The sequence below is a fragment of the Anaeromyxobacter soli genome (assembly GCF_022808855.1).
Taxonomy (GTDB): domain Bacteria; phylum Myxococcota; class Myxococcia; order Myxococcales; family Anaeromyxobacteraceae; genus Anaeromyxobacter; species Anaeromyxobacter soli.
Map to the genome: position 1 here is coordinate 1 of NZ_JAKZLF010000002.1, position 57,671 is coordinate 57,671.

Consider the following 57,671-nt stretch of genomic DNA (forward strand, 5'->3'; position numbering starts at 1 on the left):
CGCGCCCCGCCGCCGCGGCGCGGGCGCGAGGCGCAAGAGCGCCGCCAGCCGCCGCCGCGCGGGCGGGCGCGGCACGCGCCGCGCCGGCCGCCGCTAGCGGATTCGACCGCGAGTCGCCGTCGCCGGACGGTCCGGGCGCCGTCGAGACGCGCGCGCCCGGCCGCCCCGGGGATCGCAGGAGGGGAGCGCTCCTCAGCGCTCGCGTCCGGCCGCCTCGCGCTCCCCGGGCAGCTCGAAGCTGAGGGTGGAGACCGCGATGAGGATCTCGCGCAGGAAGAGGACGAGCGCGGAGACGAACGCGCCCATGGCGGCGATGAACAGCACGGCGAGGAAGATCGAGAAGTCGACGCCGACGAGGTAGCCGACGAAGGCGCTCGCGATGAGCACGCACACGAGGAGCGCGGCGCTCGTGCCGGAGGTGATGGCGAGGTTCACGAGCTGGCGCCTGCGCAGGAGCGTCTCGATCTCCCGCTCGATCCAGCCGAGCTCCTCCCGCGGGAGCTTCGACGCGCGGTCGATGAGGATGCGGACGCGGTCCACGATGCGGGCGAGCCGCCCGGACAGGACCGAGAGGATCGTGCCGATCGCGGTGAGGAGGAACACGGGCGCGACCGCGAGCTGGATCACGCGGGCGATGTCGGTGATGTGGGCGGCGTCGCCTTGCACCCGCTCATGGTAGCCGAAGCTCGCCCGGCGCGCGGCTCCGTCGACCCTTCCCGCCACGGAATGGGAGGGAGAGGAGGAACAGGAGCACGGCCGCGACGGCGTCCGCGCCGAGGATGTAGACGGGCCACGGGCCGAGCAGGTCGAGGAGCGTCCCCGAGCGCGGCCTCTCGCACAGGTACATGTAGTTCGTGCCGAAGCGCGCGTTCACGACCCCCACGGCCAGCGCGTAGGCGTTCACGCCGAGGAGCGTGCGCCACCACGCCCCCGGCCGCGGGCGGAGGAGCCCCGCGAGGACCAAGAACAGCACCGAGGCGACGATCGCCCCGTGCGCGAGGAAGAACTGGATGGCGGCGTAGGACGGGAACGGCACGTCCGCCAGGTCCGGCGTGACGAGCGCCATGCCGCTCCCGGCGAGGCCGAGGAAGTAGACCGCCTCGAGCGCCCAGGGCCTGAGCGTCGCGAGCGCGTACACCGCGAGCCAGAGCACGACGTCGCACAGGTCGAGCGGCAGCCCGTGCGGAGGGTTCAGCCAGCCGAGCGACACGCCGTGCCGGTACCAGACGAGCTCGTTCACGGCGATCACCGCGGCGATGGCGCGGCAGAGGGGCCGCGCGAGGCTGGGCCGGGCGCGGGCCGCCGCCGCGAGCGCCGCGGCCACGACGGGGACGGCGGCGAGGATCGCGAGGTGCGTCGCGCCGAAGAGGCGGAGCGTGCCCACGGAGGATGCGATAGCGCGGCGGCGCGCCCGCCGCCCCACCCTCCCCCGCGCGGTCCCCCCCCGGCTGCGCGCGACCGCGCGGGCATCGCCCCGTCCGGTCGCGCCGCGATGACGCCCCGGTGACGCGGTCACCGCAACTCTCGAGAGAGGACGGAGGAGCGGCGATGGCGGGGGAGCGGATGGCAGGGGTGACGGAGGTGGCGCGCGTGAAGCCGCGGCTCCGCGGCGTCTCACACGAGATCGCCGCGTACCTCGCGGCTCCGGCCTGGGCGCTGCTGTTCGTCCACGCGGAGACGGGCACCGCGCGCACCGGGGCACTCACCTACGGAGCGAGCCTGTTCGCGCTCTTCCTCGCGAGCGCCGTGTACCACCGCCCCACCTGGTCTGCCCGGGCGCGGCGAATCCTCTGGCGCGTCGATCACTCCGCGATCTTCCTCCTCATCGCCGGGACCTACACGCCCCTGTGCCTCCTGCTCGGCGACCGCGGGCGACCGCTGCTCGCCGCGGTCTGGCTCGGCGCCGCCGCGGGGGTGGGGCTCTCGATCGCCTGGGTGACCGCCCCCAAGGCGCTCATGGCCGCGCTGTACGTGCTGCTCGGGTGGCTCGTCGTGCCGGTGGTGCCGGCGCTCCACGCCGCCATCGGCCCCGCGGCCCTGGCGCTCCTCCTCGGCGGCGGGCTCCTGTACACGGTGGGTGCGGTGATCTACGCGCTGCGACGGCCGGATCCGTTCCCCGCGGTGTTCGGGTTCCACGAGATCTTCCATTTGCTCGTGGTGGCCGCGGCGGCCTGCCACTTCGCCGTGGTCGCCGGCGCGATCCGCGCGCTGCGCTGACCGCCCCGAGCCCGCGCCTCGCCGTCAGGTGCGCGCGCGCAGGAGCGCCTCGCGGAGCGTGACGAGCCCGTCCGCGTCCACTCCCCTCCGCAGGCGCGCCGCGATCGCCGCGGCGATGGCGGGCCACGCCGGGTCGAACCACGCGCTCGACGTCCGCCCGCCCTCGTCGTGCACGCGATCGAGCGCGGCGCGGATCTCGATCACCGCCGCATCCTCGAGCCGGTCCGCCTGCGCGAGCTCGAGCGGCACCTCCCGCAGCACCCGGTCGCAGACGCGAGCCGCGAGGACGCGCGCCTCGACGTAGGACAGCCCGCGGATGTCCTCCGCCGTGAACCAGCGCTCGCCCCGGGCGCGGCTCTCGAGCTGCGCCTCGACGTCGGCGACCGGCCGCGCGCGATCGCCGAGGACGGCGCGCGCGGCGCGGAGGGCGCCGTCCGGATCGGCGCCGGGCGCGAGCTCGAGCAGGAACAGCCGGCCGGCGGCGTCCACCTGGGCGCGCGCGAGCTCGGGGAGCAGGGACAGGCGCGCCAGCACGGGCGCGAGCACGGTGCCTCAGCCGAGGCCCGCCACGGGGCCTCAGGAGAAGCCGCTCGCCCGCAGGAGGAGCCGTCGATCGGGGGTCTTCACGCGTGCGACTCTACACCGGCCCCCTCGGGATCCAGGGGCCCGGTGCAGGCGAGGCGAAGGGCGCCCGGAGGCACGGACGCCCGCGACCGCGTCCCGCGTCCGAGCGGCTCCGGGAGGCCACCTCGACGCGGGCCACCGATCGGCCGACGCTCGTTCGCGGAAGGAGGCTGTCGATGCGCTTCGTCACCCTGAACCTGATCTTTGCGACGTGGCTGCTCATCTCCGCCTTCGCGTTCCCGCAGACGCCGTTCTCCACCGCGTTCACGGCCATCTCGGCGCTCGTCGTCGCCGTCGCCGCGTTCGCCGCGCAGGGCAAGCCAGGCCTGCGCTACGTGATCTCGGTGGTCGCGGTGCTGCTCGCGATCGGGGCACTGTTCCTCACCAACGTCTCGGGCATCGCCCGCGTCAGCAACGCGCTCGTCGGCGCCGTGCTGTTCGCCATCTCGCTCGTCCGCCCGGGGCACGCGGCGACGCCGCAGACCCCCGCGGCCTCGTCGCCCTGAAGGCGCGGCCGTCCCGTCTCCGGACCCCCCGCGCCCGAGCGGCGGGGCCCGCGAACGCGTGCCCGCGGCGCTTCGACGCGAGCGCCCGCCGGCCGGCTCCCCGCCCGCGGGGACCGCCCACGCGAGCCGCCGCGAGGGAGGCGCGTCGGCCGCAGAATGCGCATGTACGGCAAGGAGGACGGGCCATGATCCCATCGCTGATCGAGACGCACCTGCGCGAGAGCCATCGCGGGTACGAGCACCACACCCACCGCACGGCGATGTCCGCGCAGGAGCTCGCCGCTGCCGAGCACGTGAGCGGCCACCGCGTCGCCAAGCCGGTCGTCGTCAGCCTCGACGGCCTCATCGCGTTCGCCGTCGTGGCGGCCACCGACCGCGTGAGCCTCGCGGCCCTCGAGGAGGCGACGGGGCGCCCGGCCGAGCTCGTCGCGGAGTCGGAGTTCACGCCGCGCTTCGAGCCGTGCGAGGCCGGGGCGGAGCCGCCGTTCGCGATGTTCGGCGTGCCGATCTTCGTTGACGAGGTGCTCCTGCAGGAGCGGAAGCTCGTGATGCCGGCGGGCACGCACGAGGACGCGGTCGTGCTCGACACCGGCGAGTGGATGCGCTGCGAGGGTGTCACCCCCATCGCCGGCCTCGGCATGGCGTCCGCCCGCTCCGAGTTCGGCGGATGAGCGCGGCGGCCTAGCGCCACCCGCGCCAACCTCAGGGCTTCAGGACGGCCCGGCCGAGGAGGGTCCCGTCCGCGAGCGCGTCCACGCCCTCCTGGAAGCGCTCGAGCGGGAGCACGCGGTCGACCATCGTCCTCACCCGCCCCTGGGCGACGAGCTCGACCGCCTCCCGCAGCTCGGCGAGCGTGTTCCCCACCGAGCCGAGGACGCTCTGCTCGCCGACCACGAGCTGGATCGGGTGGATCTCGAGCGCGTCCTCGGAGTAGCCGACGAAGACGAGCCGGCCGCGCTTCGCGAGGCAGCGCGCGCTCGCGGCCATCGTCTCTCGCGTCGCGACGAGCTCGAACACCACGTCGGCGCCCCGGCCAGAGGTGAGCTCGCGGACGCGCGCGGCGACGTCCTCCTCGCCGGCGCGCACCGTGGCGTCGGCGCCGAGCGCGCGGGCGGCCTCGAGCTTCCGCGGGGTCCGGCCGACGGCGATCACGCGCGCGCCGCGCAGCCGCGCCACCTGGACGAGCCCGAACCCCACCGCCCCCACGCCGTACACGACCACCCAGTCCCCGAGGCCCACGCGCGCGAGGCCGGCCGCGTGGACCGCGGTGGTGACGCCGCAGCCGATCGGCGCCGCGTCGGCGTCGGAGATCGCGTCCGGGAGCGGGACCGCGTTCCGCGCGGGGACCCGCACGTACTCGGCGAAGCCGCCGTCGGTGACGAAGCCGTGCTCCGCCCGGAGGGCGTCACACAGGTTCTCGTCGCCGCGCAGGCAGTGCAGGCAGCGGCCGCAGCCGGAGTAGTAGTAGACGATGACCCGCTCCCCCACGCGCGCCGGCTCGACCCCCTCCCCCACGCGCTCGATCCGTCCGACGATCTCGTGGCCGAGGGTGAGCGGCGCCACGCCGAGGTCGAGCAGGCCGGACAGGAAGTGGAGCTCGGTGTGGCACACGCCCGCCGCGGTCACCCGGACCCGCACCTCGCCGGGGCCGGGAGCGGGGGTGGCGATCTCCTCGAGCTGCAGCGGCTTCTTCGGACCGTGATAGCGGATGGCGCGCATGAGGGCCTCGGACGTTCGTTTCGGGATCCCCGCCGGCCTCCAACTAACCGTGCGGACGTGGCCCGGCCACTCTCCATGGCCACGCCGGCCGCTCACTCTCCGCGCATCGGGCAGCCGTGCGCGACCACCTCCACGGTCGCCTCCGGGTGGCGCTCGCGCAGGAGCCGCGCGTAGTCCTCCGCGCGGTCGCGGTTGCGGGTGCCGCAGACGGGCGGCTCGAGCCGCTCGTCCGGACCGAGGAGGGAGGAGGTGCAGGCGGGGCTGCCGTCCACGGTGACGTGCCAGACCATGGCCCCGGAGAATACCTCGACCGGGCCGCGGCTCCGGCTGGCGCCCGGCGCCGGCTTCCGGTAGTCGTGTACCGGAATGACCCCAGGGCAGCGCGCGAACGTGAAGAAGACGCTCGAGCGGCTCCGCGCCGAGCTCCTCCGGACCGGCCCGGCCCGGATCGAGCCCAACCGGACGGATCCCGCCACGACCGGCGTGGCGGACGAGGACGCGCAGGCGCTCTCCGAGATGCTCCAGGTGCTCGCCTCGCAGCGCAACAAGGGCCAGGCGGAGCTCGTCGCGCGGATCGATCGGGCCCTCGCGAAGCTCGCGAACACCCCCGAGGACTTCGGGCTGTGCGAGGACTGCGACGAGGAGATCGCGCCCGGGCGGCTCGCGGTGATGCCCTACGCGACCCGTTGCCCGGCGTGCCAGGCGAAGACCGAGCCGCGGCTCGGCGGCACGCGCCGCAAGCTCACCGACTACCGCTGACCGCCGCGAGGGCTACCTTACCGTTCGATGGTCGAGCGGTTCGTCGAGCACTTCGGCTACGGGGCCATCCTGGCGCTCCTCGTGGGAGCGGGCGTCGGCGTGCCCCTGCCCGAGGAGCTCACCCAGCTCACCGCCGGCGTCCTCGCGCACCAGGGCTACCTCCGGTTCGTGCCGTCGGTCGTCGCCTGCTGGGTCGGGATCGTCGGCGGCGACTTCCTCTTCTACTCGCTCGCCCGGCGGCACGGCGACGCGGTCATGGAGAGCCGGCCGGTGCGGCGCGTGCTCACGCCGGGGCGGCGCGCGTGGCTCGAGCGGCACTTCGAGCGCCACGCGTTCTGGACCATCGTGGTCGCGCGCCACACCTCCGGGCTCCGCCTGCCGGCCTTCGCGCTCGCGGGGACCCACGGCGTCGGGCGTCTGACCTTCCTCCTCGCGGACGGGCTCTCCGCGCTCGTCTCCGTCCCCCTCGTCGTCACGGTCGGCTACCTCGCCTCGCACCACCTCGCGGAGGCCCACCGCGACCTGCGGCGCGTCGAGCTCGGGATCCTCGCGGCCGTGGCGCTCGCGGCCCTCGTCGCCTGGGCGGTGCGCGCGCGCCGTCGCCGGGCCGCGGCGGCGCGCGGTCCCGGCGAGGCCGTCACGGAGCGGTGAAGTCGATCCGCGCGAGATCCGCGCCGAGCGAGCGCGTGTCCTGGACACGCACCTCGCCGTCCGTGAACGACAGCACGAAGTCCTCGAGGAACAGGCTGCGCTTCACCGGCGTGCTCGCGTCGGTCCACCAGCCGGAGCACGCGTCGCGGAAGGTCTCGGGCGTCTCCGGCGTCGCGTGCGCCACGCCCCCGAGGTAGGTGAAGCCCGCGTCGGCGCGGACGCGGTAGACCCGCAGCCCGCTGAAGGTCATGAGGTCGCCGTAGCCGCCGGCCGGGTCGCCGCCCTCGCAGATGACGATGGGCAGCGCGAGGAGCGCCTTCTCCGCGAAGTAGTTGAAGGCGAGGTGGTCGGTCACCGCCTGCGAGGTGGACCCGCGCGTACCGATGAGCTCCCGGTACGCGAGCGCCGGCGCGGCGGGATCGGCGACGTCGAAGAGCTGGAGCTGGATCCCGGTGAACCAGGCGAACCCGCCCTGGTCCGACGCGTCGTAGCCGAGGGTGAGGAGGTGGTCCGGATCCATGAGGTGCAGGTAGGTGGAGAAGCCCGGGACCTTCAGCTCCCCGGCGATGGCGGGCGCCGCCTGATCCGCGAGGTCGAGCACGAACAGCGGATCGGTCTTCTTGAAGGTCACGACGAACCCGCGCGCGCCGTCGAAGCGGACGGAGCGGATGTCCTCCGAGGGGGCGATGCCGTCCACCCGCCCGACCTCCTCGAGGACCCCGCCCGCGTCCCGCAGCACCGCCACCGCGCTGTGCGCGGCGGGATCCGGCGAGTGGCCGGTCGTGGTGGCGATCCGGAGCGCCCCCGCGTGCTCGTCCAGCGAGAACGAGCTCAGCACCCGCCCCTCGACGACGCCGCTCGCGCGGTACTCGGCGCGCGGCCCGGGAGCGTCCGCGAGCTGGAACGCGTGCACGGTCGTGGCCTCGGGGGAGGCCTCTGGCTCCCCCCAGAACCAGCTCCCGCCGCCGCGCCAGGCGTGCGGCGACGCGACGTACAGCGCCGCCGGCGCGGCGTAGACGAAGCCCGGCCGGCCGAGCACGGTCGTCACCGAGAGCGGGCCCTCGCCGTCCGTCGAGAGCGAGGCGATCGAGACGAACCCGACCCCCAGCCCCTCCGCCGAGGCGTGGAAGCCGGGGCAGGCCCCGAGCACGTCCGCGTCCACGGCGTCGCCGCCGGCGTCGTGGCGGACGTCGCGGACCGCGGGCACGAAGGCGCCGAGCTCCGCGCCCTCGATGAGGGCGCGGTTCGCGCGGCGGAGCTCCTCGAAGGCCTCGCGGATCGCCCGGGGCGACGTGCCGTCACCGCATACGAACGTGCTCGGCCAGTACGCGAGGCCCGGCACCGTCCGCTCGGGCAGCGCGAGGACGGCGTGGACGGACGCGCCGATCCTCCGGGCCGCGAGGTACGAGCCGTTGAAGGTCACCTCGCGGAGCACGCGCGGCCGGGCCGGGTCCGAGACGTCGAGCACGGTGATCTTCGAGGGGTTCCCGTCGCCCGTGGGCACGCAGTCGTAGCCGTAGGTGCAGTCGCCGGCCGGCACGGCGACCGGGCTCGCGGTCGTGCCCCCCGGCACGGGCACCCCGCCGCCGCCCGAGGGCGGGACCGGGGTCGGGCCGGGCTCCGGGGTGGGCGCCGAGAGCGACGAGAACACGACGACGCGGCCCTCGTTGAGGAGGAGCCGCCGCGGCGTCCCCTCGACCTCGACCGCCGCGATCCGGTGCGCCTCCGCGGCGGGCCAGGCGTCCACGATCTGGAGGCGCCCGTCGCCGATCGCGTAGACGAGGTTCCCGTCGGTCTTCACGAGGTCCGGCTCGTCCACGCCCGCGACCTGGACGTTCGTGTCGGAAAAGGCCTTCGCGCCGCCCCCGTCGCCCGCGTCGCCCGCGGGCGCGAGGGGCGGGACCGCGCCGCCGTAGGCCCAGCAGCGCCCCTCGAGCGCGGTCGCCAGGTTCGCGTCCAGGGCGCGGTCCATGTCTGCGACGAGGCGATCCCGGAGGGCGCGGGCGAGGTCCTCGCACCCGGCGATGGGGTCGAGGCCGACGCGGGCGATCGCGACCTCCGGCCCGCCCGCGCCGGAGTGACAGCCGGCCAGGGCGAGGCCGGCGAGGACGAGAGCGGCGGTGGCACGCACGGGAGATCCTCCTCGACGAGGCGGGAGCACACGCCGCGTGCGTCGAGGATACGCTCACCCTCCTCGCCGGCCGTCCGCCGTACGGGGGCGGCTCGTCCGGGTCGGCGGCGACGGAGTCGCGGCCGTGTTACCCCGCGCGGCGGGACGCGCCCGGGTCGCTCCCGGCCAGGACCGGCAGCGCGGACGCGGCGCGCACCGGGAGCTGGATCACGAAGCGGGCTCCGTTCGTGTAGCCGCCGTCGAGGAACATGGCCCCGCCGTGGCGCTCGACGATCTGGTAGCTCATCGCGAGCCCCAGCCCGGTGCCCTTCCCGACGCCCTTCGTCGTGAAGAAAGGCTCGAAGAGGCGCGCCTGGTGCTCCCGCGCGACACCCGGCCCGCTGTCCGCGACGGTGACCTCGATCCGGTCGCCGACCGCGCGCGCCCGGACCGTGACGGTGCCCGCGTCCCCGACGGCGTCGAGCGCGTTCTGGACGAGGTTGTGCCAGACCTGGTTGAGCTGTCCGGGCTGGAAGGCAGTCCGCGGGAGCGGGCCCACGTCCACCTCCACGCGGACCGCCTCCGGCAACCTGCGCGAGAGGAGCGTCGCGGTCGCGCGGAGCCCCTCCCCGGGATCGCCCAGCACCATGCCGGGCGCGTCCCCGCGGATGAAGGCCCGCAGATCGGCGTGAACCTGCCGCACCCGCTCCATCGCCGCGCGCATCATCTCGGTCGCGTCCCGGACGTCCTTCGAGGTGGTGTCCACGTCGAGCTCGGCGCATCGCCGGCGCAGCGCGGGCAGGTCCGCGGCCGTCGCGGCCTCGGCGGCGCGCGCGACCTCGAGCAAGCCTCCGAGCGAGGCGCCGAGCGGGTCGAGGTTGTTGTGGAGCACGTTCAGCGGGTTGTTGATCTCGTGGGAGAGGCCGGCGAGGAGCCGCCCGAGCGCGGTGAGCTTCTCCGAGGCGACGAGGCGCGCCTGCGCGTCGCGGAGCTGCTCGAGCGTGCGCTCGACGTCGGCGTTGCGCATCGCGAGCTCGTGCGACACGACGAAGCCGTCGCGCACGAGCTGGCTGCGCACGAGCGTCATGATCGTCGCGATGACCCCCGCGCTGCCGATGTAGAAGCCGGCCGCCACGAAGTCCGCGAGCTCGCGGGCGTCCGGCCACACGGCGAACCCCGCGGACATCACGGCGAGCAGGAACCCGAACAGCGCGAGGGACCACCGGGCCGGCCAGGAGAACATCGCCCCCGCCCCCCAGAAGAAGAGCGAGAAGCCGAAGACGTAGGCCGGGAAGTGCCGGACGTGCGGCAGCATCAGGGCGATCGACGCGCCGCCCACCGCCAGCGCCAGCACGACCCACGCGCGCAGCCCGCGGGTCGTCCGCGCCCGGCGGATGGCGACCACGCAGATCGAGGCCACCGCGGTCGCCGCGAGGCGCATGGCGGTGAAGGGCTGCACCCACTCCGGCTCGAGCAGCGCGTCGAAGACGATCCAGAGCGGGATGAGCACCGCGGAGAGGACGACCGCGGTCGTGCCCTCCCAGCGCTCCCGCGCGAGGCACGAGGCCTCGAAGCCGGCCTCGAGGTCCGGGCTCGCGGCTCCGGCGCTCACGGCGCGTCGCCGCCGGAGGCCCCCGCGCGCCGCGCCCGCGCGATCCGGACCTGCTCGTCGAGCGTGCGCTGGAGGTCGTCGCGATCCCACGGCTTCATGACGACCGCCGCGGCGATCCCGGTGCGCGCGGCCTCGGCGAGCTCCGGGTGATCGGGGTAGCCGGTCACCATGACGCGGCCGACCTCCGGGTGCGCCCGCTGCATCCGGACGAGCAGCTCGAGCCCGTTCATGCCCGGCATCGCGTAGTCCACGAGCGCGACGTCGAAGCTCCCCGCGGCCAGCTCGGAGAGGGCCTCGTCTCCGGACAGGGCGAGCGTCGCGTCGTATTCCGCCCGGAACACGATGCGAAACGTGCGCAGGTTGGCGTGATCGTCGTCGACCACCAGGACCCTCGGCTTCGGCACCTCCGCAGGCATACCGGCGCAGGATAGCGGAACCGGGGCGGCGGCCGAAGGGGGCCCGGGCGCCCTTCGCCCGCCGCGGGCCGGGAGGTCCGGGGCGCCGGCGGACGCGACGGGTGCTGCCCGCCCGCCCGCCTTGGTCCGGCAGGGCGCCGGAGGGTCGGGGCGTCAGGCGCCCGGCTCGCGGCGGAAGAACAGCGCCCCGAGGGGCGGGAGCGTGAGGGTGAGCGAGTGTAGCCGTCCGTGCGCGCCCACCGGCGCCGCCTCCTGCCCGCCCAGGTTGCCGAAGCCGGCGCCGCCGTAGCGGGACGCGTCGCTGTTCAGGACCTCGCGCCAGAACCCGCCGCGCGGCACGCCCACCCGGTAGTTCTGGCGCGGCACCGGCGTGAAGTTGAGGACGACGAGGATCTCGGGATCGGCCTCCCCTCCCCTGCGCAGGAACGACAGCACGCTCGCCTCGGCGTCGTTCGCGTCGATCCACTCGAAGCCGCCCGCGTCGAAGTCGCGGACGTGCAGGGCGGGGCTCTCGCGCATGAGCCGGTTCAGGTCCTCGACCCAGGCCCTCACGCCCTCGTGCTGCTCCCGCTCGAGCAGGTGCCAGTCGAGGCTCCGCTCGTGGCTCCACTCCTGGCCCTGCGCGAGCTCACCGCCCATGAAGAGGAGCTTCTTGCCCGACTGCGCCCACTGGTACGCGAAGAGGAGGCGCAGGTTCGCGAACTTCTGCCGGCCCTCGCCCGGCATCCGGTCGAGCAGGGATCGCTTCCCGTGGACCACCTCGTCGTGCGACAGCGCGAGGACGAAGTTCTCGGAGAACGCGTACATCATCCGGAACGTCACCTCGTTGTGGTGGAAGCGCCGGAACACGGGATCGTGGCCCATGTACGCGAGGGTGTCGTGCATCCACCCCATGTCCCACTTCATCCCGAACCCGAGGCCGCCGACGTAGAGGGGGCGCGAGACCATCGGCCACGAGGTGGACTCCTCGGCGATGGTCTGGACGTCGGGGTGCTCCGCGTACACGACCTCGTTGAAGCGGCGGAGGAACGCGATCGCCTCGAGGTTCTCGCGGCCGCCGTAACGGTTCGGGATCCACTCGCCCGCCTTGCGCGAGTAGTCGAGGTAGAGCATCGAGGCGACCGCGTCCACGCGCAGGCCGTCCACGTGGTACGCGTCGAGCCAGAACATCGCCGAGGAGAGCAGGAAGCTCCGCACCTCGTTGCGCCCGTAGTTGAAGATGAAGCTGTCCCAGTCCGGGTGGTGGCCCTGGCGTCGGTCCGCGTGCTCGAACAGGTGCGTGCCGTCGAAGTACGCGAGCCCGTGCGCGTCGGTCGGGAAGTGCGACGGGACCCAGTCCAGGATCACCCCGAGGCCCCGCTGGTGGAGCGTGTCCACGAGGAACATGAAGTCCTGCGGCGTGCCGTAGCGGCTCGTCGGCGCGAAGTAGCCCGTCGTCTGGTAGCCCCACGATCCGTAGAACGGGTGCTCGGTGATCGGGAGCAGCTCGACGTGGGTGAAGCCCATCCTCGCGGCGTGATCTGCGAGGAGTGGCGCGAGCTCGCGGTAAGTGAGCGACCGGTTTCCCTCCTCCGGGACGCGCCGCCACGAGCCGAGGTGCACCTCGTAGATGCTCATCGGGCTCGCGAGCCCGTTCCGCTCGCGCCGCGAGCGCATCCAGGCGTCGTCGCCCCAGTCGTACGCGAGGTCCCACACGACGGACTGCGTCCCCGGCGCGGCCTCGTGCATGAGGCCGAACGGATCCGCCTTGTCCACCTCGTAGCCGCGCTCGCGCGATCGCAGGTGGTACTTGTAGACCGCGCCCTTCTTCACGCCGGGCAAGAAGCCCTGCCACAGCCCGGAGTCGTCGAGGCGGCGGAGCGGGTGGCGCGCCTTGTCCCAGCCGTTGAAGTCTCCGATCACGGAGACGCGCTCGGCGTTCGGCGCCCAGACCGTGAAGGACGCGCCCTCGACGCCGTCGAACGCGCCGAGGTGCGCGCCGAGCGTCCGGTAGGCGCGGTGGTTCGTCCCCTCGTTCCACAGGTGCCGGTCGAGCTCTCCGGGACCACCGCGCGCGAGCACCTCGCCCGGCGCGTCTTCCTGCGCCCGCCCTGCGGCGCGCGCGGCGGCGCGCGGCGCGTCCCTCGTTCCCTTCCTCGGCAAGCTCTCCTCCCCTTCCCGGTCTCGATCCGGCTCGGTGGCGAGGAGCCCGGCGATCCCGAGCAGCGGCAGCCCCACCCACTCCGGCCGGTTGTTGAGCTCGTACGCGAGCTCGTACAGCGCCTTCTCAGTGAGGTGCAGCTCGAGCAGCGCGCGCACCTCCGCGCCGGCCCGGGGGAGGAAGCGCCCGCCCTCGGCGACGTCGAGGTACGCGCGGAGGAACGCCGCCGCGACCCAGGGATACCACACCCGCGCCCACGCCTCGGCCCGGCCCCCGTCCTCTGGGCGACCCCCCGCGCTCGCCGGGCGCCGAGCAGCCCCCTGGCACGACGCGTAGTGGAAAGAGCGGATCATCCCTGCCACGTCCCGCAGCGGCGACCCCTTCGCGCGCCGGGCCGCGAGCGGCGCCGCGGGCTCGCCCTCGAAGTCGATGACGACGAAGTCACGCCCCGTCCAGAGCACCTGGCCGAGGTGGTAGTCGCCGTGCGTCCGCGTGCGCAGCGCGGTGAGCGGTCGCTCGAGGACGAAGCGCAGGCGCCGCTCGAGGTCGTCCTCGCGCGCGAGGATCGCCTCGGCGCGCGCGCGCACGTCCGGCGCGAGCGTCCCGAGCCGCGCGCGGAGGAGCGCGAGCGCGCCGCGGACCTGACGGACCGCCCCGTCGTGGAGCGCGCGCCGGTCCTCCGGCGAGTACGGCTCCGGCCGGAACGCCTCGTCGTCCGATCCGCGCGCGAGGGCGAGGTGCAGCTCCGCGGTCCGGCGGCCGAGCAGCCCGGCCGAGTCGAGCGACGGCGCCGCGAGCGTGCGGAGCTCCGGCGGCGGCGCCCGGCCGGCGAGCTCGACGAGGGGACCGGCGGGAGGCGCGGGCGGCGCGGTGCCGGCGGCGCGCTCGAGGAACGCGGCGAGCTCGCCGAGCGTGAAGGTCCAGGCGTCGCCCTGGTTCGGGACGAACGCCTGCAGGAGCGCCAGCGCGCGGGGCTCGCCGCTCGACGGCCGGTACTCCACCGCGCCGAGCACCGGCGGGACGTTCGGGAACGCGGCCCGCTCGGTGAGGTACTCGCCGACCTCGAGCTCCGGGTTCGCGCCCGCCTCCGTGCGACGGAAGAGCTTCAGGACGAGCCGCTCGCCGAAGCGGATGGAGGTGTTGCTCTGCTCTGCGCCGAGCGGCGCCGGGGCGAGCGCCTCGACCCCGGGCGCCTCGCGCGCGAACGCCTGCGTCGGCCAGGCGACGAGCGTGCCGGCGCGCGCCCGGAACGTGCGGCCGTGCGCGATGGCGTCGAGGAGCGCGCGCGAGAAGGCCGGGTCGCGATCCGTCGCGTAGAGGAGGCCCGGCTGACCGCCGGCGCGGAGCGCCGCGACCCCCGCTCCGGGGAGGTCCGCGCGGACGCGGTCCGCCGCTGCGCCGGAGGCGAAGGCGAGCGGGAGCGAGTAGACCTCCGGCGCGCCCTCGGCGTACGAGACGGCGAGGAGCACGAGGCTCGGCGCTCCCGGCCCCGAGCCGATCCGCGCGACGTCCAGGACCGCCACCCGCAGGATGTGGCGGGCCTTCCCGCCGAACCACCGCCGGCCCAGGAGGTAGCGCGGCAGCACCTCCTCGAGGCGCTCCCGCGCCGGGCCGGGCTCCAGGATCCCGTCCCACGGCCCACCCGTCGTGATCGTCGCGAGCGACTCCTCCATCTGCCCCCTCGGCCCGTTCACATGAAGTAGTCGAAGTCGCGCTCGGTCCGGACCCGGCGGCGGATGCGGAAGATCTGGGCCGGCGCGCTCGCCGGATCGAGCTCCACGTAGTTCCGCGCGCCGTGCCAGAGGTACCGGCCGCCGCCGAGCAGGTCGTGGACCTGGTACGGCTCGTCGCCGCGCAGCCCGAGCAGCTCGAGCGGGAGCTCCAGCCAGCCGGCGTGGACGTGGTGCGGGTCGAGGTTCACCACCACGAGCACGAGATCGGAGAGGTCCTCGCTCGCCTTGGAGTAGGCGATGAGCTGCTCGTTGTCGATCGGGTGGAACGCGAGGCGCTCGTTCGACTGGAGGGCCGGGTGCTCCCGGCGGATGCGGTTCACGCGCGCGATGAAGTCGCGCAGGCTGTCCTCGCGGTCGAGCTGCCAGCTGCGCAGCTGGTACTTCTCCGAGTCGAGGTACTCCTCGCTCCCGGAGCGCACGGCGCGCCCCTCCATGTGCTCGAACGCGGCGCCGTAGATCCCGTAGCTCGCCGCGAGCGTCGCGGCGAGCACGAGCCGCGCCTGGAACATCGGCCGGCCGCCGTACTGGAGGGGCTCGGGGAGGATGTCCGGCGTGTTGGGCCAGAAGCTCGGGCGGAAGAAGTCCTTCACCGGGCTGCGCGTGAGCTCGGTGAGGTACTGCGTGAGCTCCCCCTTCGTGTTGCGCCAGCTGAAGTAGGTGTAGGACTGCGTGAAGCCGAGCTTCGCGAGGTGGTACATCACCTTCGGCCGCGTGAACGCCTCGGCGAGGAACACGAGGTCGGGCCGCGTCCGCCGCGCCTCGGCGATGAGCCACTCCCAGAAGCGGAACGGCTTCGTGTGGGGGTTGTCGACCCGGAAGATCCGCACCCCCTCGTCCGCCCAGTGCAGGACGACGTCGAGGAGCGCCGACCAGAGCGCGCGCCAGTCCGGGTTGTCGAACTCGAGCGGGTAGACGTCCTGGTACTTCTTGGGAGGGTTCTCCGCGTACTGGACGCTCCCGTCCGGGCGGCGCCGGAACCACTGCGGATGCTCCTTCACCCACGGGTGATCCGGCGAGCACTGGAACGCGACGTCGAGGGCGAGCTCCAGGCCGAGCTCGCGCGCCCGCGAGACCAGCCGCCGGAAGTCCTCCGCCGTGCCGAGCTCCGGGTGGATCGCGGTGTGCCCGCCTTCGGGCCCGCCGATCGCCCACGGGCTGCCGACGTCCACCGGCGTCGCCTCCGTGCTGTTGTTCCGGCCCTTGCGGAAGGCGCGCCCGATCGGGTGAATGGGCGGGAGGTAGAGGACGTCGAAGCCCATCGAGGCGACGTATGGCAGCCGATCGACCACGTCCCTCAGGGTCCCGTGGCGGCCGGGCTCGGGCGACGCCGAGCGCGGGAACAGCTCGTACCAGGCGCTGAAGCGACCGCGCTCGCGATCCACCGAGACGACGAGCTCCCGCGCATGGCGCGCCGCGCCGCTGCGATCCGGGTGACGGGCGACGGCGAGCCGGAGCTCCGGATCGAGCGCCTGCCGCGCCCGCTCCTCGAGCGGCGCATCCCCCCGGAGCGCCGCCGCAGAGCCCCGCAGCCGCGCGCCCTCGTCGCCCTCCGCCCGCGCTGCCGCCTGCTCGACGAGCTCGGCCCCGACGAGCAGGTCCACGGGCTCGACCGCGCCGGCCGCCAGCTTCCTCTCGAAGCCGTGCGCCCAGCTCCCGAACGCGTCCACCCAGGCCTCGATCGTGTAGCGGTGCGGCTCGAGCGCCCGGACGGCGAAGGACGCGCGCCAGCGGTCGTTCCCCACCGGCGCCATCGCGACCTCCGTCCAGGAGGGCTCGCCCTCGCGCCGGTGGCGCAGGACGGCCACGAGCGCGTCGTGCCCCTCCGTGAACACGTCCGCCTCGACGACGACCTGCTCCCCCACCGTCCGCTTCACCGGGAAGCGGCCGGCGTCGATCTCCGGGGCGACGTTCTCGATGACGACGCGTGGCGGGCGCTCGGCCGGCGGCTGGGCCGCCTCCGGGCGTGCGCGCTTGGCCATGTCCACCTCTCGGGCGCGGGGCTCGAGTGCAATCTGTGGGTGGCCCACCGCGCCGCGCATGGCGCGCTGCCGTCCGGCGCGGGAGCGGCCGGGCGGACATCTCCCGTTCGCGGGCGGGCAGGGGTCGAGGTTCGAGGTCGAGGTCGGGTCGCGGTCGCGGTCGCCCGCCCCCTCGCCCATTTCCCCCCCGTCCGCCCTCCCGCTCCCCCGCCGTGCAAGGTCTCCGCTCGTGGTCCGTGCTAGCCTCTCGCCGCCTTGTCCCCCCCCGCCCGGCGGCTCGTCCGTGAGGCGCTCGAAGCGCTCGGCATCCGCCGCCTCCTCCTCGGCGTCCACGACGCCGCCTTCCCCACTCTCCCCGGCGAGGACGTGGGCCGCGGCTCGCCCTCGGCCGACGGCGCTGTCGAGCTGCTCGAGCTCGCCTCCGCGCTCGGCTTCGACGGCCTCCAGCTCGGCCCCTCGGGCGCCACCTCCGCGTCGAATCCGTCGCCCTACGACGGCACCCTCTTCTCTCGCAATCCGCTCTCGATCGCGCTCGCGCCGCTCACGCGCCCGGAGTGGGCGTGCCTGCTCCGGGAGGAGACGCTCGCCGAGCTCGTCGCCGCGCGGCCGGGCGGCGACCGGGTGGCGTACGGTTACGCGTTCGCCGCGATGCGGCGCGCCCTCGCAGAGGTCGCCGCGCGGTTCCGCGCCGCGCGCGCGGCGGGCGCGGGGGGCCCTGTTGCGGAGCTCGCGGCGCGGCTCACGGCATTCCGCGCGGAGCACGCCGGCTGGCTCGTCCCGGACGCGCTGTACGAGGTGCTCGAGCGGGAGCACGGTGGCGCGAGCTGGCGCGCGTGGCCGAGCCGCGAGGACCGCGAGCTCTTCGCCCCGGGGCCCGGCGCCGGGGCGGCCGGCGCGAGCCGCCGGGAGGCCCTGCTCGCGCGCCACCGCGGCGAGGTCGAGGACCACGCCCTCGTGCAGCTCCTCGCGCACGAGCAGCACGCCGCGTTCCGCGCTCGCGCCCGCGCCCTCGGGCTCGCGCTCCACGCCGACCTCCAGGTGGGGATGTCCGAGCGCGACGTCTGGGCGGCGCAGGGGCTCGTCCTCGACGGATGGCGCATGGGCGCGCCGCCGAGCAGGACCGACCCGGAGGGCCAGCCGTGGGGGTTCGCGGTGCTCGATCCGCGCGGCTACTTCGAGACGGACGCGTCGGGCGGGCGCGCGGACGGGCCGGTCGTCCGGTTCCTGCGCGCGCGAGTCCGCAAGGTGCTCGCGGAGCACGACGGGCTCCGCGTCGATCACCCGCACGGCCTCGTCGCGCCGTGGGTCTACCGCGCCGGCGGCGAGCCCGGCGCGGCGGTCCGGGCGGGGGCGCGGCTCTTCTGCTCTCCCGAGCTGCCGGAGCTCGCCGCCCTCGCGATCGCGCGCGCCGACCAGGTGAACCCCGGCGTGCCACGGCACGCGGACGACCGGGTGGTCTCGCTCGACGAGGACCAGGTCGCGCGCTACGGGGCGCTCTTCGACGTGATCATGGATGCGGTGCCCGAGCCGCGCGACGTCGCCTGCGAGATCCTGAGCACGCAGCCGTACCCGCTCGCGCGCGTCATCGCGCGGCACGGCCTCGGCCGGTTCCGCGTGACCCAGAAGGCGAACCTCGACGATCCTCGCGACGTCTATCGCGGGGAGAACGCCAAACCCGAGGACTGGATCATGCTCGGGAACCACGACACGCCCACCGTGTGGACGAAGGCGGAGCGCTGGGTCGAGACGGGAGCGTCCGGGCGGCACGCCGAGCACCTCGCGTCGCGTCTCCTCGCGGAGAACGAGGATCGCGCGGCCTGGGCGCGCGCCATCGCGGCGGATCCTGCCGCGCTCGCGCAGGCGCGCTTCGCGGAGCTGTTCGTCGGGCCGGCGCGGCACGTGATGGTCCACTTCACGGACCTCCTCGGCTCGCGAGCGCCGTACAACGTGCCGGGGACGGTGTCCGGCGCGAACTGGTCGCTCCGCATCCCGCACGACGTCCGGACCGAGCACGCCGCGCGCGTCCGGGCGAACCGCGCGCTCGATCTCCCGGGCGCGCTCGCCCGGGCGCTCCGCGCGCGGGGCGCCGGGTTCGTCGCCCTTCACCGCGAGCTCCTCGCCGGGCTCGACGCCGCGGCGCGCCCGGCGCGCTGAGCGGACGCTCGGCAGGCGAACGTCCCGCCGCGGGCGGCCGACGGCGCCGGCAGGCCAGCCGCACCTCGCCGCGCTCGCGAGCGAGGCGCTCGACCGCGACCTCGACCGCCCACCCATCCGTCACCCCGGCCGCGGCGCCGGCTTCCCCGCACCCTCCCCGCTCACCGGGATCCCGCTCATCACGTGCTCGGCCAGCGCCGTGATGGTGAGCGACGGGTTCACGCCCAGGTTCGCCGGCACGAGGCTCCCGTCCGCCACGTAGAGGTCCTCGTACCCGAAGATCCGCCCCGTCCGATCGCACACCCCGTCCTCCGGCGTGGCACCCATCGTCGCGCCGCCGAGGATGTGCGCCGTGCTGGAGGCGCCGAGGAACACCTCGTGGAGGCCGCTCTGCGGGACGCCGCCCATCTTCCGCGCCATCCGCGCGGCGAGGGCGTTCGCGAGGGGCATGTACGTCGGGGGCCGCGCCTGGCCCCGGGCGAGCTCGCTCGAGAGCGCCCTGCCCCAGGGCCGCCGCGCGAGCCGCAGCCGCATGTGGCTCGAGAGCGGCTGCATCACGAGGAGGATCGCCGTGCGTCGCGCCCAGCCGAAAGGCCAGTGGGCGCGGACGAAGTCGAGGGGATGGCGGACCGCGTTGCCGAGCCAGCGGAGCCAGCGCGGCCAGGGCGGTCCGGCGCCGGTGAGGTGCGTCGACAGGAGCGCCATCGCGTCGTGGCCCTTGCCGTAGCGGACGATCTCCACGTGGGTGTCCGCGTCGGCGTCGATCCCGGAGGTGATGGCGATCCCGCGGCTGTAGTCGACGGCGTCCCCCCGCGCGGTGACCGCGAGGAGCGCCTCGCTGTTCGTCCGCACGTAGTCGCCGAGCGGCGCGGCGAGGCGCGGGAGGCTGCCGCGCTCCCGGCAGCGCAGGAGCAGGTTCACCGTCCCGAGCGCGCCGGCGGCGAAGACCACGCCCCGCGCGCGGAGCACCCGCGTCCGCCGCGAGAGCGGGCGCGTGGAGCGGACGGTGCGGACCTCGTAGCCGCCGCCCGGCGCCGGCCGCACGTCGAGGACCTTCGTCTCCGGGTGGATGACGCAGCCGCGCCGCTCGGCGAGGAAGAGGTAGTTCCGGTCGAGGGTGTTCTTCGCGCCGTGCTTGCACCCCGTCATGCAGCCGCCGCACAGCGTGCAGCCGGTGCGCGGAGGCCCCTCCCCGCCGAAGAACGGATCCGGATCCGTCCGGCCCGCCTCGCCGAAGTACACGCCCACCGTGTGGCGCGCGAACGTGCTCCCGCGCCCCGTCTCCTCCTCCACCACCTGCCGCAAGAGCTCGTCGGCCGGGAACGTCTCCGGCGCCGGGGTCGCCCCCAGCATGAAGCGCGCGGTCCTGTAGTGGGGCGCGAGCGACGCCGCCCAGTCCACGCCCGCCGGCCAGCGCGGGTCCTCGAACGCGCGCGCCGGCGGCTCGAGCAGCGTGTTCGCGTAGACGAGGCTGCCACCGCCCACGCCCGCGCCGTGCAGCACGAGCACGTGCTTCAGGACCGAGATCTGCTGGATGCCGTAGCAGAGCAGCCGCGGCATCCAGAGGGACTTGCGGACGTTCCAGTTCGTGGCCGCGAAGTCATCCGGACCCCAGCGCTTCCCCATCTCGAGCACCGCGACGCGGTAGCCCTTCTCGCTGAGCCGGAGGGCGGAGACGGCGCCGCCGAAGCCGGAGCCGATGACGATGAAGTCGTAGTCGAGCGCGTCGCGCACGCCCGCAGTCTGCCAGAGCGGGCGGGCCGCGCGCGAGCGGAGCCTCGCCTGCCAGGGCAGCCGGCCCGGGTCCCGGTTGCGCCGCCCGCGAGGGCCCCCGCCCGTCCGCTGGAAGGGCGGCGCCGCGCGCGCTCCCGTGGCCAGGAAGTGAACGTCGCTCAGCCGCGCCCGCCCGCGCCCGCGCCGATCACCTCGTGCGCGACCGCGAGGAAGCGCTGCACCACCGGGCGCGGGTCCTCGGGCCGGTGGATGGCGACGAGGCGCGTGCGCGGGGCGGGGCTCCGCAGCGGCCGGTAGACCACGCCGGGGAGCCGGACCGTCTGCGCCGACTCGGGGACGAGCGTGATGCCGATCCCGGCCGCGACGAGGGCGACGGTGGTCGACAGCTCGAGCGTCTCCTGCGCGACCTCGGGGCGGAAGCCCGCCGCGCGGCAGGCGTTCACGACCTCGTCCGCCCAGCCCGGCCGTGGCTGGCGCGGGAAGAGCACGAACGGCTCCTCGGCGAGCGCGTGCAGGGAGAGCGCGCGGCGCGCGGCGAGGGGGTGGCGTGCCGCGAGCGCCACGACGAGCGGCTCCTCCGCGAGCGGGTCCTCCCGGAGCGTCTCGTCGCCGACGGGCGGCCGGGCGAGGCCGAGCTGGATCGAGCCCGCCCGGATCGCCGCCACCTGCTCGGCGGTGGAGAGCTCGGTGAGCGTGAGCGCGATCTCGGGGTGGCGCTGCCGGAACGTCCGGACGAGGCGCGGGAGCAGCGCGTAGGTGGCGGACGCGACGAACCCCACCGCGAGCGACCCCACCTCGCCGCGCGCCACCCGGCGCGCCGACTCGGCCGCCCGGGAGACGCGCTCGAGGATGCCCCGCGCGTCCAGCAGGAAGGTCCCGCCCGCCTCGGTGAGCCGGACCCGCCGGTTCGTCCGGAGGAACAGCTCGAAGCCGAGCTCGCGCTCGAGCTGCCGGATCTGCTGGCTGAGCGGCGGCTGCGCGATGTGGAGCCGCGCCGCGGCGCGGCCGAAGTGCAGCTCCTCGGCGACGGCCACGAAGTAGCGGAGGTGTCGGAGCTCCACGGTGAGACCTCCAGAGTATCATTCGCGACGAAAGATATATTGGACGTCTTGCTGACCGCCGCGGCAAGTTCACGCGTCCCGGGCCGCGCCCGGTCAGCGATGCCCTCCCGCCCTCTCCCGCCCCAGGCTCCCCGGCCACCCGGCCCGGTCGCCGCGCTCCTCTCGCTCGCGCTCGCCGGGATCTGCGCGTTCCTGAACGTCTACGCGACGCAGCCGCTCCTGCCGCTCCTCGGCGTGGCCTTCGGCGTCTCCAAGGCCGCTGCGGCCCTCACGGTGAGCGCCCCGCCCATCGCCATCGCGCTCGCCTCGCCGTTCGTGGGCGCGCTGGCGGAGCGCGTGGGGCGGCGCCGGCTCATCGTGGGGTCGCTGTTCGCGCTGTCCGTCCCCACCCTGCTCGCCGCGACGGCCCCCGGCATGCGGTCGCTCCTCGCGTGGCGGTTCGCGCAGGGCCTCGCCGTCCCGGGCGTGTACGCCGTCTCGATCTCGTACGTCGCGGCGGAGTGGGCGGAGGGCGGCCTGGCGCGCGGGATGGCGATCGTCGTGAGCGGCAACGTCGTGGGCGGGTTCCTCGGCCGCGTGGTCGCGGCGCTCGTGGCCGAGCGCGCTGGCTGGCGCGCCGCCTTCGTCGCCCTCGGCGCGATCACGCTCGCGGGCGCGCTCGCCGTCGCCCGCGGCCTCCCGCCGGAGCGCCGCCCGGCTCCGCGGCGCGGCCCGCCGCTCGCGGCGCTGCGCGCCCTCGCCGGCCGCCTCGACGATCCGCGCCTGCTCGCGACGTTCGCGGTGGGCTTCAACGTCCTCTTCACGCTCGTCGCCACCTTCACGTACGTGACCCTCTACCTCTCCGAGCCGCCGTTCCGGCTCGGGGCCGGCGCGCTCAGCTGGATGTTCTCGGTCTACCTCGTCGGCGCGCTCGTGGTCCCGTTCGCGGGCCGCTGGATCGACCGCGTCGGCCCGCGCGCCGGCCTCGCCGCGGCGCTCGCCGGAGCGCTGGCGGGCGGGGGCCTCACGCTCGTACATTCCCTGTGGGTGATCGGGATCGGCCTCGCGCTCTCGTGCTCCGCCGCGTTCGTGAGCCAGTCCGCCTCCACGAGCCACCTCCAGGCCGCCGCGCCCGCCGAGATGCGCTCCGCCGCCTCCGGTGTGTACGTCTCCTGCTACTACCTCGGCGGCAGCGCGGGCGGCGCGCTCCCCGCGCTCGCGTGGCACGCGGGCGGCTGGCCCGCCTGCGTGGCGCTCGTCGCCGTCGTGCAGCTCGCGACGCTCGCGCTCGCGCTGCGCTTCTGGCGGCGCCCCGCCACGGCAGTCGCCCCCTCGGCCGCGGCGGCCTGAAGCTCTCCTCCATCCTGCGCGAACGGAGCCCCTCGGGCGGGCGTGGCGCAGGCCGCCGCCCGCTCACCGGGCGCCGCTCCGGCCGCGCCAGGTCCGCGCGGGCGAATGCGCGAGGGGCTTTGCGGCGCCGGTCGCGGATCACCACCGTCGAGCCGACCCATCCACGCGGGCGTGCGCGACACGCCGCGGAACCATGCCCGGACGCGAGTCCGGAAGGAGCGGTCATGGCGAACGAGAACCCGGCGGGAGCGGAGCAGAAGAAGGCGCAGGGGCAGGCGGGGGGCGAGCAGCGGGCGGCGAAGGCGGGCGAGACGCCGAAGCAGCAGGGGATGGAGCGCGCCGGGGAGCAGCGGACGGGCGGAGGCCTCTCCCGCAGGGAGGCGCGAGCGCCGATGCTCCGGGGCTCCGATCTCTTCACGATGAGCCCGTTCTCGCTGATGCGCCGGATGATGGACGACTTCGATCGCATGTTCGAGGACGCGGGGTTCGGGATGGGCGGGCTCATGCCGCGGGGTGAGCGGGGGGGCGAGGCGCTCTCCCGCGGCGGGCTCTGGACTCCCGAGATCGACGTCCTCGAGCGCGAGGGCCACCTCGTGGTCCGGGCCGACCTGCCGGGGCTCTCCAAGGACGATCTCCACGTCGAGGTGAAGGACGATGCGCTCGTCATCGAGGGCGAGCGCCGGCGCGAGCAGAAGGAGGAGGGGGCGGGGTTCTACCGCTCCGAGCGGAGCTACGGATCCTTCCGGCGCGCCATCCCGCTCCCCGAGGGCGTGGATCCCGAGCAGGCCGACGCGCGGTTCGAGAACGGAGTGCTCGAGGTCTCCCTGCCCCTTCCGAAGGGACGCGCGCAGAGCAAGCGCATCGAGATCCGGGGAGGCGGCGAGGGGAAGAGCGTTCACTGACCGCGGCGGCTTGCCGCGCGCGCAGCTCGGCGCACCGGCGCCCGCCGGGGGGCCGCAGAGCCCCGTCTTTGCAGCGGCGCCAGGCGCTCCGGAGCGACTGCGACGCGCTACCCTCGCGCGCCGATGGAACCCTCGCCGTCCACGGCGCCGGACTCCGCGCGCGCGACCGCGCCGCCGCTCGTCGCGCGCGCCGGCGTGGGCGGAGCGCCCCTCGCCTCGCGCTCCGCGGCCGCGCCCGCCCGCGCGAGCGTGCCCGTCCGGGCGCCCGCGCGCTCGCACGTGCTCGCGGCCGCGGCCGTGGCGGTCCTCTTCCTCCTCCGGCTCGCGATCCTCCCGTGGCTCGGGCTGTTCAACGACGAGGCGTATTACTGGGAGTGGTCGCGCCGGCTCGCCGCGAGCTACTACGATCACCCGCCGCTCGTCGCGTGGATCCTGGCGGTCTCGACGCGCCTCCTCGGACACGGCACCCTCGCCGTCCACCTCCCGGCCCTCCTCTTCACCGCCGCCACCTCGCTCGTCCTCCTCCGCCTGTCGCTCGACCTCGTCCCGGGCCGGCGCGACGTGGCGTGGGGCGCGGTCCTGCTCTGCAACGCCGCGCCGCTCTTCGGGCTCGGCGCCGTGTTCACCACGCCGGATGCGCCGGCCACGTTCTTCTGGATCCTCACCGCCTGGCTCGCGTGGCGGGCGGTGAACGGAGCGCCGCGCCTGTGGTACGCGGCCGGCCTCGCGGCCGGGCTCGGCCTCCTGTCCAAGTACACCGACGTCTTCCTCCTGCCGGGGATCCTCCTCTTCCTGCTCCTCACCCCGCACCGGGCGTGGCTGCGGCGCAAGGAGCCGTACCTCGCGCTCGCCATCGCGGCGCTCGCGTTCGCGCCGGTCGTGCTGTGGAACGCCCGGCACGGCTGGGAGTCGTTCCTGTTCCAGCTCGTGGAGCGCCACGGCGGCGCGTTCCGCCCGTGGCGGACCGTCCCGCGCTTCCTGGCCGCCCAGCAGAGCCTGTCCCCGCTCGTCTGGGCGGCGTGCCTCGTCGGGCTCGCGCGGAGCGGGCGCGCCGCGCGCGCGGGCAGCGCTGCGGCCGCGCTCGTCTTCGGGTGTGCCGCGCCTTCCCTCGCCTTCTTCACCGTGGCCTCGCTGTTCACCTACGTGAACCCGAACTGGTTCGGCCCCGCCTTCCTGACCCTCATGATCCCCGCGTCGGCGGCGCTGCTCGAGAGCCGCTCGCGGCTCGTGCGCCTCGCGCCCGCGGGGCTCGGCCTCGCCCTCTCGCTCGTGTTCTACGTCCAGGCGATCTCGCTCGCGCTGCCGCTCCCGCCGCGCCTCGACTTCGCGACGGACCTCGTCGGCTGGGAGGAGGTCGGCGCGCGGCTGCGCGGGCTCCAGGCCTCCGGCGCCGGCGCGCGGCCGTTCGTGTTCTCGCGGCGACTCCAGCTCTCCGCGCTCGCCGCCTTCTACGGCGGCGACGGCCTCGAGGTGACCCGCCTCGGCGGGCGCCGCGATCAGTACGACGAGTGGACCTCCCCGGAGGCGCTCCGCGGACGGGACGCGGTCTACTTCTGCGACGACCTCAAGTTCCGGGCGCCGGACGAGCTCCCGTTCCAGCGCTGCGAGGCCGCGGGCGAGCTCCCCATCGTGCGCCACGGCCGGACGGTCCGGCGCTTCTTCTTCTGGCGGTGCTTCGCGTATCAGCCCTGACGCCGCGTGGCGGGGGGCTCACCGCACCCCGGCCGTGAACGCGTAGTACGCGCGGAGCTCCGTGCCCGTCTCGGAGCGCGCGGGCGCGCCTCCCCCCGCGTCGCCCGCGTGGTGCGAGAGGAGCCCCTCCACGCCGAGCGCGTGCGGGCCGACGACGCGCAGCTCGAGCGCGCCCGTGACGGTCGAGACGCGCTCGAGGCCGGGGAGGGATCCCAGGCCGGCGATGAGGTACTGACGCGCGACGAGCCGCGCGGCGATGCGACCGAGCGCCCGCAGCTGGGCCTCGAGGTGCGCCTGTCCCCCCGGGCCCATCCGGTAGCTGCGATCGTGCACCGGCCGGCCTCCCAGGTAGCCGGCGGCGCCGAGGAGCACCGCCGACGCGGTCGCGGCGCCCTCGAGCGCGACGCGCGGCGCCAGCTCCCAGCGCCCCTCCGCGGAGAGCCCCACCGCGCTCGTGGAGACGCTGTGGCGACGCAGCGCCGAGAAGTCGAACTGGAGCGCGACGCCGGCGAGGCCTCGCACCCGCTCTCCCTCGAACGTCCGCCCGGCCAGCACGCCGCGGGCGAAGAGCGTCGCGAGGGGGTCCTTCTCCGTCGAGTACGTGGATTCGAGCTCGAAGTGGTCGAACGGCCGCTCGAACCGAAAGCGCGGATCGCCGGGGAGGCCGTAGCTCAGGCGGACGCCGAGCTCCGGCACCACCCCCTCGTTCCCGCCGGCGCGGAGGTCCGGATCGAAGGACAGCGCGCCGACGCGGAGCTGCACGCGCGAGGGCGGCGTGGGAGCCGGCGGGTCCGTGCCGACGAGGGCCCGGTTCATGCTCTCGATGGGCGCGAAGGTCGTCGCGGCCGCGAGGCGCCAGCCGCTGCGGGGCCCGTCGAGGATCATGCCCGACACCCGGTGGAACATTTCCCCGAGCACGACCCCGGCGAGCGGCGTGGTGATCTGGTCGTTCACCGACGGGAGCGTGGTCTCGCCGACGATCTCCCAGATCGCGCTCGCGGCGAACGGGTACGGGGTCGACGCCCAGAACCCCAGGCCCGACGAGCGCGCCGCGCTGTACGGGAAGATGCCCTGGAACGGGTGACCGATCTGGTTGATCCAGAAGCGATCCTCGTCGAGCACCCAGCTGCCCCGGAGGTTCCGTCCGATGGTGTGCGCGGTCACTCGCGCCCAGGGCGCGCCGCCGATGGAGACGTTCCAGCCGAGCATCACGCCCGTGATGACGCCCGTCTCGAGGGCGGGGAGGAGGTGCCCTCTCGGCAGCAGCCCTCGGCGCTGCGGCGGCCGGAACGTGAGGTCCGGGACGCCACTCGCTACCGATCCCGCGCCGTCCTCGGATTCCCCCGCTCCGGCGGGCCTCGCGCCCCCCGCGCTCGCCGCCGGCTTCGCGCTCGCGGCGCCGGGGGAGTCGCCACCCCCCTCCTCCTGCGCCGCGCCCGCCGCGGGCTTCGCGCCGCCGCAGTCCATCCCTTCCCCGGCCTGCGCCTCGTCTTGCTCCCGCGGCGCGGTGGGCACGTCCGCACCCGCCGGCCGGGCGAGCGCGATGCCGCAGAGCGCCGCCAGGGCGAGGAGGGACGCGTGGCCGCGAGGCGAGATCACACGAGCGAGCATCAGCGGTATCCACCGCGGATCGTAGCGACCTGGACCCGACGCCGGCACGTGCGTCTCCGGCCCCCCGACATCCACCCGAGCGCCCGTTCGGGCCGCTTCCGCCCCCGGCGGTGCTCGAGCTTCACCCGAGTTCGGTTTTCACGCGCGTGGCGGTTTGCCGCGCAGGAGCCCTCACGGCGGCCAGAGACGCGTCGGGCCGGTCCGCGCTGGACCGGCCCGACGGTTTCATCGGCGACTCCGTGCGCGCGGCGCCGGACACCGGCGCGGCGTCGACGGACCCGCGATCAAGGCCGCGCGAGGGTGACCACGGGCGACGTCCAGCGCTCCCAGTCGGAGGGGTTCGCCGGATCCCCGAGCGCCTTCAGCACGGACAGGGTGACGAGGTAGCTGCCGTTCGGCACGACGTAGCTCCTCGTGCCGGCGGCGGTCGTGCCGTCCCAGGCGAGCGCGAAGAAGCCGGCGCTCGTCGCGTTGCGCGGCAGGTAATCCTCGGCGAGCGCGGTGTGCCACGCCTTGCCGCTCGCGGCGTCGGTCACGTCGAGGCGCAGGGCGCGCGACGGGTGATCGAGGTGGACGAGGACGAACGGGACGTCGTCGCCCGCCATCGTGAACGTGCCGCCGGCGGGCCGCGCCTCGTAGCTCGACTCCACGAGCTGAGCCAGCACCGGCAGCCCGGCGCCGGCCGGCGTGAGGACCTTGATCGACTGGTAGTCACCGACGAAGCCGGCGTACGGCACCCGCAGGATCTCGCCGCCGCCCGAGGGCGTGAGCACCACGTAGCCGCCGTACTGCGCCTTGTCCGGCCCGGTCGGAGGCGTCACGGTGAGCTCGACGGTCGCGCTCCCTTGCGCGGGGACCGTCACCGTCGGCGCGCCGAAGGAGACGCTCGCGTTCGACGTGTTGAACACCGGCGAGAACGTCCCCCGCGCCGAGAGGGCGTTCACGAACGAGAGCGCGTAGGTGACCGGCGCGTCGGCGGAGCTCGTGACCGTGAGCGTGCGCGCGACCGGCCCCGCCTGGCTCTCGCCGAGCGAGAGCTTCGCCGGCTCGACGCTGGTGGTGGCGAGGATGGCGCGATCGATCCGGAGCATGCCCGCGCCCTGGCGGCCCACCGTCTCGAGGAAACCGAGCGTCGGGTCCCGCCACCAGAGCTTCGGCTCTGCGGTGTTCTGGAGGATCGTCCGGACCCGCTGCGACGGCGTGCTCGGCCGCGCCTCGAGCAGGAGCGCCACCGCGCCCGCGACGTGCGGCGACGACATGGAGGTGCCGCTGAGGCTCGCGTAGCCACCGAGCTCCAGGGGGTAGGTCGAGTAGATGTACCCGCCGGGCGCGCCGAGATCGGGCTTCAGGGCGAGATCGGGCGAGAGGCCGTAGGAGCTGAAGTCGGAGATGAGGTTCCCGGTGGAGTTCGGGAAGCTCCCGAGGTCCGAGGTCCAGGTGAGGTCCACGGAGCCGGCGGCCAGCCTGGAGTCGATGAGCGCCCCCTCCGCGGCGGAGACGGCGACCACCGGGATGGTGATCGCGACCGCCCCGGCGACGGTGGGGCTCACGCGGCCCGTGGTGCTGTTGTAGAGCACGACCGCGGCCGCGCCCGCGTTCTGGGCGTTCAAGGCCTTCTGGTAGAACGAGCATGTCCCTCGCCGGACGAGCGCCGCCTTTCCGGCGAGGCTTCCGGACGGAAGCGCGGCGCAGGCGTCGGCCGTCGAGCTCGGGGTGCCGGTGCGGGCCATCGGGAGCGTGCCCGTGTACGGCGCCGGCGGAGCGGCGGTCGCGTTCGTGTAGCCGATGGCCGTCCCGTCCGGCGAGATCGTGAGCTCCTTCAGCATGGCGTGCGTGTTGTCGAACGACGCGACGCCGATGACCTTCTCGCCGAGGCCCGGGGCGCCGGCGGCCCACAGCCCGTTCGCGCCGCTGTTCCCGATCGAGGCGACCACCACCACGCCGAGGTTCACGAGGCGCGTCGCCGCCATGGCCGTCGGGTACTGGGGCCACTGGTAGGCGGATCCGATGCTCATGTTCACGACCTGCATGCCGTCGGCGAGCGCCGCCTCCATCGCTGCGATCATCACGTCCGCGCTGGTCGAGCCCTCGCACCCGAAGACGCGATAGGCGCCGAGCTGCGCGTCCGGCGCGACGCCGCGCGCCCTCCCGTTCGCGCCGATGATCCCGGCGACGTGCGTGCCGTGGCCGGCGCAGTCGTCGGGGTACGCGTCCGGAACCGTCGTCGGGTCGTACGTCGCCGAGCTCGAGTCGGCGTTGAACGCGTCGCCGACGAAGTCCCAGCCGGCGACGATGCGGCTGCCGGGGAACGGGCTGTTGGCGCGCGGGACCCCGTCGCCGCCGAGGTCCACGTGATCGTAGTCGATGCCGGTGTCGATGACGCCGACCTTCACGCCGCGCCCGGTGAACCCGAGCTCCTCCTGCGCGGCGTCGGCGCCGGTCATGGCGATGGCGGTGAGGAGGTCCGGCTCGGAGACCTCGGCCGGCTCCGGCATCGCGATCGTCTCGACCGGGTAGACCGCCTTCACGCCCGCGATCCGCGCGAGGCGTCCGAGCTGGGCGGGCGGCACCGACACGGAGACGCCGTTGAAGAGCACGTCGAACGAGAAGCGCTCGGAGTAGCGGACGCCCGCCTTCGCGGCGGCCGCGCGGAACGCGCTCTTCTGGGCGCGCACCGTGGCGAGGCTCGAGCCCTCCGAGGTGGGCGGGCTCGCGAGCTCGACGAACCAGAGGTGCGCGGATTCGTCCACGAGCGCGCCCGTCTCCGCGGAAGGCGCGAGGCCGGACGGCTCGAGGGCAACGACGTCGTCTGCGAGAGCTCGCGAGGCGAGCGCCAGCAGGGGCAAGAGCAGCAAGGCGTTCTTCTTGGCCATTTCGGTCCTCGGAGTGCGAGTTCGCCGCGTCCTTCACCTGCCCGGCACGCGTGGGCTCACCTGCGCGCCGGAGGTCCGTGCAAGGGAGCGAGGAGCCTACACTGAAGGTAGGAGTCGCAAACAAGGGGAGCCCCGGAGTGGGCACGGCCGCCGGGCCCCGTTCAGGGCTCAGGGCAGGGCTCAGGGCGAGGGTCAGGGCACAGGGCTCAGGAGCTCGGGTGGCTCAGGCGGCGCTCCGCGCTGCCGGCGCCTCCGCGCGCCGCCGGCGGATGCGCGGGACCAGGATGAGCGCGGCGCCGTAGCAGGCGAAGGCCACGAGCAGCGTCGCCGGCCGTCCTCGGGGGAGATCCTCGAGCACGATCTTGAGCCCGATGGCGGCGAGCGCGGGGTACGCGAGCGCGGCTCCGTCGGACCAGGCCGGGAGCCTGCCGAGCGACGCGAGGCCGAGCGTCACGCAGACGAGGAGCGTCGTGCGGACCGCCGCGAGCTCGCCGGCGTCCGCGCCCGGGCCGGGGAGGCCCGCGACCGCGGGGGCGATCCAGCCGATCGCCACCCCCGCGAGCCCCGCGGCGAGCGTCGCGAGGAGCACGATCCGCGGCACGCGCTGGGCGCGGGTGTGCCTGCCTCCCTCGGCGCCGATCCAGGCGACGGCGAGGAGCCCCGCGAGGACGGCGAGCGCTGGAGGCGTCACCGGCGTCCACGGGACGCGCGGCGACGCGAGCGACGTCTCGGCCGCGTGGGCGACGAGCCCGCTCGCGATCGCGGCCGCCGCGGCGTACCCCGCCGCGTGTGCCGCGAGGGTGAGCCGGCCCTGTCGCCTTCCGAGCGCGCCAGCGGCGACGGCGAGCGCGATCCAGGCGACGGGCAGGGCGGGCCCGTCGAGGAGGAGGCCCGTCCCGGCGAGCACGAGCAGCGCCGCCGCGGAGGTGTAGAAGACGAAGTTCCGGCGGCGGTCCAGGGGGCGCTCGAGGAACGCGAACGCCACCGCGTAGGCGGCGAGCCCGAGCACCGTGACCGCAGCGCCGATGGCGGACGCGCCGGCGCCCGAGCGGGTCGCCACGAACGCCGCGCCGCCGAGGCCGACGGCGATCGCCGCCGCGCTCTGGGCGATCTCGAACGCCAGCACGTCGCGGCGGAGCAGGAGCGTGCGGGTGGCGACGGTCCCGAGATAGAGCGCCATGAGCGGCGTGAGCACGGCGAACGCGGCGAGGGCCCCCTCCCCGCCTCGCGCGAGGCCCACCCGCACCGCGAGCACCGCCGCGGCGAGGTCGGCGGCGACCGCCGGCAGCGCGCGGAGCGAGAACCAGTCGAGCACGTAGCTGAGCCACAGCGTCGCGACGCCGAGGAGGACCAGGAAGAGCGCGGGGGGGCCGAGCCGCCCGGTGGCGGCCGCGAGGGCGACGGCCGTGGCGATGCCTCCGAGCGTCACGATCCACGCGAGCGCCTCGAGCCGGCGCCGCGCCGCGACGGCGAGCGCCGCGGCGGTGAAGAGGGTGAGCAGCGCCGCGGCCGCCGGGGGAGAGGCGAGCCCGAAGCGCGACGCCGCCTCGTAGACGAGCGGGAAGCCCACGAGCGCGGCGGCGGTGCCGTGGAACGCGGCGCTCGCCGTCGCGCCCGCCTTCGCCCCGGCCCGCAGGGCGAACCCGAGCCACGTGGCGGCGTACGCGAGGCCGAGGGCGACGCCGACCGCGGCCGGGAGCGTCCCCGCGTCGGCGAGCGCGCGCAGGACGAAGGCCCCCGCCAGGACGAGCAGCGTGCGCCCTACGAGCGAGACGCTCCCGAGCGCCGCGGCGAGCTCCTGGCCCGGCGGCGCGGCGGCGGGCGACCGGGGGGTCCCCGCGCGGCCCGCGGCGCGCGCCCGGCCCGGAGCGCCCTCGAGGGCCGCCAGGCGCTGCTCCAGGCGCCGGAGCCGCTCCTCCGTCTCCGCGTGCCTCGCCTCGAGCTCCGCCAGCCGATCCGTCACGGGCGCCTCCCCGGTAGAGCGAGGACGCCGGACCCGCCCCGGCGGCCCTCGCGCGCGTCACGCCGTGCGGCGCGCGGGCTCCGCCGCGGGCTCGCGGCTCGGCTCCGCCGGCGGGGCCGCGCGCTCGATGGGCAGCACGCGATCGAACACCCACAGGAGCACGAACGGCAGGACGAACAGCGCGATCGCGACGATGACCCCCTCCCGGCCGAAGAGCGACGGCTGGTACCCGGAGCGCAGGCCGCGGAACGACTTCGAGAGCAGCTGCCCGCCGATGACGACGTTCCAGCGCATCGAGAACACCTGCACGAGGAGGAGCAGCGAGGCGACCGAGGCGAGCGTGTTCCGCACCCGGTCGTGCAGGTAGGCGTTCATCGTCACCACGATCGCGAGGAGGATGAACGGGACGAGGCTCCCGCCGATCATCTGCACGGAGATGAAGGAGAACTCGAGCCGCGTGGTGAGGAGCTGGGAGATGATGTGCCAGGCGTCGGAGTTCTCGTACGCGAGCAGCACGATCTCGAGCAGCTCGAGGGTGACGGTGAGGATGAGGAAGAACCAGAGCCAGCGCGCCATCGCCTGCACCGTCTCCCGCTCGATCGGGCGCCGCCCGAGCTTCGCGGTCACCTGGTAGAGGAGCACGAGCAGCGCGATGCCGGACACCGCCGCCGAGAGCAGGAAGATGACCGGCATGAGCGGCGTCGACCACCAGGGGTTCGCCTTGATCCCGCCGAAGATGAAGCCGACGTAGCCGTGCAGCATGCACGCCGCGGGCAGGCCGAACGCGGAGAGGAGCTTCACCGCGCGATGATCGACCTCGAGCGCCTCGGGCGAGGTGTCGTAGGTGCCGAGCGCGAGGGCGGCGTAGAACGCGCGCTTCACGCCGCGGCTCCGGCGCGCGGTCTCGATGATCTCGCGCCGGTACACGAACCAGACCTCGAGCAGCAGGATGACGAAGTACCCGGAGTAGAGCAGGCCGAAGCCCGCCATCGCCGAGGAGAAGTGCGGCGTCACGACGACGTTGAAGGCGCGCTCGGCGTGACCGAGGTGGAGGTTCAGGGGGAACGTCGCGATGGCCATGAAGCAGAAGGAGGTCGCGAGCGCGAGCCGCGCCACCGGCTCGAACTCCTTCTTTCCGAAGAGGTGGTAGAGCGCGGTGACGATGAACGCTCCCGCCACGAAGCCCGTGATGTACGGGTACATCACGATCATCAGGCTCCAGTGGACGTGCACGTCGTTCGGAAACGCGTAGCCGCTGATCTCCGGCATCACCGCACCTCCTTGTCGAGGCCGAGGTAGAAGCACTGCGGCTCCGTGAGCAGGTGCGGCTGCAGCACGCTCACGCGCCCGTGCGCGATGGCGAGCCGGACGGGATCGTCCTCGCGGCGCATGTCCCCGAACTGGCGCGTGGCGGTCGGGCAGACCTCGACGCAGGCGGGCTTCAGGCCCTTCGTGACGCGGTGGTAGCACCAGGTGCACTTCTCGGCGGTGTGCGTCGTCGGCGACAGGAACCGGCTGCCGTAGGGGCACGCCTGGACGCAGTAGCCGCAGCCGATGCAGCGCTCGGCGTCCACCAGCACGAGGCCGTCCTGCGTGCGGTACGAGGCGCCGACCGGGCAGACCTGGACGCAGGGCGTCTCCTTGCAGTGGTTGCACATCTTCGGGACGAAGAAGGACTTGGTCGGCGTGAACGGCGTCTGGATCGGGGGGAACCCGTCGAGCCCGCCCTTCGGCGAGTCCACGTGCGAGGCCTCCGGCGAGACGACGTAGCGCTCCACCCACGTCCGGAAGAAGCCGTCGGGGACGCCGTTCTCGGCCTTGCACGCGCGGACGCAGGAGCCGCAGCCGATGCACTTCTCGGTGTCGATGAGGTAGGCGTAGCGGTGCTGCGTCCAGTCGTAGCCCTCCGCCACGTGGTCCTCTCCGAGCGCGGGGGCGCCGGAGAGGAACACGAGCACCCCGCCGCCGAGGCGGAGCGCGTTCGCGAGGAACTCCCGGCGGCCGACGGGCTCCGGCGCCGGCGGCGGGGCGGGTGCGCGGGCGTCGCTCTCGGTCTCGTCCATCGTGGCCTCCTGTCAGAGCTTCGGGGAGTGCGGCTCGTGGCAGTCGATGCAGGCGGTCCCCTCGACGCCGCCCTGGTGCTGGGCGAGGACGATCTGGGGGAACGCGGCGGGGCGCCCCTCGATGCGGCGATGGCACCGCGCACAGAGCGTGAACGACCGGTCCACCGGCATCGGCGCGCTCCTGGCGCCGTCCCGGACGTGCCTCGCGAGCGGCGCGTGGCACACCTCGCAGCCGACCTTGCGGTGCGCGCCGGCGGTGACCGCCTTCAGCCGCTCCGCGTGGCACGCGCCGCACGACGCCGAGCCGCCGTGCTGCGGCGGGCGGACGGCGGCCTGCTCCGCGACGTTGTCGAAGCGGTACGGGCCGTAGGCCCCGTACGACTTCGGCACGAGGAAGGTCCGGCCGACCGAGAAGATCACGACGACCACGAGGAGCAGGAACAGGACGCGGAAGACGTGTCGGGCGGATTCCATGGGCGCCTCCTCCTACGGCGGGTCGAGCGGCTCGAGGCCGAAGAGCCAGCGCATCCAGCGGGCGCGGCGCGCGCGCGGCGGCGCGGCGGGGGCGCGAGAGAGCGGCTCCACCGCGAAGAGGAGCCGGAGCCAGCCGCGCCTCGCGGGCCGCGGCACCTCCGGATCCTTGGGGAGCGGCTCCGGCGAGAGGAGCGTGCGCAAGAGGCCGCGCCCCCTGCCCGCCGCGAGCGCCGGGGAGGGCGGCCCGAGGCGCTCGATCGCGAAGATCTTGCGCAACGACGAAAATGTCGCAGCCCATTTTTGCGTCACGACGCAAAGCAACCACAACACCGCACCCCTCCGCAATGTGCCCCGAATTAGCTATCCACAGGCGGTTCGAGGCTTTTCCGGTATTCGCGGAAGAGGCATCCGGCCGAATTCACTGCGCTCTCCAGGGCTCGGGGTGCGCGTTTGAGCGCAGGTCTCAATTGATAGCGATCAATGTCACACGCATTCGAGGCATGGACAGGATTGCGCAGCAGGCGCCCACTCGCACCGACGGCGAAGTCCCCGGCCGCCGCAGGAAGAACGGAGGTCACCATGCCCTTCGCATCCGTCGTGCGGAACGCCTGGCGCGAGCACGGGACCGACTACGCGCTGGTCGGCGCCGCGCTCATCGCGCTCCTCGGGAGCGCGATGCTGTTCCTGAGCTTCTGATCGGACGGAGGACGCGCCTCTTGGGCGCGCTCGCTTCGCCCGCGGGTGGACCGCGGGCGTCGCGGCCGCGCAGCGCGATCACCTCGCTCGCGAGGTCATGACGCCGTTCCGCGCGAACGGAGCGCGCTCGGGCCTCGCAAGAGCCGCGCCGGGAAGAGCAGGATCGCCCCGAGGAGCGCGAGCACGCCGTTCACCGCGACGCCGAGGATCCGGAACGGGAGCAGCAGGATCCAGACGAGCGGATAGAGGATCAGCGCCGCGAGCGCGAGCGGCCAGCACACGAGGAGCAGCGCGAGCCAGACGAGGAAGGTGAGCATCGCTTTCTCCCGGTACGCGCGGGCTCAGCCGATATTTCGTCCGGCGGAGCTCGATTCGCTGCGGGGCTCCCGCGCGTCGGGCGCCTGCGCCGGCGCGGCGAGCAGCCGCCGCGCCTCCACCACCCACTCCGGCGCGTCCGGCTCTCCCGCCGCCGCGCGCCGCTCCGCGAGCGCGAGCGCCCGCCCGGCGGCGGCGCGGCCCGCTGCGGGATCGCCGTTCGCGGCGAGCGCCTCCGCGAGCGCGAGCAGGTTCGGCGGGAACTCCGGGGCGCGCGAGGCGGCCTTCTTCGCCTCCGCGAGCCCCGCCTCGGGATCCCCGGGCCCGAGCGGCCACCCCGGCGCGCGCAGCAGGAGGAGCGCCAGCACGCGCTCGGGCCCCGCCTCGTCGAGCGCGGGGTCCCGCGCGGCGGCGCGGCGGAGCCGCTCCACCATGAGCTTCAGCCCCTCCGCGGCCGTGCTCCTCCGCTCGCGCGCCTGGATGCCGAGCCCGAGCGCGAGGGCGTACGCGCAGCGCGCCTCCTCCGGCGCGCGCGCCTCGCAGAGCTGGCCGAGCTCGACCGCGGAGGTCGCGAGCCGCGCGCGCTCTGCCGCGGAGCGCTCGTGCTCGGCGAGCCAGATCACGGCGCGCGCCGCGCCGTAGGGTCCCTCCACGGCGCCGGGGTCCGCCTGCGCCGCCTCGCGGTACAGCGCCTCCGCGCGGCGCACCGCGGCCGGATCGGGCCTCCGCCCGAAGGCCGCGTCCGCGTCGGCGAGGAGCCTCGCCGCGGCCGCCGCCCCTGCCCCGCGAGTGGCCGGCGGGAGGACCGCAGGCTTCCGGAGCGCCGGCGCGCAGGCGGCGAGCGCGAGGCCGAGCACGAGGACGAGCGGGAGCGAGACGCCGCGCATCCCCGCACGGTATGCGCGCGTCGGGCGTCCCGGAACGTCATGAGCGAGGTGAGCCCACCGGGGTCGCGACACTCGAGGTGTCTGCCCGCGCGCGGCCCCTCGCCGCAGCCGCGCGCCCCCACCGCGACGGGACCCGCGGCGCGGGCGGGCGCGGTGCTACTCTCCCGCGGATGCCCCGCTCGCGGATCGAGCGCGTCTTCGGCGCGATCGTGGCGCTCCGCGTCCCCATCCTCGTGCTCTACGCGCTCGCGGTGCCGGTGGCCGCGTGGCTCGCCGCGGGGATCCCGTCGGAGGGGGCCATCGACCGGCTCGTGGTCCCCTCGGACCCGGACTTCGTCGCGACCCGCGAGTTCCAGCGCATCTTCCCCGAGCGCCCGACCGTCATGCTGCTCCTCGAGGCGGACGAGCCCTTTCGCCCGCGCGCGCTCGCGCAGGTCGCCGCCGTGGAGGACGCCCTGCGGGCGCTGCCGGGCACGACGCCCGTCTCGATCCTCGACGCGTACGCGCGGGCGCGCCCCGGAACGTCGCCGACCGCCGACCCCGCCGCGGCCGAGGCGCTCCGCCGGTTCGCGAGCGGGACCGGCTTCTTCGCACGGCAGGGGCTCGTCGGCGACCGCTTCCTGGGGGTCGCGGTGACGTTCGACGCGGCGACGTCCGCCGCGCGCGACGCCGCGCTCGCCCGGATCGACGCGGCGGTGGAGCGGTCGCGCGGCGACGCCCTCACGGGCGTGCGCCGCGTGGGCGGGCCCTACGTCGACGCCTGGATCGAGCGCGAGTCGCGCGAGGCGTCGCGGCGCAACTTCCCGGTGTTCGGGCTCCTCGTGGTCGCGGTCGCGCTGTTCCTCTACCGCTCGGTGCGCGCGCTCGTGGCGCTCCTGCTGACGCTGGGCGCGGCGGTGGCCCTCGCCACCGCCGCGGGGCGGCTCCTCGGGTTCCCCTTCACGATCGTCTCGACCCTCGTGCCGCTCACGGTCCTCGTGACGACGCTCGCCTCGCTCGTGTACCTGCACTCGCGGTTCGTGGACGCCCCCGAGGGCGTGGACCCCGCCCGTCACCAGCTCGCCGCGCTCGCGAACAAGCTCCTGCCGGTGACCGCGTCCAGCGCCGCCGCCGTGCTCGGCTTCGCGGCGCTCGCCGTCTCCCGCATCCGCCCGGTGCGCGAGATGGGGATCTGGACCGCCACCGGGCTCGCGATCGCCTGGGTCGTGGTCTTCACGCTCTTCCCCGCCCTCCAGCGCGCGCTCCGCACGCCCACGCGGCGGACCGTGGAGATCCGCGCCCACCTGTACGACCGGCTCGCGGCGGCGCTGCCGCGGTTCACCTGGCGCTGGCGCTGGCCGCTCGTCGCCGGGGCGCTGGGCCTCGCCGCCGCCGGGCTGGTGGCGCTCCTCGGCGTGCCCGGGCGGCTCGCGCCCATGGGCGTCGGGCTCGACGTGCTCGAGTACGTGGACCCCGCCTCGCCCGTGCACCGGGACCTGGTGTTCTTCCGCCGGAACGTCGGAGGGCTGAACGTCGCGCGCCTGTGGGTGCGGACGCCGCCCGGCGCCGTCACCGATCCCGAGGTGCTCCGGCCGCTCGATCGGTTCACCCGGCGCGTGGAGGCGATCCCCGGCGTCACCTCGGTCGTCGGACCGACCTCGATCCTGCGGATGCGTCGCTACGCCGCCGGCCAGGGCGAGTCGCTCCCGGAGGACCCGGCCGCGTTCGCCGCGGCGGTCGCGGACCTCGAGCAGCTCCTCCTCGCCGGGCCCGAGCTCCGCGGCTTCGTCGACGTCGGGACGCTCGCCAGCGCGCAGCTCACCGTCGTGTTCGAGCGCGGCGACGGGCCCGGCGTGGCGGCGCTCACCGCCGCGGCGCGCGATGCGTGGGAACGGACCGTCGCGGAGGCGCCCGCGCTGCGCGGCGCCGAGCTCCGGGTCGTCGGGGAGTCGATCCTCGCCGGGAAGGTCGGGGCGAGCCTCGTGCCGACGCTCGGCGAGAGCTTCGCCATCACCGCCGCGCTCATCTTCGCGGCCTTCCTCGCGGTGTTCCGGTCGGCGTCGGCGCGGCTCATGGCCATGATCCCATCGGTGTTCGCGATCCTCGTCACGTTCCTCGCGATGCGCCTCGCGGGCGCGTCCCTCAACGTGGCGACGATCCTCGTCGCCACCACCCTGCTCGGGACCACCGAGAACGACCCGGACCACTTCGTCCACCACCAGCACGCGGGCGGGGGGGCCGGGGGCCTCGACGGCGCGCTCCGCCACACGCTCCGCGTGGCCGGCCGGGCCATCGTGTTCGCGACCCTCATCGACGCCGCGGGCTTCCTCGCGCTCGCCCTCTCGCGGTTCCCGCCCCTCCGCCAGTTCGGGATGGTCACCGCGGGCGCGTTCCTCCTCGCCATGCTCGCCGACTTCACCGCGCTGCCGGCGGCGCTCTGGATCGTGCGGCGCGAGGCGCCGGAGAAGCCCCCAGCCTGAGCCCGCAACGGCCCGGGATCCCTCCCCGACCTCCCACCGCTCGCCGAGGCCCCACCGCTCGGTGGTTGTGAAACGCGACTGGGCCGGATATGGTGGCTCCGTGATCCTTCGGTTCGTGAGCGCGTATCGATTTAGCAGCCCCCCGCCCCGGCCTGGGCGCTGGGTGGGCTCCTACGCGTAGCGAAGGACCACCCCGCACCATCGAGATCGCTCGGGCCTGGACGGGGGGGACGCTTCGCTCCTGCTCCCGCCTCACTCCGTCCGCCGCTCCGGACGGCCGCCACCTTCGCCCGAGGGCTCAGCCGTGAACGACGAAAAGAAACGTGGAATCTCGCTGCCGGACTGCATGACGCTGCGCGACGTGCGCGCGTCCATCGACGACGTGGACCGCCGCATCGTCGCCCTGCTCGCCGAGCGCCGCGGCTACGCGCTCCAGGCGGCCCGCTTCAAGAGCGCCGCAGACGGCGTGAAGGACCCCGCCCGCGAGGAGCAGGTCGTGCGGAACGTGCGGGCGCTCGCCGGCGAGGAAGGCATCGAGCCCGAGCTCGTCGAGACGCTCTACCGCGACATGATCGCCGGCTTCGTCCGCGTGGAGCTCACGTCGGCGGGGCACCGCGGTCCTCCCGCCCTGGAGAACCTGAACGTCGCCGCGTTCGACGCGATGCTGCCGCCCGAGGAGGTGAAGCTGCGGATCCCGGCCTCGGAGCGCGCCGCGCGGACGGTGGCCGAGGGGCGCCGGACGATGGAGGCGATCCTCGACCGCCGCGACCCGCGGCTCGCGGTCGTCGTGGGCCCGTGCTCGATCCACGACACCGACGCCGGGCTCGACTACGCGCGGCGCCTGCGCGAGCTCGCGGACGAGGTCTCCGACACGCTGTACCTCGTCATGCGCGTGTACTTCGAGAAGCCCCGCACCTCCGTCGGATGGGAGGGGCTCACGAACGATCCGCGGATGAACGACTCCTTCCAGGTGAAGGAGGGCATGGAGCTGGCCCGCCGCTTCCTCCTGGAGGTGGCCGAGCTCGGGCTCCCCACCGGGACCGAGGCGCTCGATCCCATCGCGCCCCACTACCGCGGCGACCTCATCACCTGGACGGCGATCGGGGCGCGGACCTCCGAATCGCAGACGCACCGGAACCTCGCCTCCGGGCTCTCGACCCCCATCGGCTTCAAGAACGGCACCGACGGCGAGGTCGACGGCGCGGTGAACGCGATCCTCTCCGCCGCGCGGCCGCACGCTTTCCTGGGCATCAACGACCAGGGGCGCTCGTCGGTCATCCGCACCCGCGGCAACCGGTACGGCCACCTCGTCCTGCGCGGCGGCGGCGGCCGGCCGAACTTCGACAGCGTCTCGGTCGCCATCGCCGAGCAGGCGCTCGCGAAGGCCGGGCTCCCGCAGACGATCGTCATCGACTGCTCGCACGCGAACTCCTGGAAGAAGCCGGAGCTCCAGCCGCTCGTGATGCGCGACGTGGCGAGCCAGATCCGCCAGGGGAACCGCTCCATCGTGGGCGTCATGATGGAGAGCTTCCTCGAGACGGGGAGCCAGCCGATGTCGGCGGAGCTCTCGCAGCTCAGGTACGGGTGCTCGGTGACGGACCCCTGCCTCGGCTGGGACCAGACGGTCGAGGCGCTGCGCGAGGCCCGCGCGCTCCTGCGCGAGGCGGTGGACGAGCGCCGCCAGGCGGGCGCGCCCGCCCCCGCGCAGCGCGCCACGGCGAGCTGAACGACCGATCCGGATCCGCAGAACGACGGCGCGATGCGCGACGCCGAAGGTGCTCGCGCATCGCGAGCCGTCGTTCATCGGCCCCGCGCGGCTCCGGCCGCCGCCGGGGCGGGCCCGCGATTCAGGTGTGCCCGGCGCATCACTTGCGGTGCGCCAGGCCGCTCACGTACCGCTGGTACTCCCCGCCGGGCGGGGCGACGAAGAACGTGACCTCCACGACGTCCCCGGCCTTCTGCTCGTAGACGAGCTTGAACCGCGGGCCGGGGGCCGCCGGGGCGGCGGACTCGAAGATGGCGCGGCCCGGCTCGGATCGCACGCCGTACTCGATCACGTGCCCCTCGTCGTCCCAGTAGGTGGCGCGGAGCCCCGCCGCGCCGGGGGAGAGGACCATCAGATCCTCGTGCTTCGCCCCCTGCTTCTGCCCGGGCTTCGGGGCGAACTTGGCGCGCGCGTGGCGGACGGCGACGTGCCCGTCGAGGCCGAGCGAGAACGAGAAGCTCCCGGCCGTCTGCTCGCCGGGCTTGCCGCTGCCCTCGCTCGCGAGCCAGTCGCCGAACAGGAAGCGGACGCCGGCGAAGGGATCCCCCGCCGGCGGCGCCGCGAGCGGCATCGCGGGGAGCGAGAGCAGGCACAGCAGGGAGACGGCGAGCTTCATGAGGGTGCCTCTGTCGTGGAGGTTCGAGGATGGCTGTGGCGAGGATTCTACAGCCTCGGCGGAGCGGGCCGGGGCTTCGTCGAATGGACGGCGTCGGACGGCGCGCTCCGGGTAACATCCGGCGCACGTCCACCGCCTTCAGCCCGGAGCCTCGATGGAGCCCACCCAGAGCACCGCCCTCCCCGCCGCGACCGCCGAGCAGGTCGCGAAGGCGGAGTCCATGGCGAAGCTCGTGTACGTCCTGTACCTCGCGTCGCTCGTCGTGGGCGTGACCTCGCTCGTCGGCGTCGTGATCGCGTACGTCTACCAGGGCGATGCGCCCGAGGGGCTGCGGACGCACTTCCGGCTGCAGATCCGGACGTTCTGGATCGGCCTCCTCTACGCGTTCCTGGGCCTGCTCCTCTCGCTCGCCGTGATCGGGGTCGCGCTGCTCGCCTTCGTCGCGATCTGGCTCATCGTACGCTGCGTGAAAGGCCTCCGGTACCTCGATCGGCGCGAGCCGTATCCTTCTCCCGGCACCTGGCTCTGGTAGGCGAGCGCCCGGAAAGCGAGCCGCTCGAGGACCTCGCCGGGCCATTGCCGTTTGATTGCGGTCAATCTCGCGTCGCCGCCGCGGGGGCTCGCGCTCGTCCTCGATCGCTCGAGTCGCCCCGATCGCGGTAGCGACGCGATGCGTCGTCCGCGCGAGGGATGCGGAAAAATCCCGGCGCGACCTCTTGCGCGCGCCGATCGCGATGTGCGAATCGTGTTGGTCCGAAGCCATCGAGTCGTCCGCGAGGCTTACGGATCCCGGATCAATCGTCGTCCATCCTGTCGCGTCCTCGGGAACGGGGCGCGGCCGAGCCGGTGTCGGCTCGTGGATCCCGTACCGCGGAGGCTGCCTTGAACATCCTCGTCCTGAACTGCGGAAGCTCGTCGGCGAAGTTCGCCGTCATCGACTCCGGGTCCGGCGCGGAGCGCATCTCGGGCATCGCCCAGCGCCTCGACTCGGCGCACGCCACGCTCGACTGGAAGCTCGACGGCCACCGCCACAGCCGCGACCTGAACCACGCCGATCACGACCAGGCGCTGCGCGCGGTGGTCGAGCTGCTCCGGGGCATCGGGCTCGCCGAGGGGCTGGCCGGCGTGGGCCACCGCGTCGTGCACGGCGGCGCGCGCTTCTCCGGCTCGATGCCGATCACCGAGGAGGTGGTCGCGAAGATCCGCGAGTGCATCCCGCTCGGCCCCCTGCACAACCCGCCCAACCTGCGCGGCATCGAGATCTCCCAGGAGCTCTTCCCCGAGCTGCCGCAGGTGGCGGTGTTCGACACCGCCTTCCACCAGACGATGCCGCCGCGCGCCTACCTGTACGCGGTGCCGTACGAGTGGTTCGAGCATCACGAGGTCCGGCGCTACGGGTTCCACGGCACGAGCCACCGCTACGTCTCGGAGCAGGCGGCGCAGCTCCTCGAGCTGCCGCCGCACGACCACTGCATCGTGACCGCCCACCTCGGGAACGGCTGCTCGCTGGCGGCGGTCCGCAACGGCCAGAGCGTCGACACGACCATGGGCCTCACGCCGCTCGACGGCGTGGTGATGGGCACGCGCTCCGGGTCCATCGACCCGTCGATCATCGCGCACATGAAGAAGGCCCTGCACCGCGACGCCAGCCACGTGATGGACCAGCTCAACAAGCGCTCCGGCCTCCTCGGCATCTCCGGCCTGTCGAACGACATGCGCACGCTGCAGGACGCGGCGGCGAGCGGGCACGAGCGCGCCGCCCTGGCCATCGAGAAGTTCTGCTACTCGGTGGCCAAGGCCGCCGCCGGGATGGTGGTCTCGCTCGGGCGGCTCGACGCCTTCGTCTTCACGGGCGGCATCGGCGAGAACGCCACCCTCGTGCGCGCGAAGGTCGTCGAGCTCCTCGGCTTCCTCGGCTTCACGCTCGATCCGGAGCTGAACGCGGTCGCCGGCAAGGGCAACCGGGGCGTCATCACGCGGCCGGGCGGGCCGCGGGTCATCGTGGTGCCCACGAACGAGGAGCTCATGATCGCCATGGACACCGCCCAGATCGTCGCCGCCCGGCGCTGCGCCGCCTAGCCCCCGCTGCCTCCCGAAGGTCCGAATGCCCCGCACCCTCCTCGTCGCCCCCGCCGGCCGCCAGGTCGGCGTCACCACCGTCTGCATCGGCCTCGTCCGCGCGCTCGACCGCCTCGGCGTCCGCGTCGCGTTCGCGAAGCCGATCGCCCCGCGCGGCGAGAACCGCGCGGCGGCCCTCGTGCGGCTCGGCGCCCAGCTCGATCCGCCGGAGCCCATCGCCCGCGCGGAGGCGGAGGAGCTGCTCGCGACCGGCGACGACCAGACGCTCATGGAGCGCGTGGTTGCGCTCTGCGCCCGCGCCGCCGAGGGCGCGGACGTGCTCGTCGTCGAGGGGATGGCGCCCGAGCCGGGCATGGTCTACTCGACGCGCGTCAACGCGCTCATGCTGAAGGCGCTCGACGCGGAGCTCGTCGTGGTGGGCTCGCCGCGCGGCGAGACGCCCGCCGAGCTCGCGAACGCGGTGGCGATCGCGGCCCGCGGCCTCGGCGCCGACGTGGACGGGGGCGCAGTCGGCTGCGTCCTGAACCGCGTCACGGGCGCCGGAGCGGCGGGCGCCTCCCCCACGGCGGAGGGGCGCACGCACTGGGTGGACGCCGCCGCCGAGGCGGAGGACGTGCCGGCCGCCGAGCTCGACGCCTACGCGGCCGCGCTCCGCGGCGAGAAGCTCCGGCCCATCGGGATCGTCCCCTCCCGCGGCGACCTCGCCGCGCCCCGCGTGAAGGATCTCGCCGGAGCCCTCGGCGCCAGGGTGCTGCGCGCGGGCGATCACGAGCACCGGCGGATCAGCAGCGTGGCGCTGTGCGCGATGAGCGTGCCCGGCTCCATCAAGGTGTTCCGCCCCGGGACGCTCATCATCACCCCCGGTGACCGGAGCGACATCGTCGTCGCCGCCTCCCTGGCGGTGCTGAACGGCATGCCGCTCGCGGGGCTCCTCCTCACCGGCGGCGTCGTGCCGGAGGAGCACGTCTTCGCCATGTGCGAGCCGGCGCTCGCGACCGGCCTCCCCGTGCTCGCGGTGGAGGACGGCAGCTACGCGGCGGCGAGCGCCGTCGCGGCGATGAACCTGCAGATCCCTCCGGACGACGTGGAGCGGGTGGAGCGGGTCATGAACGCGGTCGCCGACCGCATCGACGGCGAGTGGCTCTCGGGGGTCGTCCGCGCGCAGCGCAAGCGGCGGCTCTCGCCCCCCGCGTTCCGCCACCGCCTCGTCGAGGCGGCGCGCGCGGCGAACAAGCGCATCGTGCTCCCCGAGGGGACCGAGCCGCGCACCATCGCGGCCGCCTCGATCGTGCAGGAGCGCGGGATCGCGCGCTGCGTGCTCCTCGGGGCGCCCGACGAGGTCCGGGACGTCGCCCGGAAGCACGGCGTGACGCTGCCGGCGTCGCTCGAGATCGTCGACCCGGTGAAGATCGCGCCGCGCTACGTGGAGCCGCTCGTCGAGCGCCGCCGGAGCAAGGGCATGACGCCCGAGGTCGCCGCCGGCGAGCTCGGCGACAGCATCATGGTGGGGACGATGATGATGGCGCTCGACGAGGCGGACGGCCTCGTGTCGGGCGCCCTCCACACCACCGCGCACACCATCCGCCCGGCGCTGCAGATCATCCGGACGGTGCCCGGCTGCGAGCTCGTCTCCAGCGTCTTCTTCATGTGCCTGCCCGAGCAGGTGCTCGTGTTCGGCGACTGCGCGGTGAACCCGAACCCCACCGCCGAGCAGCTCGCCGACATCGCCATCCAGAGCGCCGACTCCGCGCGCGCGTTCGGGATCGAGCCGCGCGTGGCGATGCTCTCCTACTCGACCGGGACGAGCGGCGCGGGCGCCGACGTCGAGAAGGTGAAGCGCGCGACCGACCTCGCGCGCGCCCAGCGGCCGGACCTGCCGATCGACGGGCCCCTCCAGTACGACGCCGCCATCGTGCCCGCCGTCGGGCGCCAGAAGGCGCCGAAGTCGGAGGTGGCGGGCCAGGCCACCGTGTTCGTGTTCCCCGACCTCAACACCGGCAACGTCACCTACAAGGCCGTCCAGCGCAGCGCCAACGTGGTGAGCATCGGCCCGATGCTGCAGGGGCTCGCGAAGCCCGTGAACGACCTCAGCCGCGGCTGCCTCGTCGAGGACATCGTCTTCACGATCACTCTCACCGCCATCCAGGCGCAGCAGCGCGCGGCGCGCTGACCCGATCCGACCTGACGTATCGCCGCATCTCCACGAGGGGATGCGTGCGCGCGGGCGAGACGCGGTCGCGTCGATTGCCGGGTCGACGTGGCGCGGAGCTGGGTGCGAAGCGCCGGAACACGCAGGGGCGCAGCTCCGCCGCCTCGCGCCCTCGAGCACCGCGAGATGGCGTCTCGCTCCGCGCCGCGCGCGGCGCGCGACCGCCCGCCTGCCTGAATTTGCCCGCGCGGCCGGAGCGTGGCAAACGGGCGGCATGCGGCAGCGCGTGCTCGTGGTGGACGACGATCAGGATCTCCGGGATGCCCTCGCGCACCGACTCTCGAACGAGGGGTTCTCGGTCGATCTCGCGCGCGACGGCGCGGAGGCGCTCGCGCAGCTCGACACCGGGCTCAGCCCCGTGGCGATCGTGCTCGACCTCGGCATGCCCACCATGAGCGGCTGGCAGTTCCGCGACCTGCAGAAGCGGAACCCCCGGCTCGCGGAGATCCCCGTCGTGGTGATGACCGGCCAGGCGCCGCTCGGGATCGACGTGCAGCACGTGCTCGAGAAGCCGTTCGCGATCGAGCGCCTCGTCGAGACCATCCGTCGCGTCGCCGTCGTGAGCTCGTAGGACCCTTCGCTCCGTCCCGCACCGCTTCGACCGCGCCCGAGCGCGCGGACAGGCCGCGGCGCGTGCGCGCGCCAGGGCGTTCGCTGCCTTGCGGGGCCCCGCGCCCGTCCCCAGGATCCCCTCGCAACGGAAACCACACGACGCTCGCGCGGCGGTCGCCAAGGCCGCGGGCCCCGGCCGCCTCGCCTCGTCGAGAGGAGAGCGGCCATGACGTACCTGTTGCTGGCGGATCGGTGGTGGGCCCTCGCGCTCCGCGGCGTGGCGGCGATCGTGTTCGGCGTCCTGACGTTCGTCGCTCCGCAGGCGAGCCTCTTCGCCCTCGTGGTGCTCTTCGGCGTGTACGCGATCGTGAACGGGGCGATCCTCCTCGCGCTCGCCTTCCGGCGCCCGAGCGGCGAGCCGCGCTGGGGATCGCTCGCCTTCGAGGGGATCCTGAGCATCCTCGCCGGCGCCGTCGCGCTCGGCTGGCCCGGCATCGGCGCCCTAGCGCTCGTCTTCGTCGTGGCGAGCTGGGCCGTGGTGACGGGGCTCGCCCAGATCGTCGCGGCCGTGCGCCTGCGCAAGCGCATCCGCGGAGAGTGGCTGCTCGGCCTCTCCGGCGCGCTGTCCGTGGCCTTCGGCGTCCTGCTCTTCGCCGCTCCTGCGGCCGGCGCGCTCGCGCTCGCGCTCTGGGTGGGCGCGTACGCCGTGCTGTTCGGGGCGCTGCTCCTCGCGCTGGGCCTGCGCCTGCGCGCCTGGGGCCGCTCGCCGGCCCACCGGGTGCCGCCCGGCGGCATCCCGGCGACCACCTGACGCGACCCGCGACTTGGGCTGCGGTCTCGTCGCGGTCGAGCTCCCGGGGGGCGGTCGGGGCGCGGCGGCTCGGGGATGGAGCGCCGCGCCGGCTCACCCCCCGTCGGCGAGCACCCGCACCGGCATCACCATCGCGGAGAGCCCGCGGAACTGGAGCCGGCGCTGGAGCGCGTAGGCGGTCTCGTTGTGGAGCAGCCGCTGGAACCAGCGCTCCTTCTGGAAGACGAGCTTGCCGGCGAAGAACACCGCGCGCGGGAACTCCTGGGCGATGGACGCGCAGAGCCGCTCCCCCACGTCCACCGCCTCGGTCCCGAGGTCCATGCGCCAGTCCGCGGCGAGCTTCAGCCGGTGCGCGAGCTCCACGTACTGCTCGAGGCTCGCCTGGGTGCGCGCCCGCACGCGATCGACCTCCTCGATCCCCTTCATCGCGGCGGAGTCCACCACCCCGACCGAGATGAAGACGAAGTTCTTGAAGAAGTTGGGGAACGTGCGCTGCACGGTGAGGAGCGCGTGCACGCCGAGGCCGCTGTAGCCCCCGACGAGGAGCACCGCGGTGGGCGCGCGCGGGTCCATGGCCGGCCGGGGACCACCCGGCGCCGGCGGCAGGACCTCGAGGATCGCGTCGAGCCGCTTCAGGCTGTCCTGCACGGCCCGGTAGTGCCGCCGGATCACGAAGCAGAGCCCGACGACGAGCCCCGTCACGGCGATGGTGATCCAGCCGCCCTGCTCGCCCTTCTCGTAGATCGTGCCCGCGAGGATCGACGCGCAGAGCGCGAAGGCGACCCCGTGGATGGCGAGCCCGCGCCGGCGGCCGGCCGTCCGGGTGCGACGCCAGTAGCGCAGCATGGCGAACTGGGAGATCGAGAACGTCACGAACACGTTGATCGCGTACATCGTGACGAGCCGGGTGATGTCTCCCCGCGTGTAGTAGAGCGTCGCGAGCGACGCCGCGCCCATGAGCAGCACGCCGTTCTGCGTGGTGAGCCGGTCGGAGAGCTGGGCGAACCGGTGCGGCAGCCATGAGTCGGTGGCCATGTTCGCCATCACGCGCGGACCGTCGATGAAGCCGGCCTGCGCGGCCACCACGAGGAGCGCGGCCTCGGCGAGCAGCGTGACGACCACGAACCCGTGGCCCACGGCGAGACCGCCGGGCCGGAAGCCGCCGGCGAACCGCTCGAGCAGCACGGCGTTCATGGTCTTGCCCGGCTCCGGCGCCGCGCGGAAGAGCAGGTAGCAGACGAGGATCCCGGCGGCCGTCACCGCGAGCGAGACCGCCATGTAGGTCATGGTCCGGCGGGCCGTCGCGACCTTCGGCTCGCGCATGATCTGGATGCCGTTCGAGACGGCCTCGATGCCGGTGTACGTCCCGGCGCCCATCGAGTAGGCGCGGAGGAAGACCGCGAAGAGGCCCACCGCGCCGAGCTCGGCGACGCCGGCGCGCAGGCCATGCGTGACCTCCCCCGCGACGCGGGGCACCTCGGTGACGTGCGAGCCGACGCCGCCGGCGATCAGGATCACGTGGGTGACGAGGAACAGGCCGAAGATCGGCGCGAGGAAGGAGACGGACTCCTTCACGCCGCGGAGGTTGAGGACGACGAGCAGCGCGATGGCGGCGATCTCGGCGGGCAGCTTCCACGGGCTGGAGCCGCCGGAGAGGAAGCTCCAGATCGCGTCCCCGCTCGAGGCGATCGACACGGAGATCGTGAGCACGTAGTCCACGAGCAGCGCCGCCCCGGACACGACCCCCACCCGCGCCCCGAGCAGCTCGGTCGCGACCACGTACCCGCCGCCGCCGAAGGGGAAGCGCTTGATGATCTGCCCGTAGGCGACCGAGATGATGAGGACCGTGAGGCCGGTGGCGAGCGCGAGCGCGACCGCGAGCGACGTGTGGTGGCCGAGCGCCCGGAATGCCTCGTCGGGACCGTAGGCGGACGACGAGAGCCCGTCGGCCCCGAGGCCCACCCACGCGAGGAGCGCGACGAGCGAGATGCCGTGATGCGTGCGCGGGTCCTGGACGTCCCTCGGCGCTCCGAACAGCACGCGTCGAAGGCGGGCGCCGAGGGTCGCCGGGCTCTCCGCCTGGGAAGGTGCCGTCTCGGCCGGCGCCGGTGCGCCGTTCCCTTTGCGTCCTTGGAGGGGCTCTAGCGGGGGGTTTGCCATGTGCACGGAGAGCTTCGCGGCCGGGACCTCGGCCCGGCATCAAGACTGCGCATGCCCGTATCAAGGCGGCGTCAAGGTGCCCGGTGCCGGGCGAGCGCGACCTCCGCCGGCCGCCGTGTTCGTTGACGGGACGCTGACGGCGCGGCGACGAAGCTTGACCCGGCGCTGACCTCCCCGCCCGTACGCTCCAGGGTGAGGAGAGATTATGCCGTCACGACCCGGCCGACTTCGACTCGTCGTCACCTCGCGAGAGGGCACCGCGGCCGCGTCCGTGCCCGCCCGCGGAGATCTGGTGCTCCTGGCCATGCTCCTCGCGGTGAACCTCGTCCCCGTGATCGGGGAGATCGCTCACCTTGGCCGCTGGGGCGGCTCGACGCTCGGCTTCGCGACGGCGTGCGTGCTCGTCACGGGCCGGGAGCTCTGGCTCGAGGTCCGGGCGTTCGCCCGCGCCCGGAGGACCGCGTGACGATCCTCACCTCGATCGCCGGCGCGCTCGCGCTCGGCCTGACCGTGTACCTCGTGTTCGCGCTGCTCTTCCCGGAGAGGCTCTCGTGACCGGGGCGGCGTACGCCGAGATCGCGGTGTTCTTCGGCACGCTCACGGTGCTGGCCGTCCCGCTCGGCGGCTGGATCGGCCGCGCGATGCGCGGCGAGGCCCCGCTCGTGGGACGTCTGCTGGGCCCCGTGGAGCGCGCGGTCTACCGGCTCGCCGGCGTCGATCCCGCGGAGGAGATGAGCTGGCGCCGTTACGCGGCGGCCGTGCTCGCCTTCAACGGTGCCGGGCTCCTGCTGCTCTACGCGCTGCAGCGGCTCCAGCCGGCGCTGCCGCTCGACCCGGGGCGGCTCGCCGCGGTCCCGCGCGACGTCGCCGTGAACACCGCCGTGAGCTTCGTCACCAACACCAACTGGCAGAGCTACGGCGGCGAGGCGACGCTGAGCCCGCTCGTCCAGATGGCAGGGCTCGCGGTCCAGAACTTCCTCTCGGCGGCGACGGGGATCGCGGTGCTCGCCGCGCTCACGCGCGGGCTCGTGCGCCGCTCGACGCAGGGGCTCGGCAGCTTCTGGGTCGACCTGACGCGGAGCACGCTGCACGTCCTGCTCCCCCTGTCGCTCGGCCTCGCCCTGCTGCTCGCCGGGCAGGGGGTGGTCCAGTCCTTCGGTGGCGTGGGGCGATGGCCGCTCCGCGACCCGGTGCCCGACGCGAGCGGTCGGCCGGTCGTCGAGCAGGCCATCCCGATGGGCCCCGTGGCCTCGCAGGTCGCGATCAAGCAGCTCGGCACCAACGGAGGCGGCTACTACGCCGCGAACTCGACGCATCCCTTCGAGAACCCGACGCCGCTCACGAACCTCGCGGAGGCGCTCGCCATCCTCCTCGTGCCGGCGGCGCTGTGCTTCACCTTCGGCGGGTGGGTGGGGGATCGGCGGCACGCGTGGACGCTGTACTCGGCCATGCTCGTCATCCTCGTTCCGCTCACCATGGCGACCGTCGCCGCCGAGCAGGCCGGTAACCCGGCGATCACGGCGGTCGGCGTGGACGAGCAGCCCGGGCCGCTCCAGGCGGGCGGAAACATGGAGGGCAAGGAGGCGCGCCTCGGACCGGTGGACGCCGGGATCTGGGCGGCGGCGACGACGGCCGCGTCGAACGGCTCCGTCGACGCGCAGCACGACAGCCTCACGCCGCTCGGCGGCCTCTGGCCCATGTGGCTCATGCAGCTCGGCGAGGTCGTGTTCGGCGGCGTCGGCTCCGGGCTGTACGGGATGCTCCTGTTCGTCGTCGTGGCGGTGTTCGTCTCCGGCCTGATGGTCGGCCGCACCCCCGAGTACCTCGGCAAGAAGATCGAGGCTCGGGAGATCAAGCTGGCGAGCGTCGCCATCCTCCTGCCGTCGGCGGTCGTCCTCGGCGGTACGGCGCTCGCGTGCCTCGTCCCCTCCGCGGCGGCCGCGGCGGCGAACCCCGGGGCCCACGGGTTCAGCGAGCTCCTCTACGCCTTCTCCTCGGCGGCGAACAACAACGGCTCCGCGTTCGGCGGCTTGACCGCGGACGGACCGTTCTGGACGCGCGCGACGGACGTCGCGATGCTCGTCGGTCGTTACGGGGTGCTCGTCCCCGTCCTCGCCATGGCGGGAGCGCTCGCGCAGAAGCGCACCGTTCCGCCGAGCGCAGGGACGCTCCCGACCCATGGCCCGCTCTTCGCCGGGCTGCTCGTGGGGACCGTCCTCCTCGTGGGCGCCCTCACGTTCCTGCCTGCGCTCGCGCTCGGGCCGATCGTGGAGCACCTGCAGCTCCACTCCTGGTGATCCATGGACGTCGCCGCCCATCCGCCTGCCCGAAGCCGGACGCTGCTTCCACGAACGGTCGTCGGGGCCGCTCTGCTCGACGCGCTGCGGAAGCTCGACCCGCGAACCCTGGTCCGCAACCCCGTGATGTTCACGGTGGAGGTCGGCAGCGCCTTCACGACCGCGCTCTTCCTCCACGCGCTCGTGACCGGGCGGGGCGACGCGCCCGCCGGGTTCATCCTCGCCGTCGCCGCCTGGCTCTGGTTCACCGTGCTGTTCTCGAACTTCGCCGAGGCGATCGCCGAGGGGCGCGGGAAGGCGCAGGCCGACACGCTGCGCCGCGCCCGCCGCGAGGTGGTGGCGACGCGGCTCGCGACCCCGTCCCGCGCCTCGCCGCGCGAGGACGTCCCCGCCGCTCGCCTCCGCCCGGGGGACGTCGTCTGGGTGGAGGCTGGCCAGATCGTGCCCGGCGACGGCGAGGTGATCGAGGGGATCGCGTCGGTGGACGAGAGCGCCATCACCGGCGAGAGCGCCCCCGTCATCCGCGAGAGCGGCGGAGATCGGAGCGCGGTCACGGGCGGGACGCGCCTCCTCTCCGACTGGCTCGTGGTCCGCATCACCGCCGAGCCTGGCGGGTCGTTCCTCGACCGGATGATCGGGCTCGTGGAGGGCGCGAAGCGCCAGAAGACCCCCAACGAGATCGCGCTCGACATCCTGCTCGCCGCGCTCACGCTGGTCTTCCTCCTCGCGACCGCCACGCTCCTGCCGTTCTCGGTCCACGCGGTCCGGACGGCCGGCGCCGGGGCGCCGGTGGGGCTGACGGTGCTCGTCGCGCTCCTCGTGTGCCTCATCCCAACGACCATCGGCGGGCTCCTCTCCGCGATCGGGATCGCCGGGATGGACCGGATGATCCGCGCGAACGTGATCGCCACCTCCGGCCGCGCCGTCGAGGCCGCCGGCGACGTGGACGTGCTCCTCCTCGACAAGACGGGGACGATCACCCTCGGGAACCGCCAGGCCACTGCGTTCCTGCCGGGCGACGGCGTCGCGGAGCGAGCGCTCGCCGACGCGGCGCAGCTCGCGTCCCTCGCGGACGAGACGCCGGAGGGGCGCAGCATCGTGGTGCTCGCGAAGGAGCGGCACGGGCTCCGCGGGCGGACGCTCGAGCCCGGCGCGCTGTTCGTCCCCTTCGCCGCCCAGACGCGGATGAGCGGCGTCGACGTCGGCGCCCGCCGCGTGCGGAAGGGGGCGCTGGACGCCGTCGCCCGGTTCGTCGAGGCGGAGGGTGGACGCCTCCCGGACACCGTGCGCACGATCGCCGAGGACGTCGCGCGCCGCGGGGCGACGCCGCTCGTGGTCGCCGACGGGAGCAGGGCGCTCGGCGTGATCGAGCTGAAGGACGTCGTGAAGGGCGGCATCGCGGAGAAGTTCGCCGAGCTGCGGCGAATGGGGATCCGCACCGTCATGATCACCGGCGACAACGCCCTCACCGCGGCCTCCATCGCCGCGGAGGCAGGCGTCGACGACTTCCTGGCCGAGGCCACGCCGGAGATGAAGCTCGCGCACATCCGCGGCTGGCAGGCGAAGGGCCACCTCGTGGCCATGACCGGCGACGGCACGAACGACGCGCCTGCCCTCGCCCAGGCCGACGTCGCCGTCGCCATGCACACGGGCACGCAGGCGGCGAAGGAGGCCGGCAACATGGTCGACCTCGACTCGAACCCGACGAAGCTCATCCAGATCGTCGAGATCGGAAAGCAGCTCCTCATGACGCGCGGGGCGCTCACGACCTTCAGCATCGCGAACGACGTGGCCAAGTACTTCGCCATCATCCCCGCGGCGTTCGCCACGACCTACCCGCCCCTCCGCGCGCTCGACGTCATGCGGCTCCACTCGCCCGCGAGCGCGATCCTGTCGGCCGTCATCTTCAACGCGCTCGTGATCGTCGCGCTCATCCCGCTCGCGCTCCGCGGCATCGCCTACCGTCCCGCGCCGGCGAGCGCGATCCTCGCGCGGCACCTGCTGCTCTACGGGCTGGGGGGGCTCGTCCTGCCCTTCGCGGGCATCAAGCTCATCGACCTCGCGCTCGCTGCGCTCCACCTGGCCTAGAGGTGCCCGTGATCCGCGCCGTCTCCGTGCTGCTCGCCGCCTTCACCCTCCTCCTCGGCGGCGTCTACCCGGCCGTGGTGACCGGCCTGTCGCGCGTGCTGTTCCCCGCGCAGGCGACCGGCAGCGTCGTGAGCGCCGGCGCTCGCCCCGCCGGCTCGGCGCTCGTCGGGCAGCCATTCACCTCGCCGCGGTACTTCTGGAGCCGGCCCTCCGCGACGACCCGCGTGCCCTACGACGGCCTCGCGTCCGCGGGATCGAACCTGGGCCCGACGAGCCCCGCGCTCGTCGCGGCCGTTCGCCGCCGCGTCGAGGCGCTCCGGACGGCCGACCCCGGGAACGTCGCGCCCGTGCCGGTGGATCTCGTGACCGCCTCCGGCAGCGGGCTCGACCCGCACGTGTCGCCCGCCGCGGCGCTCTATCAAGTGCGGCGCATCGCGCGCGCGCGCGGCCTTCCGCCGGACCGGGTGCGCGCGCTCGTCGAGGCGCACGTCGAGCGGCCGCTCCTCGGGCTCTTCGGGGCTCCCCGGGTGAACGTCCTCGCGCTCAACCTGGCGCTTGACGGGCTCGGCCAGTGATGGCTTGGGTTCGGAGGTGACTGGAGCGCGGCCATGACACGGCAGCCGGGGCGCCCGGATCCGGACGCGCTCCTCGCGCGCGTCACGGCCGAGGCGCGGCGCGAGGCGCGCACGCGGTTCAAGATCTTCTTCGGCTTCGCGCCCGGCGTGGGCAAGACGTATCGCATGCTGCAGGTCGCGCGGGACCTCGAGGCCGAGGGGGTCGACGTGGTGATCGGCGCGATCGAGACCCACGGCCGCTACGACACGGCCGGCCTCATGCTCGGGCTCGAGATGCTGCCGCGGCGTGCGCTGCCGTATCGCGGCCGGGTGCTCGAGGAGTTCGACCTCGACGCCGCGCTCGCACGCCGCCCCCGCATCCTCCTCCTCGACGAGCTCGCGCACACGAACGCCCCCGGCTCGCGCCACGCGAAGCGCTGGCAGGACGTGGTCGAGCTGCTCGACGCGGGCGTCGAGGTGTACACGACCCTCAACGTCCAGCACGTCGAGAGCCTGAACGACGTGGTGGAGCAGATCACGCACGTCCCCGTGCGCGAGACGGTGCCCGACTCCATCCTGGAGCGCGCGGACGAGGTGGAGATCGTGGACGTCGCGCCGGAGGAGCTCCTCCAGCGCCTCCGGGAAGGCAAGGTGTACCTGCCCGAGCAGGCGGAGCGCGCCCGGGAGCACTTCTTCCAGCGCGGGAACCTGCTCGCGCTCCGCGAGCTCGCCCTGCGCCGCATGGCGGAGCGCGTGGACTCCGACGTCCTCGAGTATCGCGCGGAGCACGGGGTGGACGTGCCCTGGCCCACCGCGGAGCGCGTCCTCGTGTGCGTCGGCCCCGCGCCCGACTCGGCCCGGCTCGTCCGCGCCGCGCGCCGGATCGCGGCGGGCCTGCGAGCTCCCTGGGTCGCCGCGTCGGTGCAGGCCTCGGGGAGGCCGCCGCTCGGCGACGAGGATCGCGAACGCCTCGAGGCCCACCTGCGCCTCGCCGAGTCGCTCGGCGCGGAGGTCGCGCGGCTCACGGGGGTGGGCGTCCCGGACGCGATCCTGGAGTTCGCCCGGCGGCGCAACGTCACGCGCATCGTGCTCGGCAAGCCGCGCCACCCGCGCTGGCGCGACCGGCTTCGCGGCTCCCTCCTCGACGACATCATCCGCGGCAGCGGGGACATCGAGGTGACCGTGCTCGCCGGCGGGGCCGACGAGGATCACGAGCGCGTTTCTGCGGTGCAGCGAGCGCCCGCGCGCGGCGCCGGCTACCTGCGGGCGCTCGTCGTCATCGCGCTGACCACCGCCGTGGCGCGCGCGGCGCGGGCGCTCCTCGGCGTCCCCGACGTCGAGATGCTGTTCCTGCTCGGGGTGATGATCGCGGCGCTCACCACCGGACGCCGCGCCTCCGTCCTGGCGGCGGCGCTGGCGGTCGTCTCGTACGACTTCTTCTTCGTGCCGCCGCCGTACACGCTGAACGTGTCCGACGCGCGTTACCTCCTCACCTTCGTGATGCTCTTCGGCGTGAGCGTCGTCATCGGCACCCTCACGCTGCGGCTGCGCGAGCAGCAGGCGGCGGCGGTCGGCCGCGAGCGCAGGACCTCGGCGCTGTATGGGATCAGCCGCGAGCTCGGCGCGGCCCTCGACGACGAGGGCGTCGCGGCCGTGTGCGCCAGGGCGATCGCCGAGGCGTTCGACGTCGAGGTCGTGTTCCTGCGCGTACGTGGCGACGGCGATCTCTCCGACCTCGCGGCGGTTCCGCGCGAGGCGGCGCTCAGCCCGTCCGAGCGCGCGGTCGCGCAGTGGGTCGCCGCGCACGGGCAGCCCGCCGGGCGCGGGACCGACACCCTCCCCGGGGAGCCGGTGATCTGCGCACCCGTGCGCGCGTGGGGTGACGTCCTCGCGGTGCTCGCCCTTCGGACCGAGGGCGAGCGCGGGCTCGGCGCAGAGCAGCACACGCTGCTCGAGGCGCTCGCGCGCCAGGTGGCGCTCGCCCTCGATCGCGTGCGGCTCGCCGCGGAGGCGCGTCAGGCTGCGCTGCGGGCGAAGACCGAGGAGCTGCGCAGCGGGCTCCTCTCCTCGGTCTCCCACGATCTCCGGACGCCGCTCGCGGCCATCACTGGGGCCGCCTCGACGCTGCGCGCCGAGGCGGAGCTGGATGCCGCCACGCGGAGGGATCTCACGGACGCGATCTGCGAGGAGGCGGAGCGGCTCGAGCGGCTCGTCGCGAACCTGCTCGACATGACCCGGCTCGACTCCGGCACCGTGGAGCCGAAGCGCGAGTGGGTGCCGCTCGTCGAGGTGATCGGCGGGGCGCTCACCCGGCTCGAGCGCCGGCTCGCGGGGAGGCCCGTCACGACCACGCTGCCGGACGATCTGCCGCTCGTCTCGATCGATCCGGTGCTGCTCGAGCAGCTGTTCAGGAACCTCCTCGAGAACGCCGCGAAGTACACGCCCCCGGGCTCGCCGCTCGACATCCGCGCGGAGCGCGACGGGGGTACGCTCTCCGTGGACGTGGCGGACCGCGGCCCCGGGATCCCCTCGGGCGACGAGGAGCGGATCTTCGAGCGGTTCCACCGCGGCGCGCACGCCGGGGTCCGGGGCGTCGGCCTGGGCCTGCCCATCGCCCGCGCCATCGCCCAGGTGCACGGGGGCAGGCTCGTCGCCGCCAATCGCCCCGGCGGGGGCGCCGTGTTCCGGCTCACCCTGCCCTTGCCGTCCGAGCGGCCGCCGCCCGCCGAGCCCGCGGAAGGCAGCGCATGACGGCGACCGGACCGCTCGTGCTCGTCGTCGACGACGAGGCGCAGGTGCGCCGGTTCCTGCGCGCCGCCCTCACCTCGCGGGGGTACCGGCTCCTCGAGGCCGAGACGGCGCGCGAGGCCGAGCAGCTCGCGACGAGCCACACCCCCGACGTCTACCTCCTCGACCTCACGCTGCCGGACGGCGACGGGGTGGATCTGGCGCGGCGCCTGCGCGAGTGGACGACGGCGCCGATCGTCGTGCTGTCGGCGCGAGGCCGCGAGGAGGACAAGGTGAACGCCCTCGACGCGGGCGCGGACGACTACCTCACGAAGCCGTTCGGCGTGAACGAGCTGCTCGCCAGGCTCCGGGTCGCGCTGCGGCATGCCCAGGCGCGGCCCGGCGAGCCCGCCGTGATCGAGGCCGGACCGCTCCGCGTGGACCTCGCCCGGCGCGAGGTGACCGTGGACGGTCGCGAGGTGCGGCTCACGCCGACCGAGTTCCGCCTCCTCGCGCTGCTCGCGCGACACGCCGGAAAGGTGCTCACCCACCGTCAGATCCTGCGGGAGGTGTGGGGTCCGAACGCGACGGAGGCGCACTACGTCCGCGTGCACATGGCCGAGCTCCGCAAGAAGGTCGAGGCGGACCCCGCCCGGCCCCGCCTGCTCGTCACCGAGCCGGGCGTCGGCTACCGGCTCCGCGACCGCGTCGAGGGCGCCTGAAGCGTTCGCCGCGGGGCGCACGGGCCGCGCCGGTGGCCGCCCGCCGAGCGCGAGGCCACCTTCTCTGCAGGGAGGGAGAAGATCATGCGACTGTCACTGTTCGTGTCGGCGCTCGTCCTCGCCGCGGGGCTCGCGGGCTGCGCGACGTCCACGCGCGAGACCCAGCGGCCCGCCAGCCCGGCGGCCGCTCGCTCGCCCATCGCCAGCGACCATCCGTTCGAGGTGAAGGGCACCGTGAAGTCGGTCGGCGATGGGCTCCTCGGGATGGGGCGCAGCGTCACCATCGCGCGCGAGGGCGCGCCCGCCGCAGAGCTTCACGTGGCGGAGGAGACCCGCGTGACGCTCGACGACCGTCCGGCCAAGCTGTCGGACCTGCGCGAGGGAGACGAGATCCGCGCGCGCTTCGACTTCG

General features: G+C 74.5%; 47 protein-coding genes (1 of these 47 running past the window's edge). 24 read left to right on the forward strand and 23 right to left on the reverse strand.

Annotated elements, in window-relative coordinates:
• Positions 1–192: 192 nt before the first annotated feature.
• Positions 193–666 (reverse strand): DUF2721 domain-containing protein, encoded by a 474-nt coding sequence (locus MLV88_RS02230; protein ID WP_242361377.1) that lies wholly within the window; start codon positions 664–666, stop codon positions 193–195.
• A gap of 4 nt (positions 667–670) precedes the next feature.
• The gene (locus tag MLV88_RS02235; protein ID WP_242371773.1) at positions 671–1,384 is read right to left on the reverse strand and encodes a YwaF family protein; all 714 of its coding nucleotides are present in this window, start codon (positions 1,382–1,384) and stop codon (positions 671–673) included.
• Between the two features lie 164 nt (positions 1,385–1,548).
• On the opposite strand from MLV88_RS02235, the gene trhA reads away from it, so the two are divergent.
• Positions 1,549–2,217 carry a PAQR family membrane homeostasis protein TrhA gene (trhA, locus tag MLV88_RS02240; protein WP_242340309.1) on the forward strand — a complete coding sequence of 223 codons (669 nt, stop codon included), beginning with the start codon at positions 1,549–1,551 and terminating at the stop codon, positions 2,215–2,217.
• 24 nt (positions 2,218–2,241) lie between these two features.
• On the opposite strand, the gene MLV88_RS02245 is transcribed toward trhA, so the two are convergent.
• A complete protein-coding gene (locus MLV88_RS02245) occupies positions 2,242–2,763 on the reverse strand; it encodes a hypothetical protein (protein WP_242371770.1) in 522 nt (173 codons plus the stop codon).
• A 254-nt stretch (positions 2,764–3,017) separates the two neighbouring features.
• Here MLV88_RS02245 and MLV88_RS02250 point away from each other — a divergent pair, with 254 nt between their 5' ends.
• Entirely contained in the window at positions 3,018–3,347 is a 330-nt protein-coding gene (locus MLV88_RS02250) for a hypothetical protein (protein WP_242340307.1), read from the forward strand.
• A gap of 185 nt (positions 3,348–3,532) precedes the next feature.
• Positions 3,533–4,018: an aminoacyl-tRNA deacylase gene (locus MLV88_RS02255; protein WP_242361385.1), complete on the forward strand. Its 486-nt coding sequence runs from the start codon at positions 3,533–3,535 to the stop codon at positions 4,016–4,018.
• A gap of 31 nt (positions 4,019–4,049) precedes the next feature.
• Here the strand turns inward: MLV88_RS02255 and MLV88_RS02260 are convergent, their stop codons facing one another.
• Positions 4,050–5,066 (reverse strand): zinc-binding dehydrogenase, encoded by a 1,017-nt coding sequence (locus tag MLV88_RS02260; protein ID WP_242361386.1) that lies wholly within the window; start codon positions 5,064–5,066, stop codon positions 4,050–4,052.
• 92 nt (positions 5,067–5,158) lie between these two features.
• Entirely contained in the window at positions 5,159–5,356 is a 198-nt protein-coding gene (locus MLV88_RS02265) for a hypothetical protein (protein WP_242361388.1), read from the reverse strand.
• Positions 5,357–5,432: 76 nt separating this feature from the next.
• Between MLV88_RS02265 and MLV88_RS02270 the strand changes: the two genes are divergently transcribed.
• Positions 5,433–5,825 carry a TraR/DksA family transcriptional regulator gene (locus MLV88_RS02270; RefSeq protein ID WP_243336728.1) on the forward strand — a complete coding sequence of 131 codons (393 nt, stop codon included), beginning with the start codon at positions 5,433–5,435 and terminating at the stop codon, positions 5,823–5,825.
• A gap of 27 nt (positions 5,826–5,852) precedes the next feature.
• Entirely contained in the window at positions 5,853–6,476 is a 624-nt protein-coding gene (locus tag MLV88_RS02275) for a DedA family protein (protein ID WP_242361393.1), read from the forward strand.
• Here MLV88_RS02275 and MLV88_RS02280 read toward each other — a convergent pair.
• The 5 genes from MLV88_RS02280 to MLV88_RS02300 all read right to left on the reverse strand — a co-directional run bounded on the left by MLV88_RS02280 (position 6,463) and on the right by MLV88_RS02300 (position 16,466).
• On the reverse strand, positions 6,463–8,607 hold the full coding sequence (locus MLV88_RS02280; protein ID WP_243336729.1) for a beta-propeller domain-containing protein: 2,145 nt from the start codon (positions 8,605–8,607) through the stop codon (positions 6,463–6,465). The genes MLV88_RS02275 and MLV88_RS02280 overlap by 14 nt on opposite strands.
• Positions 8,608–8,734: 127 nt before the next feature.
• Positions 8,735–10,198 (reverse strand): sensor histidine kinase, encoded by a 1,464-nt coding sequence (locus tag MLV88_RS24430; RefSeq protein ID WP_242361398.1) that lies wholly within the window; start codon positions 10,196–10,198, stop codon positions 8,735–8,737.
• Entirely contained in the window at positions 10,195–10,602 is a 408-nt protein-coding gene (locus MLV88_RS02290) for a response regulator (protein ID WP_242361401.1), read from the reverse strand. Before MLV88_RS02290 ends, MLV88_RS24430 begins: the two co-directional genes overlap by 4 nt.
• 165 nt (positions 10,603–10,767) lie before the next feature.
• Complete coding sequence (glgB, locus tag MLV88_RS02295) at positions 10,768–14,427, reverse strand: 1,4-alpha-glucan branching protein GlgB (RefSeq protein WP_243336730.1); 3,660 nt, start codon at positions 14,425–14,427, stop codon at positions 10,768–10,770.
• 17 nt (positions 14,428–14,444) lie between these two features.
• Positions 14,445–16,466, reverse strand: a complete 2,022-nt coding sequence (locus tag MLV88_RS02300; RefSeq protein WP_242340297.1) for an alpha-1,4-glucan--maltose-1-phosphate maltosyltransferase — start codon at positions 16,464–16,466, stop codon at positions 14,445–14,447.
• Positions 16,467–16,721: 255 nt separating this feature from the next.
• On the opposite strand from MLV88_RS02300, the gene MLV88_RS02305 reads away from it, so the two are divergent.
• Complete coding sequence (locus MLV88_RS02305; RefSeq protein ID WP_242340296.1) at positions 16,722–18,620, forward strand: 4-alpha-glucanotransferase; 1,899 nt, start codon at positions 16,722–16,724, stop codon at positions 18,618–18,620.
• A gap of 120 nt (positions 18,621–18,740) precedes the next feature.
• On the opposite strand, the gene MLV88_RS02310 is transcribed toward MLV88_RS02305, so the two are convergent.
• Both MLV88_RS02310 and MLV88_RS02315 read right to left on the reverse strand, forming a co-directional pair.
• Positions 18,741–20,354 (reverse strand): GMC oxidoreductase, encoded by a 1,614-nt coding sequence (locus MLV88_RS02310; RefSeq protein ID WP_242340295.1) that lies wholly within the window; start codon positions 20,352–20,354, stop codon positions 18,741–18,743.
• 158 nt (positions 20,355–20,512) lie between these two features.
• Entirely contained in the window at positions 20,513–21,415 is a 903-nt protein-coding gene (locus tag MLV88_RS02315; RefSeq protein WP_242340294.1) for a LysR family transcriptional regulator, read from the reverse strand.
• A 99-nt stretch (positions 21,416–21,514) separates the two neighbouring features.
• Between MLV88_RS02315 and MLV88_RS02320 the strand changes: the two genes are divergently transcribed.
• From MLV88_RS02320 to MLV88_RS02330, 3 genes are all read left to right on the forward strand, one after another.
• Positions 21,515–22,744, forward strand: coding sequence for an MFS transporter (locus MLV88_RS02320; protein ID WP_242356078.1), 1,230 nt, complete (start codon positions 21,515–21,517; stop codon positions 22,742–22,744).
• Positions 22,745–22,968: 224 nt separating this feature from the next.
• Positions 22,969–23,646 (forward strand): Hsp20/alpha crystallin family protein, encoded by a 678-nt coding sequence (locus MLV88_RS02325; RefSeq protein ID WP_242341203.1) that lies wholly within the window; start codon positions 22,969–22,971, stop codon positions 23,644–23,646.
• Between the two features lie 123 nt (positions 23,647–23,769).
• A complete protein-coding gene (locus MLV88_RS02330) occupies positions 23,770–25,338 on the forward strand; it encodes an ArnT family glycosyltransferase (RefSeq protein WP_243336731.1) in 1,569 nt (522 codons plus the stop codon).
• An 18-nt stretch (positions 25,339–25,356) separates the two neighbouring features.
• Here the strand turns inward: MLV88_RS02330 and MLV88_RS02335 are convergent, their stop codons facing one another.
• From MLV88_RS02335 to MLV88_RS02380, 9 genes are all read right to left on the reverse strand, one after another.
• Positions 25,357–26,949 (reverse strand): DUF3943 domain-containing protein, encoded by a 1,593-nt coding sequence (locus tag MLV88_RS02335; RefSeq protein WP_243336736.1) that lies wholly within the window; start codon positions 26,947–26,949, stop codon positions 25,357–25,359.
• A gap of 284 nt (positions 26,950–27,233) precedes the next feature.
• Entirely contained in the window at positions 27,234–29,822 is a 2,589-nt protein-coding gene (locus MLV88_RS23870; protein ID WP_277957382.1) for a S8 family serine peptidase, read from the reverse strand.
• A gap of 223 nt (positions 29,823–30,045) precedes the next feature.
• Positions 30,046–31,785: a hypothetical protein gene (locus tag MLV88_RS02350; protein ID WP_242360481.1), complete on the reverse strand. Its 1,740-nt coding sequence runs from the start codon at positions 31,783–31,785 to the stop codon at positions 30,046–30,048.
• Positions 31,786–31,842: 57 nt separating this feature from the next.
• Complete coding sequence (nrfD, locus tag MLV88_RS02355; protein WP_242354914.1) at positions 31,843–33,054, reverse strand: NrfD/PsrC family molybdoenzyme membrane anchor subunit; 1,212 nt, start codon at positions 33,052–33,054, stop codon at positions 31,843–31,845.
• The gene (locus MLV88_RS02360) at positions 33,054–33,848 is read right to left on the reverse strand and encodes a 4Fe-4S dicluster domain-containing protein (RefSeq protein WP_242336444.1); all 795 of its coding nucleotides are present in this window, start codon (positions 33,846–33,848) and stop codon (positions 33,054–33,056) included. The genes nrfD and MLV88_RS02360 overlap by 1 nt, the downstream gene beginning before the upstream one ends.
• Before the next feature lie 12 nt (positions 33,849–33,860).
• Positions 33,861–34,322 carry a cytochrome c3 family protein gene (locus MLV88_RS02365; protein ID WP_242336441.1) on the reverse strand — a complete coding sequence of 154 codons (462 nt, stop codon included), beginning with the start codon at positions 34,320–34,322 and terminating at the stop codon, positions 33,861–33,863.
• 12 nt (positions 34,323–34,334) lie between these two features.
• Positions 34,335–34,598, reverse strand: coding sequence for a hypothetical protein (locus tag MLV88_RS02370; protein WP_242336438.1), 264 nt, complete (start codon positions 34,596–34,598; stop codon positions 34,335–34,337).
• A gap of 515 nt (positions 34,599–35,113) precedes the next feature.
• Positions 35,114–35,335, reverse strand: coding sequence for a hypothetical protein (locus MLV88_RS02375; protein ID WP_242336435.1), 222 nt, complete (start codon positions 35,333–35,335; stop codon positions 35,114–35,116).
• Between the two features lie 24 nt (positions 35,336–35,359).
• Entirely contained in the window at positions 35,360–36,220 is an 861-nt protein-coding gene (locus MLV88_RS02380) for a hypothetical protein (protein ID WP_243336738.1), read from the reverse strand.
• Positions 36,221–36,390: 170 nt separating this feature from the next.
• Between MLV88_RS02380 and MLV88_RS02385 the strand changes: the two genes are divergently transcribed.
• Both MLV88_RS02385 and MLV88_RS02395 read left to right on the forward strand, forming a co-directional pair.
• Positions 36,391–38,679 (forward strand): efflux RND transporter permease subunit, encoded by a 2,289-nt coding sequence (locus MLV88_RS02385; RefSeq protein ID WP_243336740.1) that lies wholly within the window; start codon positions 36,391–36,393, stop codon positions 38,677–38,679.
• A gap of 304 nt (positions 38,680–38,983) precedes the next feature.
• Positions 38,984–40,405: a 3-deoxy-7-phosphoheptulonate synthase gene (locus MLV88_RS02395; RefSeq protein WP_308197052.1), complete on the forward strand. Its 1,422-nt coding sequence runs from the start codon at positions 38,984–38,986 to the stop codon at positions 40,403–40,405.
• Between the two features lie 139 nt (positions 40,406–40,544).
• Here MLV88_RS02395 and MLV88_RS02400 read toward each other — a convergent pair whose 3' ends face one another.
• Positions 40,545–41,060: a hypothetical protein gene (locus tag MLV88_RS02400; protein WP_242336426.1), complete on the reverse strand. Its 516-nt coding sequence runs from the start codon at positions 41,058–41,060 to the stop codon at positions 40,545–40,547.
• Between the two features lie 154 nt (positions 41,061–41,214).
• On the opposite strand from MLV88_RS02400, the gene MLV88_RS02405 reads away from it, so the two are divergent.
• The 5 genes from MLV88_RS02405 (at position 41,215) to MLV88_RS02425 (ending at position 46,711) form a co-directional block, all read left to right on the forward strand.
• The gene (locus MLV88_RS02405) at positions 41,215–41,592 is read left to right on the forward strand and encodes a DUF4870 family protein (protein ID WP_242336423.1); all 378 of its coding nucleotides are present in this window, start codon (positions 41,215–41,217) and stop codon (positions 41,590–41,592) included.
• Between the two features lie 350 nt (positions 41,593–41,942).
• Entirely contained in the window at positions 41,943–43,139 is a 1,197-nt protein-coding gene (locus MLV88_RS02410) for an acetate/propionate family kinase (RefSeq protein ID WP_242336420.1), read from the forward strand.
• 25 nt (positions 43,140–43,164) lie between these two features.
• Entirely contained in the window at positions 43,165–45,309 is a 2,145-nt protein-coding gene (pta, locus tag MLV88_RS02415) for a phosphate acetyltransferase (protein ID WP_242336417.1), read from the forward strand.
• 253 nt (positions 45,310–45,562) lie between these two features.
• The gene (locus MLV88_RS02420; protein ID WP_242336414.1) at positions 45,563–45,919 is read left to right on the forward strand and encodes a response regulator; all 357 of its coding nucleotides are present in this window, start codon (positions 45,563–45,565) and stop codon (positions 45,917–45,919) included.
• 207 nt (positions 45,920–46,126) lie between these two features.
• Positions 46,127–46,711, forward strand: coding sequence for an HdeD family acid-resistance protein (locus MLV88_RS02425; RefSeq protein ID WP_242336411.1), 585 nt, complete (start codon positions 46,127–46,129; stop codon positions 46,709–46,711).
• A 93-nt stretch (positions 46,712–46,804) separates the two neighbouring features.
• On the opposite strand, the gene MLV88_RS02430 is transcribed toward MLV88_RS02425, so the two are convergent.
• The gene (locus MLV88_RS02430) at positions 46,805–48,751 is read right to left on the reverse strand and encodes an APC family permease (RefSeq protein ID WP_242336408.1); all 1,947 of its coding nucleotides are present in this window, start codon (positions 48,749–48,751) and stop codon (positions 46,805–46,807) included.
• 412 nt (positions 48,752–49,163) lie between these two features.
• Here MLV88_RS02430 and MLV88_RS02435 point away from each other — a divergent pair, with 412 nt between their 5' ends.
• From MLV88_RS02435 to MLV88_RS02470, 8 genes are all read left to right on the forward strand, one after another.
• Positions 49,164–49,337, forward strand: a complete 174-nt coding sequence (locus MLV88_RS02435; RefSeq protein ID WP_242336405.1) for a hypothetical protein — start codon at positions 49,164–49,166, stop codon at positions 49,335–49,337.
• The gene (gene kdpF / locus MLV88_RS02440) at positions 49,334–49,426 is read left to right on the forward strand and encodes a K(+)-transporting ATPase subunit F (protein WP_242336402.1); all 93 of its coding nucleotides are present in this window, start codon (positions 49,334–49,336) and stop codon (positions 49,424–49,426) included. Before MLV88_RS02435 ends, kdpF begins: the two co-directional genes overlap by 4 nt.
• Positions 49,423–51,168 carry a potassium-transporting ATPase subunit KdpA gene (gene kdpA, locus MLV88_RS02445; RefSeq protein WP_242336399.1) on the forward strand — a complete coding sequence of 582 codons (1,746 nt, stop codon included), beginning with the start codon at positions 49,423–49,425 and terminating at the stop codon, positions 51,166–51,168. Before kdpF ends, kdpA begins: the two co-directional genes overlap by 4 nt.
• Positions 51,169–51,171: 3 nt before the next feature.
• Entirely contained in the window at positions 51,172–53,256 is a 2,085-nt protein-coding gene (gene kdpB / locus MLV88_RS02450) for a potassium-transporting ATPase subunit KdpB (RefSeq protein ID WP_242336396.1), read from the forward strand.
• 8 nt (positions 53,257–53,264) lie between these two features.
• Complete coding sequence (gene kdpC, locus MLV88_RS02455; RefSeq protein ID WP_242336393.1) at positions 53,265–53,831, forward strand: potassium-transporting ATPase subunit KdpC; 567 nt, start codon at positions 53,265–53,267, stop codon at positions 53,829–53,831.
• A 33-nt stretch (positions 53,832–53,864) separates the two neighbouring features.
• Positions 53,865–56,561, forward strand: a complete 2,697-nt coding sequence (locus tag MLV88_RS02460) for a sensor histidine kinase (protein ID WP_242336390.1) — start codon at positions 53,865–53,867, stop codon at positions 56,559–56,561.
• The gene (locus tag MLV88_RS02465) at positions 56,558–57,259 is read left to right on the forward strand and encodes a response regulator (protein WP_242336387.1); all 702 of its coding nucleotides are present in this window, start codon (positions 56,558–56,560) and stop codon (positions 57,257–57,259) included. Before MLV88_RS02460 ends, MLV88_RS02465 begins: the two co-directional genes overlap by 4 nt.
• Before the next feature lie 84 nt (positions 57,260–57,343).
• On the forward strand, positions 57,344–57,671 hold the 5' portion of the coding sequence (locus tag MLV88_RS02470) for a hypothetical protein (protein WP_242336384.1). It continues 53 nt past the right edge of the window; 328 of the gene's 381 nt are visible here — the first part of the coding sequence; its start codon is at positions 57,344–57,346; its stop codon lies off the right edge, out of view.

Coding starts and splice junctions, on each gene's coding strand:
- kdpB (WP_242336396.1), top strand. CDS start 51,172: ATGGACGTCGCCGCCCATCCGCCTGCCCGAAGCCGGACGCTGCTTCCA.
- MLV88_RS02255 (WP_242361385.1), top strand. CDS start 3,533: ATGATCCCATCGCTGATCGAGACGCACCTGCGCGAGAGCCATCGCGGG.
- MLV88_RS02250 (WP_242340307.1), top strand. CDS start 3,018: ATGCGCTTCGTCACCCTGAACCTGATCTTTGCGACGTGGCTGCTCATC.
- MLV88_RS02360 (WP_242336444.1), bottom strand. CDS start 33,848: ATGGACGAGACCGAGAGCGACGCCCGCGCACCCGCCCCGCCGCCGGCG.
- MLV88_RS02465 (WP_242336387.1), top strand. CDS start 56,558: ATGACGGCGACCGGACCGCTCGTGCTCGTCGTCGACGACGAGGCGCAG.
- MLV88_RS02375 (WP_242336435.1), bottom strand. CDS start 35,335: ATGCTCACCTTCCTCGTCTGGCTCGCGCTGCTCCTCGTGTGCTGGCCG.
- MLV88_RS02460 (WP_242336390.1), top strand. CDS start 53,865: ATGACACGGCAGCCGGGGCGCCCGGATCCGGACGCGCTCCTCGCGCGC.
- MLV88_RS02275 (WP_242361393.1), top strand. CDS start 5,853: ATGGTCGAGCGGTTCGTCGAGCACTTCGGCTACGGGGCCATCCTGGCG.
- MLV88_RS02335 (WP_243336736.1), bottom strand. CDS start 26,949: ATGCTCGCTCGTGTGATCTCGCCTCGCGGCCACGCGTCCCTCCTCGCC.
- MLV88_RS02385 (WP_243336740.1), top strand. CDS start 36,391: ATGCCCCGCTCGCGGATCGAGCGCGTCTTCGGCGCGATCGTGGCGCTC.
- MLV88_RS02400 (WP_242336426.1), bottom strand. CDS start 41,060: ATGAAGCTCGCCGTCTCCCTGCTGTGCCTGCTCTCGCTCCCCGCGATG.
- MLV88_RS02300 (WP_242340297.1), bottom strand. CDS start 16,466: ATGGCCAAGCGCGCACGCCCGGAGGCGGCCCAGCCGCCGGCCGAGCGC.
- MLV88_RS02265 (WP_242361388.1), bottom strand. CDS start 5,356: ATGGTCTGGCACGTCACCGTGGACGGCAGCCCCGCCTGCACCTCCTCC.
- glgB (WP_243336730.1), bottom strand. CDS start 14,427: ATGGAGGAGTCGCTCGCGACGATCACGACGGGTGGGCCGTGGGACGGG.
- MLV88_RS02320 (WP_242356078.1), top strand. CDS start 21,515: ATGCCCTCCCGCCCTCTCCCGCCCCAGGCTCCCCGGCCACCCGGCCCG.
- MLV88_RS02325 (WP_242341203.1), top strand. CDS start 22,969: ATGGCGAACGAGAACCCGGCGGGAGCGGAGCAGAAGAAGGCGCAGGGG.
- MLV88_RS02260 (WP_242361386.1), bottom strand. CDS start 5,066: ATGCGCGCCATCCGCTATCACGGTCCGAAGAAGCCGCTGCAGCTCGAG.
- MLV88_RS02270 (WP_243336728.1), top strand. CDS start 5,433: ATGACCCCAGGGCAGCGCGCGAACGTGAAGAAGACGCTCGAGCGGCTC.
- MLV88_RS02425 (WP_242336411.1), top strand. CDS start 46,127: ATGACGTACCTGTTGCTGGCGGATCGGTGGTGGGCCCTCGCGCTCCGC.
- MLV88_RS02405 (WP_242336423.1), top strand. CDS start 41,215: ATGGAGCCCACCCAGAGCACCGCCCTCCCCGCCGCGACCGCCGAGCAG.
- nrfD (WP_242354914.1), bottom strand. CDS start 33,054: ATGCCGGAGATCAGCGGCTACGCGTTTCCGAACGACGTGCACGTCCAC.
- pta (WP_242336417.1), top strand. CDS start 43,165: ATGCCCCGCACCCTCCTCGTCGCCCCCGCCGGCCGCCAGGTCGGCGTC.
- MLV88_RS02330 (WP_243336731.1), top strand. CDS start 23,770: ATGGAACCCTCGCCGTCCACGGCGCCGGACTCCGCGCGCGCGACCGCG.
- MLV88_RS02420 (WP_242336414.1), top strand. CDS start 45,563: ATGCGGCAGCGCGTGCTCGTGGTGGACGACGATCAGGATCTCCGGGAT.
- MLV88_RS02365 (WP_242336441.1), bottom strand. CDS start 34,322: ATGGAATCCGCCCGACACGTCTTCCGCGTCCTGTTCCTGCTCCTCGTG.
- trhA (WP_242340309.1), top strand. CDS start 1,549: ATGGCGGGGGAGCGGATGGCAGGGGTGACGGAGGTGGCGCGCGTGAAG.
- MLV88_RS23870 (WP_277957382.1), bottom strand. CDS start 29,822: ATGGCCAAGAAGAACGCCTTGCTGCTCTTGCCCCTGCTGGCGCTCGCC.
- MLV88_RS02380 (WP_243336738.1), bottom strand. CDS start 36,220: ATGCGCGGCGTCTCGCTCCCGCTCGTCCTCGTGCTCGGCCTCGCGCTC.